We start from the raw sequence: 43,233 nt of genomic DNA, 5'->3' as shown, positions 1-43,233 counted from the left end.
CGACCGGCGCCGCCGAGGACACCGCCGGGCAGGGAACCGACACCGGCACCGCCGGGGAGGAGCTTCCAGTGGACCCCGCCCAGGCCGTGGCCTGGGACGAGGAGACCTTCTGGCTCAGCGGGTCCGGAGACGCGCTCTACCGGATCGACTGGACGCCCTCGGCCAGCACCACCCTGGAGTTCACCCACACCGGCAGCGCCAACTTCATCGTGGTCCCCTACGACGCGGACGGGATCCGCTTCGGCAGCCTGGTCAACGAGATCGGCGCCCACGAGGGGTCCACCGCGCTCGGCGACGCGGTACTCCTGGGCGACGCCGGCGGGATCGAGTTCATCCACATCCAGGCCGACGGCGCCTGGACCATGAACCGCTGACGTGCCTCCCGATCGCACGGGAGGACGCGGAGGGGAAACGCCGGAGCGGAGTCCGGGACTTTCGCTCCAGGCAACCTATCGTTACAGAGAGTAGTGGAACTGCGTTCCAGGCCGATCCTCGTCCTCCGCAGCCCGCTGATGCTCCTGACCTTTCGTCCAGCCACCACTCCCCCGGGAACCGGGGTTCGCGTGCGCACGGCCCCAGTCCCGGCCGGAGCACCCGAGATCATCCCGGAGGAACGACATGAGTCTGTCCAGGCGCTCCCTTCTGCTCGCGGGCGCGGGGGCCGTCGCGCTCGGCGCGGGACTGCCCGGCACCGCCACCGCGGCGGAGCCGTTCCAGCGGCGGCGGCCGCCCCTGAGCCCGTTCGTGCGCCAGGACGTGGCCACGCTCTTCGACCCGGTGACCGGCGACTGGCATCCGCGGCTGTACTGGTACGCCAGGGCGGTCGGCTGGATGAAGCAGCGGGACGGCGCACCGGACCGGCACGACTCCTGGCTGTTCCAGTGGTACACCCACGGCAGGCCCGCGCCCCGGCGGGACGCGGATCCGCCCGAGTGGTACCAGTGCCCGCACGGCGACAGGTACTTCCTTCCCTGGCACCGCTGGTACCTCTACCACTTCGAACGCCTCATCCGGCGCGTCATCGTGAGGGAACTGGGCCGGTGGGACCAGGTCGACTGGGCGCTCCCCTACTGGAACTACGCCCACCGGGAGCCCGGCAACGGCTCCGAGGAGTACCGCCGGATCCCGCTCCCCTTCCGGCAGCGGACCATGCGCGGCCCCGACGGCCGGGAGGAGGAGAACCCGCTCTACCTCCCCCCGTACGACACCGGGGGCCGCTGTCGGGGCGACGAACCCCTGACTCCGACCCAGGTCGACACGGGCGAGGCGATGTCCCAGCCGTACTTCTGGACGGCCGAGGACGTTCCCGGTGCTCCCCCCGGCTTCTCCCGGGCGTTCGAGCGACAGCCACACGACGCCGTGCACGTCCTGGTCGGCGGCCTGATGGGAGCCGTTCCCACGGCCGCCGGGGACCCGGTGTTCTGGCTGCACCACTGCAACATCGACCGCCTGTGGTACGCCTGGATGGCCGCCGACCCCTCGCACACGCTTCCCACCGGCTGGCGGTGGCCGACCGTACGTCCCAAACACGGCCCCCAGGACCCCGACGCACCCTTCCTGCTGCGCGAAGCGGACGGGAGCCAGCACGTGCTGCGGGGTGACGTGTTCGCCTTCCCCCGCCACGCCTACGAGTACGACTCGCTGACCGACGGCACCGGCGCGGCCGGGGCGAACTTCGCGCCGTTCGCGGTCCCGCCCCGGCGGTCCGCCGAGCTGGCCGCCGTCACCGGGGAGGAGACACACCTGGCCGCCCGGAACGTCGTGGTCCTCAGCCCCGTACCGGGTGGCGCGGAGGCCCTCCAGACCACCACGGCCACCCGCGGCGGCGACCAGGTCCTGCTCACCTTCGAGGGGGTGCGGGCCGCCCGGGAGCCCCGCACCACCTTCAGCGTCTTCCTCGGCGAGGAGCGGTCCGGCACCGACGCGGGCGGCCCCGCCTTCGTCGGTCTGCTGACCTTCTTCGGGAACGTCGGGGCCGAGCCGCACCAGGAGGGTCTGACGTTCAGCTTCGACGTGACCGAGAAGCTGCGCGAACTGAGGGGTTCGGCGGCCAGGACCGCCGGAGACGGGGTGCCGACGGTCCGCGTGGTGGCCGACGAGCCGGAGACGCTGGCCGCCGGCGCCGATCCGCGGTTCGCCCGGGCCACGCTCACGGTGGTTTGACCTCCCGTCCCGGTGCCGGGCCGATCCGGCACCGGGATTCCCGGCTCATCCGGTTCCCCGCCGCGGCTCAGCTGTCGTCAGAACCCTCAGCGTTCGCGGAGGCACCCTTGCTGCGACGGGCCAGATAAGCGGTCGCGGCACCGCCGACGGCGACGACCGCACCTGCCGCGACCAGGCCCGCGACCGGGCTGCCGGTCTGCGCCAGGGGACCGTCGGATCCGGTTGCGGGGCCCTCCCCGGAGGCGTCGCGGTCGTTCTCGGTCGCGGGCTCGTCGCCGTCCTCAGAACCACCGTCCTCAGAACCGCCGTCCCCGGAACCACCGTCCTCAGAGCCGCCCTCGCCTCCGGAGCCCTCGTCACCGTCCCCGTCCCCGGTGGTGGCAGGGGCGGTGTCCGAGGCGACGATGACCTCGCCGACCTCGTACGAGACGCTGAACCCCTCGTCGGGGAAGCTCACGACCAGGTCCAGAGTCTGCACCCCGCCCCACAGTTCCTGCTCCGGGTCGATCTCCTGCCACCGGAGCGACTCCTCCGTGAGCGTCTCGTGCCAGGGGGACGTCTCGGTGGAGAGGGAGATCCGCGCACCGAGGTCGTTCACCTCGACGGACTCGGTACCCGGGTTGTGGGAGTACTCCCGCTCACCGGCCCAGTTCTGCTCCACCAGGATGTCGGTGTCGGTATAGGCCGCCTGGAGGACGACATCATCGGAACCCTCGCCCTCGGGGTTCTCCAGCCCGGGTTGGGCCACACCTGCCTCGGCCTGTGCGCGCATGGCCGCGACGTCGGCCTCGGTGAGCTCGACGCGCAGCTCCCGGAACATCACCCGCGCACGGAGTTCGTCCTCGACCACGTCCACGACGTGGCTGTTGAGGGAGTCGACGAACAGCTCGTCGCCGTACAGGGTCCCGTGGTACCCACCGAGGTCGCCCCCTCTCGGGTAGAAGCCGGTGATGACGCCTTCGCCGGCGTTGTGCGACCGCGCGTAACCGACCTCACCGTTCTCGGCGTGGGCGGGCAGCGCCGCGGCGAGGCCGAGCGCACTGACGGCGGCGAAGGCGACACCGCCCTGGAACAGGCGGCGTACGCAGATGCGGAGACTCAAGGGAACCCTCGTTCGGATCGGCCCGGGCCGTGTCGCTCGCACCGGGACTGTGGGGATGCCACGCGCATCCACTCGGCTGAGGAGCGGGAACGCGCAGGTGGGAGACGGGCACACGGCCAATGGAACCGAGTACCACAAAGGGCGACCCTAGACACGGACGGATTCCGGGAAGACAAGACGCGGTGACGATGGCATAACGTGCCACCGGTCGGCGCCAGGTCGCCGACCGTGCCGGACCGCTGTGGAACGAGCGGCGGCCCCACGGTGCCCGGTACGCCGTCGCCCACGGGGCGCGGCGGGGCGCGGCGCCCCTACCGGCCCAGGTCGAGCACGCGCTTCCCGCGGGCGTGGCCGCTCTCGACCACGCGGTGGGCGTCCTGGACCTCCGCCAGCGGGTAGACCCGCTCGACGACCGGGCGCAGCTCACCGCGGTCCACGTACCCGGCCAGTGCCTCCATGTCGCTTCGCCGTGGCCGGGAGATGATGACGCGGACGCTCGGTCCGGGAAGCAGCCAGGAGCGCAGGGCGAACGGGAAGGCCTTCACCGCGATCGTGGCCGCCCGGCCGCCCGGGCGCAGGAGCCGGTGGTACCGGCGCGGGTCGGCGCCGTGGCAGTCCAGGAGCGCGTCGAACTCCCGTCCCGACGCGTCAGCCTCGGTCGAGGCGTAGTCGATGCACCGGTCGGCGCCGAGTTCACGGCACAGGTCGGCGTTGGGCGCGCTGGCCACCGCGGTGACGGCGGCTCCCATGGCGCGGCCGAGCTGGACGGCGGTGCCGCCGACCCCGCCGCTGGCACCCACCACGAGGAGCCGCTGCCCGGACCGCAGCAGCAGCCTGTCCCGCAGGGCCTCCAGAGCGGTGGTCCCGACGGTGGGCAGCGCCGCCGCGGACACGAGGTCGACGGAGTCGGGTGCGGCCGCGACCTGCTCGCGCCGCGCGAGGAGGTAGTCGGCCGCGGCACCGGTTCGGTACCTGTGGGTGCCGAGGTAGCCCCACACCCTCTGCCCGGGCCGGAAGTCGGTGACTCCGGGACCGACCGCGGCCACCTCGCCCGCGTAGTCCATGCCGGTGCCGCGCGGGAACCGGCCGGAACGCGCCCGGCGGCTGACGACGTCGGCGGGGTTGACGCTGGCCGCGTGGACCCGGACGAGCACCTGACCGCCGGTCGGGGCGGGCACGGGAACGTCGCGGATCCGGAGCACCTCCGGGCCTCCGGGCCCGTCGAACTGGACCGCCCGCATCGTGGTGTCAGTCATGGGGGGTGCCTCTCCTGCCTGGGTGGGGGGCGGGCACACGGACGGAACCGGGGACCGCGGACGACATCGTACAGACGTCCGCCTCCGCGTGCTGAGGCGTTTCCGGTGCGTCGCTCACCACCCGGTGCGCAGCAGGTGGTTGACCAGGAGGGCGGTCGCGGCCTGGAGGGCGAGCCACGGGCGGTGGTCACGGTGCGGCAGCAGGGCCGCGGCGGGGACGAGCCACACGAGGAAGGGCAGCCAGATGCGCTCCGTCTCGCCCTTGCTCATCCCCGACAGGTCGGCGACGGCGATCGCGCAGAACGCGGCCACCGCGAGGAGGACCACCGCCCCGGTCCCGGTCGTCGGGCGCGGCAGGGCGCGTACCTCCCCCGGGAGCAGGGCGAGTGCGCGCCGCAGCCCCGCCGCGGCGGCGAGCCCCGCGGCGACCACGGCGTTGGCCGGGTTCGCCCAGACCCAGTAGCCGTACGGACGGACCGCCGCCACACCCTGGTAGTAGCGCTCCACCACCAAGCGGTACCCCTCCCACCACCAGAACCCCGCGGCCGTGAACACCGCGGCCACGGACAGCGCTCCCGCGACGGCGAGGGGCAGGGGGCGGGCGGTGCGCGCGCACACCAGGACGGCCACCGCGGGGATCGCGAGCAGGACCAGCCCGTAGGACAGGTAGACGGTCCACCCCAGCAGGAGTCCGGCCGCGAGCGCCGCGGTCCGGGGCGCCCGGGCGCCCGGAGCCGCCGCCACCGCGAGCAGGGCCAGGCCCCACGCCGCCACTGCGGCGAAGTAGCCGTCGGCCGACGCGCCCACCCAGACCGCTCCGGGGAACAGCACCAGGAACGGGGCCGCGGACCGCGCCGCGCGTTCGGCCCCGAGCGCGCGGAGGGCGACGAGGACGGCCGCGGCGGCCGAACCCCCGACCACGACGCACCAGAGCCCCGCCCAGACACCGCCGCCGAGCCCGACCCGGTCCAGGGCGACGAACGTCAGGACCGCTCCGGGGGGATGCCCGGCGACGTGTGTCGGCCAGTTGTCGGGCTGCCCGACGAGGATGTGCCCGGTGAACCCGCGCAGCGCCGCACCCACGTCACCGAAGCGGTCGACCGACGCCGGGTACTCGTAGGGGGACTCCAACGGCCGGGCGAAGCCGCGCCAGCCGTCGACCAGGGCGAGGGACAGCGTCCACGACACGGACGCCGCCCACACGACCGCCACCAGGCGGCGCCAGGGCAGGGTCCGCGCCACGGGGGGTCCGCAGAGGACCGCCGCCACGGCCAGCGCGGTCGCGGGCACGCTTCCCGGCCCCGTGTGCGGGAGCCAGGAGGCGTAGAGCGGCGGCCAGCCCACGTGCAGGGTGCCGTCGGCACGCTCGATCGCGGTCCCGACGACCGCGGCCGCCCCGACGAGGAGCAGGGACCCGACCGCGGTGAGCGCGTCGAGCCAACGTCCGGCGCGTTCGTCGCCGACGGCCTCGCGAACATGGTTCTGGTAGCCGCTCGGTTTCACGCCGTCACCCTAGGCCACATCCGCGACGCGGCCACGGTGCCCGCCGGAGTGTCGCCGATGACGGGAGAACGCCTGTTCGGAGAGCGTTTCACTGCCCGGGAGCGAGGACCCGCCGACCTAGCATGATCGCGGGCGCGGCCCGGCGCGACGAGGAACCGAGGAAGGCGCACATGGACGAGGGCACCGATCGGACCAACGCCTCCGGCCCCAGGGCCGCCGAGGGCTCGGAGCGGGAGCGCCCCTTGCGGAGGTTCCTGCGCGAGGGACCCCCCGTCGGTCCCACACGGCCGGGGTTCTGGCGCAGCCCGGCCCGCGGCCCCTGGACGACGTCGGTGCTGGGCGCGGTCCTCCTCGTCGGGATCACGGTCGTCGCGGTCACCGGGCTGCTGTCGTACGCCGCGTACAACCCCGACCTGTCCCCGGTCAACGACAAGACGCCCGGCAAGGGCCCGCTCGGGTTCTACCTCTTTCCCTGGCCCACCGATCCGCACTGGCTCTACCGGCTCACCCAGGGGATCCACGTCACCCTGGGCATCGTGCTGGTGCCGGTCCTGCTGGCGAAACTCTGGTCGGTCATCCCGCTCTTCTTCGCCTGGCCGCCGGTCCGCTCCGCGGCCCACGCCCTGGAACGGCTGTCGCTGCTGTGCCTCGTGGGCGGGGCGCTGTTCGTCTTCGCCACCGGGGTGCTCAACGTCCAACTGGAGTACGTCTTCCCCGGATCGTTCTACGTCCTGCACTTCTACGGTTCGTGGGTGTTCCTCGGCGGTTTCGCCGTCCACCTCGCCACCAAGGTGCCGGTCATGGTCCGGACGTTGCGCGGGGGCGCCCCGCCGACCGGCCCCGGGGAGGGCTCCGGCGGGGCGGCGCCCGACGGTTCCGGGCTCCTCAGCCCGGACCCCGCGCCCCCGACCATCTCGCGCGCCGGGCTCCTGGGCACGGTGGGGCTGGGGTCGCTGACGCTGTTCGCCGTGACCGTGGGGCAGAGCATCGGCGGGCCGCTGCGGGCGACCGCCCTGCTGGCTCCGCGGGGCAGGACCTCCGGCGACGGCCCCGACGGCTTTCCCGTCAACACCACCGCGGCCCGGGCCCGTGTCGGGGAGGGTGACGTGGGCGACGGCTGGCGGCTGACCGTGCGCGGTCCGGCGGCGGAGGCCACGCTCACCCGGGAGGAGCTGCTCGCCCTTCCCCAACACCGCGCCGCGCTGCCGATCGCGTGCGTGGAGGGGTGGTCGACCGAGGACCAGGAGTGGTCCGGGGTCCGCCTGGCCGACCTGGCCGACCTGGTCGGCGCCGCGGGTCCCGTCGGGGTGTTCGTGGAGTCCGTCCAGCGCACGGGGAGCTTCACCCGCGTCGCGCTGCGCGCGAACCAGGTCGGCGACCCCCGCTCCCTGCTGGCCCTGCGCGTCAACGGCGCGGACCTCTCCCTCGACCACGGGTATCCGGCCCGCGTCATCGTTCCGGCCGCTCCCGGGGTGCACAACACCAAGTGGGTCGGCCGCCTCACCTTCGGGGAGGCGTGATGGCCGCCCTGCGTCGCTGGTACGGGGCCCCGGTGTGGCACCTCCTGCTCATGATCGGGGCCTTCGCCCTCATCGGCTACGCGGGGGTGCGGCTCCTGGCCGGCGACGCCCTCGGCGTGGCGGTGTGGTTCGTCGGCGCCGCCGTCCTCCACGACCTGGTGTTCCTGCCCTGCTACACCCTGGTCGACCGCGCCTGGCAGACCGTGGCCGGACGGCTGACGCGCGGGGGGCGGACCCCGGAGGGCGGCGACGGGCGACGGAACCGGCTGATCAACCACGTACGCGTGCCCGCGGTCGTCTCGGCGCTGCTGTTCGTGGTGTACTTCCCCCTGATCCTCGGGCCCTCGGAGTCCTACCTGTCCAAGAGCGGGCTGCCCGGGCACCCGTTCGCCGGACGCTGGCTCCTGGTCTGCGCGTTCCTGTTCGCCGCCTCCGCGTTGGCGGGGGCCGCGCGGTACGCGCGCGGTCACCTCGGCGGCCGCCCGGTCTGAGGTACGGCCGCGCCCCGCGGCACCCCCGCCGTCGTCCCACCGCGGCCGGAGCGCAGCGCCGCGAAACGGCGGCCCCGGGCCTCCCAGGTGTCGGCGCGGGACCATCCCGTCCGTTCCGCGAGGTCCAGCAGAGCGGGCAGCCCCAACCGCGCCCACGGGAAGGGGGCACCGACCCCTCCCCGCCCGTCGGTGATCCGCGCGGTCATGCGCTCGCAGACGTCCTCGGGGGCGGCTTCGGCGATCAGCAGTCCCCCGGGCAGGACCAGTTCCCGCACGCGGGAGAGCAGCCTCTCCGGGGACCCGCCGATACCGATGTTGCCGTCGATCAGCAGGGCGGTGTGCCAGCCCCCCTCCTCCGGCACCGGGTCGAACGCCGACTGGCACAGTGCCCGCCCGCCCGAGGCGTTGGCGTGCGCCACGGCCAGCGGGTTCAGGTCCACGCCGAGCGCCGGTCGGCCGAGGTCGGCCAGCGCCGCGACCAGTCGGCCCGGCCCGCACCCCACGTCCAGGACGCCGCCCTCGCAGCGTTCCAGGACGGCCGCGTCGGCCGCGTCGATCCCCCCGCACCAGCGTTCGACGTCCAGCGGCAGCGTCGATCCGTCGGGGCGGCGCAGGAACAGCGGTCCGCGTTCCCGGGCCAGCGCCTCGGTGTAGGGATCGCACCGCCACGCCGTCACGTCCACCGGGGAGGCGGCGGTCTCGGCCGCGTTCATCGCAGGACTCCCGTCGTCCGTTCCCCGACGGCCCGCGCGAACCGGGTCCCCGGGGCCTGGCGTGCGACCCGGGCGGCGTCCGCCGCGGTGTCCACGTCCACCAGGAGCGGCAGGTCGGCCACCCGCAGACCCGCGTCGGTCAGGCGCCGGCGCTGCACCCGGCCGGTCCGCGGCGTCGACATCGGTACGCCGAGCAGCAGGCCGGGATCGGGGTCGGCCAGGCCGAGCGCCCAGAACCCGCCGTCCTCGGCCGGGCCGAACCACGCGTCCGCGCGCGTCCAGGCGTCGGCGGCCAGCACGGGGGCCAGGGTTCCGGCCGTGACCTGGGGGGTGTCCATGCCGATCAGCAGGGTCGGCCCCGAGCACCGGGCGAAGGCGGCGGCCAGCCGCTCGTCCAGCCCACCGCCCGCCTGGGGGACCACGTCGAACCCCCCGTCCGGCAGCCACGGCCCCGGCCGCCCCTCCAGGGCCAGCACCCGTCTGCGGGCGGGGAGCGACAGCACGGTGCGCAAGGTGTCCGCCAGCGCGGCGGCGGCCAGGCGGGCCGCCTCCTCCGGCGTGTACTCGGGGGTCAGCCGCGTCTTGACCCTGCCGGGGACGGGTTCCTTGGCGATGACGAGGAGCGTCGCGGCCCCGGCCGCCGGGACGTCCGTCCCGACGCCGTTCACCGTTCCCTCCCCGCCGGCCGCGCCGGCCACGGCTCCGCGGGTCCGCGCAGCACGGACGTCATGTCCCGCACCGCCGTCCACGTCCCCCGCCACGTCCCGGTCACCTTGGAGGCACCGGTCCTGGGGAGGTAGGGGACGTCCACCTCGTCGATCCGCCACCCGGCGTCGGCGGCGCGCACGACCATCTCCAGGGGGTAGCCGGACCTCCGGTCGGTCAGGCCGAGTCCGAGGAGGTCCTCCCGCCGCGCGCTCCGCATGGGGCCGATGTCGCGGAGCCGCACCCCGGTGCGCCTGCGCAGCATCCGCGCGACGGCCGCGTTGCCCGCGCGGGCGTGGACGGGCCAGGCGCCCGCGACGACGGGGCGGCGGCGGGCCACGACCAGGTCCGAGGCGCCCTCCCGTACCGCGTCCACCACGCGCGGCAGCAGTTCCGGATCGAGCGAGGCGTCGCAGTCGCAGAAGCAGACGATGTCGGCGGTGGCGGCGAGGAGTCCCGCGTGGCAGGCCGCCCCGAACCCCCGCCGCGGTTCGGTGACGACCAGCGCGCCCAGCCGTTCGGCGATGCGCGCCGATCCGTCCGTGGACCCGTTGTCCACCACGATCGGCCGCCAGCCGGAGGGGACGCGCCCGATGACCCACGGCAGTGCCGCCGCCTCGTCCAGGCAGGGCAGGATCACGTCCACCGGTGGTCGCCGGTTCCCTCCCGGCGGCGCCTCGGGGTCCTTCGCGGTCCGGTCGGGGTGCACAGCGGAGTCGTCGCTCCCACGTCGCTCATTGATCACGATGATCACGCTACGTAGCGAAACGGCTCCGACGGTGGAGGGATGTCCCGCGACACGCGGGCGACCCCCGTCACCCGGCCGGTACGTCGACTCCGTGTCGGGCGCGCAGCCCCGCCCGCGCGAACTCCCGCATGCCCTCGGCGAAGCCCACACGCGGGCGCCAGTCGAGCTCCTCGGCCAGCCGGGCGGAGCACGCGGTGATGTGCCGGACGTCGCCCAGCCGGTAGTCACCGGTGACCACCGGGTACGGTCCCCCGTGCGCCTCCGCCAGCGCCCACGCCATCTCGCCGACCGTGTGCTGCGTTCCGCTGCCGGTGTTGAACGCGGACAGGACGCCCTCCGGCCGTCCCGCCAGGGCCGCCACCGCCGCCGCGTTGGCGTCGGCCACGTCGCAAACGTGCACGAAGTCCCGCCGCTGGTGGCCGTCCTCGAACACGCGCGGGGCCTCGCCCCTGGCCAGGGCGGAGCGGAAGAAGGACGCCACACCCGCGTACGGGGTGTCGCTCGGCATGCCGGGGCCGTAGACGTTGTGGTAGCGCAGTGCGATGGCGCGCCCTCCGACGGCCCGCGCCCACGCCGCGCAGAGGTGTTCCTGCGCGAGCTTGGTGGCGGCGTAGACGTTGCGCGGGTCGGTCGGGGCGTCCTCGCCGACCAGCCCGGGATCCAGCGGCGCCCCGCACCGCGGGCACGGGGGGTCGAAGCGCCCGGCGGCCAGGTCGGCCTCCCGCCGCGGCCCGGGCCGGACCGGGCCGTGCTCGGCGCAGGAGTAGGCCCCCTCGCCGTAGACCACCATGGACCCGGCGAGCACGATGTCGCGCACGCCCCGGCGGGCCATCGCGGCCAGCAGTGTCGCGGTGCCCAGGTCGTTGCAGCCGACGTAGTCCGGCGCGTCGCCGAAGTCCGCGCCCAGGCCCACCATCGCCGCCTGGTGGCACACGACGTCCACCCCGTGCAGCGCCCGCTCCACGGCCGCGCCGTCGCGGACGTCGCAGACCAGGTCGACCCCCGCGTCTCCCGGTGGCCGACCGGCGTGCGCCTGCGGCAGGAGGGCGTCGAGGGTCACCACCGTGTGCCCGGCGCCCCGCAGGGCCTCGGCCGCGTGCGATCCGATGAACCCCGCCCCGCCGGTGACAAGTACGCGCATGCGGTCCACGTTAGGTTCCGGGACCGCACGCGTCGTCGGGGCGCACCGGCGACCCGGGAATCGGGGCCACCGGTCGTGGTGGGGGGCTACTCCCAGCGCAGTCCCTGCGGACGCGTCGTCCGCAGCAGCGCGGGAAGGGCGAGCAGGGTCGCGAGGAGCACCGCCCCGGCACCGGCCCCGGAGACCACCAGGACGTCGGCGGGGGCGAAGGCGATCGGAACCCCGCCGAGGGCCATGAGCAGTGCGCCCAGGACCAGCCCCGCGACCGTCGCGAGGGCGGTTCCCAGCAGGACGGGCAGCGCGGTCTGCCACACCAGGGAACCCGCCAGTGTGCGCCGCGGGGTACCGAAGGCGGTGAGCACCGCGTGCACCCGCGTGCTCGCGCGGACCTGCTCGACCGTGCCCACCACCAGTCCGGCGGCGATCATCGCCAGGCACGCGACCGCCCCGGCGAGGAGCATGTTCCGCATCCCGTCCAGTCCGCTGCCGGTGCGCGTGGTCACCGAGAAGTTCGCGTCGAAGGCCGGGTCCAGACCCGCGAGGGCCGCCCGGACCTCCTCCTGGACGTCCGGGACCGCGGGATCCACCCGCAGCCAGGCCGTCGCGCCCCATGTCACCGCGGCCGTCGCGTCCGCCTCCGGTGTGGCGAGCACGACCCGGGCCGGGTCCGCGCCGTCCCCTTCGGGAAGGGTCACCGTGGCCGGTGTCCACGTGTACTCGGGAACCCGCCACACCGCCCCCTCCCCGGCGCGTTCGAGGACGAGCTCGTCGCCGACGGCCAGGTCGGGGTCGGCGGAGAAGACGTCCCCCGGGGCGCATTCCGGCAGGTCGGCGATCCGGGCCAGCGTCGGGCAGCCGGCGACGAACACGGAAAGGGAGGTGCCGTCGGACGCGGTGCCCCACATCCTCGTGAAGACGAGCGCCTCCGCCACCCCCGGGGCCTCCTCCAGGGCCGGGGCCGAACCCTCCTCGGCCGGACGCAGGGGGAGGTCCGCCGCCAGGTTGTAGCCGTGCTCCCCGAACGTGTTCCCCTCGTAGACCCTCTCGACCGTCTGTTCCAGCTCGCCCTCCATCTGTGCCTCGGCCCCCGTGAACAGCGCCTGCAGGGCGATCGCGCCCGCGACCGTGACCACGATGCCGTTGACCGCCCGGGTCGGCCCGCCTCCGGCCGCGCCCAGGCGGCGCACCGCCATCTGGAGGGCGAGCGGCCCCCCGCCACCGGCTCGCCCGAAGGCCCGGTCCACGAGCCAGGGCAGGATCGCGGTCGTTCCCAGCAGTACCGCGAGGATGCCGAACGCGACCATCGGGGCCCACATCCCTCCCGTCAGCCCGAGCCGCATGCTCCCGGCGATCAGGGTGGCGCCGACCGCGAGGAGGAGCAGCCGCCACCCCACCCGGGGACGGCCCCGGTCGGCGCGGCGGACGACCCCCAGCGGTTCGACCGCCACGGTGCGCAGGGACGTCAGCACCACCCAGAGTGCGAGCAACGGCACCACGAGGAACACCAGGCCCCCGAGCACGGGGTGCGGCACCACGTCGGCGGCGAACACCCCCTCGGCGACGGGTACCGCCTCCGCGACGGGACGAGCCGCGAGGAAGAGGACCACACCGACCAGCAGGCCGAGCGCGGTCCCCGGCAGGGTCTCCCCCGCAGCGATCCGCCGGGTCGCGGCGCGGTCGGCGCCCATGAGGCGGAGCGCGGCCAGCCTCCGGTCCCGTTGTTCCCCGCCGAAGCGCACCGCCGCCGCGAGGAACACCACGACGGGGGTGAGCATGACGACCGTGCCGACCACGCCGAGCAGCAGGAGGAGCGGTTCGTCCCCTCCCGGTCCGGGCACTCCGCCGTAGCGGGTGATCCGGTTCTCGGCCTCGTACCCCTCCAGAGCCCCGTCATGGAGGTAGAAGGCCAGTTCGCGCGGACCGTCCAGTCCCTCGGGCGCGATCTCACCGACGACCGGGTGGTCGAAGCGGCGTTGGAGGACCTCGGCGTCCGGGTCGTCGAGGAGGTCGGCCAAGGCGGGGGAGACCACCATCTCGCCGGGGCCGGGAAGCTCCGTGACGCCGGGTGGCACGGGGGCGTCGGGCCCCTCGGGCCGGATGATCCGACCGAAGACCGGGGTGCCGCGGTAGTCGGTGTCGGCGATGAGGAAGGACAGGGTGTCGTCCCCGGGCGGGATCGTCGGGTACTCCGCCACCTGGTAGTCCATCCGGGCGGCGGCCCGTTCACCGCGGTCGTCCAGGATGGTCGGCAGGGACGAGGCCAGCAGCAGGGCCGCGGTGGCCGCTCCGACGCCGAGCGCCATGAGCACGGTACGTGTCAGACTCTCCCGGCCGCGCGACGACAGCCCCGCGCCCAGTCGCAGGTCACCGATGAGGGATCGCCAGTGGCTCACACGCCCCCTCCCAGGTCACGGGTACGGCCGTCGCGCACGACGACCTCGCGGTCGGCGTAGGCGGCGACCCTCGCCTCGTGCGTCACCAGCACCACGGCCGCCCCGCTCTCCCGGACGGTCTCGGTCAGCAGCCTGATCACCCGCTCCCCGTTGAGCGAGTCCAGCGCCCCGGTGGGCTCGTCGGCGAACACCACCCGGGGGCCGGTGATCAGGGCGCGGGCCACGGCGACCCGCTGCCCCTGCCCGCCGGAGCACTCACCCGGCTGTCTGTCCGCCACGTCGGCGACGTCCAGCCGCTCCAGCCACTCCGCGGCGGTGCGCTCGGCCCGTCTGCGGCGCACCCCGCCCAGCCGCAGCGGGAGGGCGACGTTCTCCACGCAGGACAGCTCCGGGACCAGCTGGCCGAACTGGAACAGGAACCCGAACTCGGTCCGGCGCAGGGTGCTGAGCCGGGTGTCCGGGAGCGCGGTGAGGTCACTCCCGGCGTACTCGACGCTCCCCTCGTCCGGCCGCACCACCCCGGCCAGGCAGTGCAGCAGGGTCGACTTGCCGGAACCGGACGGCCCCATGAGGGCGACGATCTCTCCGGGGGCGAGGGTGAGGGCGGCGCCGTCCAGCGCCGTCGTGGGGCCGAACGCCTTGTGCAGACCGGAGGCGCTGAGCAGGGGTGCGTCCGGGTGCCCGGAACCGGAGACGCCCCGGGGGGTGGTCAGGGGTCTCATCCGCGGCGCACCTGCCCGGCGAGGTCGGCCAGGCGCGCCGCGGTCAACTCCAGCCAGCGCAGGTCGGCTTCGAGGTGGAAGAGGGCGTGGTCGCAGATGAGCTGGTCAGCGAGGCCCCCCTCGCTCTTGCGGCGGGTCAGGGCGCGCATCTGCCTGAGGTGCTCGGCGCGCTGGACGTCCAGGACCTCCTCCGCCGACCGCCCGGTGAGCAGGGCGAGCACCACCTTGGTGTACAGCGTGCTCTGGAGGTAGGGCTCCGGGTTCTCCGCCCGGGCCAGCCACCGTTCGACGTCGGTGACGCCCGCCTCGGTGATGGCGTAGCGCTTGCGTTCGGGACCGGCGCCGTGCTCGATCGCCTCGACCTCGACCAGCCCGTTCTTCAGGAGCCGGGAGAGGGTCGCGTACACCTGGCCGTAGGCGAGCGGTCTGTGCGCGCCGAAACGCTCGTCGTAGGTGCGTTTGATGTCGTATCCGTGCTGTGGGCTCGTCTCCAGCAGCCCGAGGATGGTCTCGGAGAGTGACATGCCGAAAACTATACACATGATGTATACACCAAGTGAATACCTGCCACCGGACATCCCCGGCCACGCCCGCCGGGGCGCGCCCCGGCACCGGCCCCGTGCCCCTCTCCGCCCCGCGCCCGCCGTGTCTGACCTGTTCGGAGCGGTGCCGGGGGCGATACTCAGCCCATGCTCAGCGCACTCCTCGAACGGATCATCCCGGTCTCCCAACGCCGCACGCTGGACGAGATGGTGCAGGACCTCGACCTGTCCGCCGGTGACAGCAGGGCCAAGCGCTCGGCCTTCTGGACGATGCTGACCCTGTCGTCCGTCATCGCGGCGGGAGGGGTGATCACCGACTCGACCGCCACCGTGATCGGCGCGATGATCATCGCGCCCCTGGCGACACCGATCATGGGGATCGCCCTGGGGTCCGTCCAGCGGCGGCGGACCGGGTCGGTCCGGATCGTCCTGTTCGGCTGCCTACTGGTGATCGGGGTGGGGCTGGCGTTCTCGGTGGTTCTGCCCGACAGCTACGACCTGCTCTCCAACAGCCAGATCTCCGGAAGGACGTCGCCGGGCCTGATGGACCTGGTGTCGGCGGTGGCGACGGGCCTCGCCGGTGCCCTGGCCGTGTCCCGCCGGGATGTCGCCGCCGTACTGCCGGGGGTGGCGATCGCGATCTCCCTGGTTCCGCCGCTGGTCGTGGTCGGGGTGTGTCTGGGGCACCTCGCGTTCTGGCCCGCCCTGGGCGCGCTCGTGCTGTTCCTGTCCAACCTCTTCGGCCTGGTCTCCGCGGGGATGGCGACCTTCGCGGTGGTCGGGTACGGATCCGGCAGCGCCCGGCGGACGACCCGCAGGACCCGCCTGGCCATGGCCCTGCTGTTCACCGTCGTGTTCGTCCCGCTCGTCGGGAACACCACGGTCACGCTCCTGGTGGACCTGTGGACGGCACGGGCGAGGGACGCGGCCAGCGCGTGGCTCGCCGACACCCCCGGTTCGTCCGTCACCCGCGTGGACATGGTGTCGCGCACGCTCCACGTGCACGTCCGCTCCTCGGGGGACCTGCCCCCGGAGAGCGCGTTGATCGAACGCCTCGGCGGCGAGGTTCCCAAGGGCATCCCCGTCGTGGTCCAGACGACCAGCGGCCAGCGGATCGACGCCGGGGTGGTCGGCGGCTGAGGTTCAGGGGGACCCGTCGGCGTTGACGGCCGCCACGCAGCGGTTGAGGAGTTCGCGCAGGGTGTCGCGCTCCTCTGGAGAGAGGGCGTCGGCCATGCGGCGCTCGATCGGCACCGCCCGCCGGTCGGCGGCGCGCAGACGCTCGGCGCCCGCCTCGGTGATCCGGGTCTGGAGGACGTGCTGGTGCCAGGGGTGCGGCCCCCTCTCCACCAGCCCGTCGGCCGCGAGGGCCTTGAGCACGGCCGCCATGGCCTGGGGTGTGACCAGGCAGACACGGGCGAGCGCCGCCCCGGAGATGCCCGGGCTGTCGTGCAGCGCGAACAGCGCCGCGTATTGCGCCACGCTCAGGCCCGTCTCGCGCAGCGCGGCGGCCTTGGCCGACATCAGTGACTGCTCGGCGCGCTTGATGTCGAAGCCGAGGCGCTCCCCCGCGGGCATCTCCTCCATACGGGTGAGCCTAGCGCCGCGCATCAGTGTAAAGTCCTGAATGACTATCAATACCTTGATGATCTTGCGATGATGGAGGACCCATGGCCGGCAAGACCGTGCTGATCACCGGGGCGTCGTCGGGACTCGGCCGCCGCCTGGCACACGACCTCGCGACCCGGGGCGCCGTCCTGTTGCTTCACGGACGCGACCGCGACCGCCTGGACCGGGTCGCGAGCGAGGTCGGGGGCCGGGCCGCGGCGGTGCGCACCTACCGCGCCGACCTGGGCGACCTCGACCAGGTACGGGATGTCGCCGCACGCGTGCGCGAGGACGCCCCGACCCTGGACGTGCTGGTGAACAACGCCGCGGTCGGCGGAGGCGCGGACCCTTCGGTGCGCGAGACCAGCCGCCAGGGGCACGAACTCCGGTTGGTGGTCAACCACCTCGCCCCGTACCTGCTCGTCCGCGAGCTACGGGAGGCCCTGGCCGCGGCGGGCTCGGCGCGGGTCGTCAACGTGGCGTCGGTGGGACAGCTCCCCGTCGACTTCGACGATCCGATGTTCACCCGGGACTACGAGGGGGTGGAGGCCTACTGCCGCAGCAAGCTCGCGATGATCATGGGCACCTTCGACCTCGCCGAGGAGTTGAGGGGCCAGGGCACGACCGTCAACGCGCTGCACCCGGCGCACCTGATGGACACGCGGATGGTGCGGCGGAGCGGATTCACCCCCGCCGCCACCGTGGACGACGGGGTCCTGCCCACACTGCGGCTGATCGCCGACTCGGCCCTGGAGGGCGTCACCGGGCGTTACTTCGACCGTTTCGACGAGGCCCGCGCCCACGCGCAGGCCTACGACACGAAGGCACGCCGCGACCTGGCCGCGCTCACCGAGCGGCTCCTGAACGGTGTTCCCGGGGCTCGCACGGGTGAGGGCACCGAGCCGGGGCACGTCTTTTGACTCAGCCGGAGTGGCGGAGGCGGTGCCAGGCGGTCACCCAGCGGCGGCGCTCGGCCTCGTCCTCACCCGCACAGGCGGTCACGAAGGCCATGAGGACGACGTAGCGCGGCATCCGCGTACCCTCCAGCGCCGCGCGGAAGGTCGAGCTCTTGACCGCTCCCCCGCACAGGTACTCCAGCTCCAGGTAGGACCAGTCGCCCGCCCAGACGAGGTAGCGGCGCATGGTCAGCAGGAACTCGGCGGGTGTGCCGGCGTTGGTGGGGTCGGGGCGCTGGTGGTACCCGACGAGGTCGCGTACCGGACGGGTCCGTTCGACGGCACCGTCCACGGGGGTGGAGAGGAGGTGATCCAGCCAGCCCGCTCCGTTGAGGGAGTCGTTGGGACCGGTCGGTTCGAGGACACCCGTGCTGCTCACACCATCTCCTTTTCACCGGGCGGGGACGACGACCATGGAACGCGTTGACGCGAGGGGCGCGTGTGGGACACACACGCACACAGGAAAGTAAGGGGAACCGACGAGCGAGGGGGGCGCGGTGGTGACGGCCCCGAATGATCGGTTACCGAGAAATCTACCGGATGGACACGACGCGCGAAAGCGCCGGAAGTCCCACCGGGAACGAGGCGTGCGTCTCCTCCGGACCGGCCGGGGGCACGACCGAGGCGACCCTTAGGGGAACTTTTCTTAAAAAGGAAGGAAATGTGATCCCACGCACCGAACGAAACGTCCACCATAACTTCGCGATTTTCACCCACGTTTCACCTGGCACTCCCACCGGAACGGCTCCATTTTCCCCATATCGGACGGACCTGAATACATGATGCGGATGTCCGTAACCAGATCACGGGGTCCAGGTGACCACCGTGGCGTCGTCGTGGACCTTGCCCCTCGGGTGGCGTACCCCCGCCGGGTCGGCCCGCTCCAACGCACGCACCCGGTCCACCAGGGCACCGGGGCCGTGCTCGGTCACCAGGTCCAGCGCCTCGTCCCAGCGGTAGGCGCGGAACAGCTCGACGGCCCGGCTCGCACCGTCGGTCAGGGCGGCGAAGGGGCCCGGCGGCAGCGTTCCCGTGACCGCCTCGTCCGCCGCCCGCGGATCGGCTCCCGCCGTCCAGAACCCGCCGGGTACGTTGCGGTACGCGCGGACCGGCTTGGACACCCTCTCCCTGAGGTCGTCCAACCGGGTGTCCGCGAGCACGCGCACCCCGTCCCGCCCGCGCACCAGCAGCACCGAATCGGACAGGACCAGGTACTCCAGCACGCCCCCGCGTACGCGCACCGCGACGACGGTGGCCGAGGGGGTCTGCTGCCGGGCGAGGTCACAGGTCGCGCCGTGCAGCGACGACACTCCCCCGATCGCCTCCGCCAGCGCCTCGCGCAGGCCGAGTCCGGCGTCCGCCCCCGCGAGCAGCAGCCCGCCGAGGGAGCGGGTGAACCACGCGACGCCGTGGCCGCATCCGTCGTCCGGACGCCCGGTCACGCCGTCGAGCAGCACCGCGCAGTCGGCGCTGACGGCCGCGAAGTCCTCGTTCGGGTGGTCGGGACGGCCGGGCTCCGTGGCGATCCGGAAGGGCATGCGGTTCTCCTCGGGTTCGTGACCCCGTGAAGGCGGCCCGGCGCGGCTCCGGCCGCCCCGGGCCTCTGGCTCCGGTCGCGGTCAGGACCGAGAATGCCCGAGGACCCGCCGTACCCGAGGATTCGCCACACCCCGAGGAACCCGATGACGACCTCCCCCGCCCGGCCGACGGCCCCGGCGGCCACACCCCCCGACTCGGCGCGGCCTTCCACCGCTTCTGGTCGGGCAACGTCGCCAGCAACCTGGCCGACGGCGTCATGCTGACCGCGCTGCCGATGCTCGCCGCCCTGCTCACCAACGACCCCCTCGCGGTCGCGGGGCTCACCGCCGCGCGCTACCTGCCGTGGCTGCTGTTCGGGCTGTTCGTCGGAGCACTCGTGGACCGGGTCGACCGGATCCGGGCGATGGTGGTCGCGAACGTGGTGCGCGGCGCGGCGGTCCTGGCGCTGGCCGCCGCCACCGCCACGGGCCACACCACGATCGCTCTCCTGTACGTGGTGATGTTCGCCGTGATGACCTGCGAGAGCGTCTACGACATCGCCGCGCGGGCGGCACTTCCCGCACTGGCCAGGGGTGCCGTCGACCGGGCCAACGGTCGGCTGGTGGCCGGACGCGAGGTCGCGCAGGAGTTCGTCGGCGCGCCCACGGCGGGGTTCCTGTTCGCCGTGGCCGCCGCGCTCCCCCTGGCGGTGAACGCCGGGGCCTACCTCCTGGGCGCGCTCATCCTCCTGGGCCCGCCGCTGTCGGCGCGCCGCCCGGCCCCCGCGGGCGGTTCCACCGCCGCGGGCCCGGTGCGCTCCGTCCTCTCCGACGTCGGGGAGGGCCTGCGGTACGTGTTCACCGATCCCCCGCTCCGCGCGCATGTGTTCTTCCTCGCCGTGATCAACCTCGCGGCCGGAGCACAGCTCGGGGTGTTCGTCCTCATCGTCCGGGAGCACTTCGGCGTCCCGGAGCGGCTGTTCGGTGTGTTCCTCGCCGTGGCGGCCGTCGGGGCGATCGGCGGCGCCGCGGTGGTCGGACGGTTGGCCGCCCGGTCAGGGGGAACCGCGCCGAAGGCGTCCGTCGAGGGTGCCCGCCCCTTCGCGGAGCGATCCCCGGGCGGCGGGCGACGGGAGGGCCGGTTCGGGGTGATCGTCGGCGGATACCTCGGCCAGTCCGTCCTGTGCGTCGCCTTCGCGCTGGCCCCCAACGCCGTGGCCGCGGCCGTCGCCTGGGCACTGGTGGCCGCCGCCAGCACGCTGTCGAACGTCATGTCCACGGGCGTCCTCCAGCAGATCGTGCCGGAGCGGCTCATGGGTCGGGTGATGAGCGCCAACCGCGTGCTCGGTTTCGGTCTGCTGCCACTCGGCGCGCTGCTCGGCGGGCTCCTCGGCCGGGTCGACCTGCGGCTGCCGTCCCTGTTCGCCTCGGCGGTCTTCGCGGTCGCCACTCTCGCGGCGCTGCGCCACCTGCGCGCGACCTCGGCCCGCGCCGACGACGCGGAGCGGGCCGCCCTGGGTGGCGGCCCCGACCGGACCTGACCCGGGGGCCGCGGCGGCGGCCCGGCACACCGCCGGGCGAACGCCCCGGCCCCGCCTCGGGGTCAGTACACGACGACGGTGGTGTACACCTCCATCCTCCCGCTCTCCCACAGCCAGTCCATGGCGGCCATGCTCACGCGGGCGCAGCCGTGCGAGGCGGGGTAGGCCGGAACGCTGGGGTAGCCGTGCACGGCGATCCCGCCGTTGAAGTACTTGGGCCGGTACAGCGCCCCGTAGGGTCCGGGGTCCCACGCGTCGACCTCGCGGAAGACGGAGTAGGTCCCGGTGGGGGTGGTGGCGATGACCTCGGTGCCGTCCCACCTCTCGTAGGGTCGGCCCGATCCGGTGGAGGTGTTGATGATCCGCTCCACCTCGCCGTCGGAGACGACGAGCAGCAGCTGGTCGTCGAGGTCGATCTCCAGCAGGTCACCGGAGTCGGTGGTGGCGGACGGGCGCACGCCCTGGGCGAGGGCGTCCTCGGTGTCGGGGCCGACGATGCCGTCGCGGGCGATCCCGGCGGCCTTCTGGAGCGCGATGACGGCCTGTTCCGTGTGGTAGCCGAACTCGCCGTCGACGCCGTCGGTCCAGTAGCCGAGCTCGTTCAGACGCTCCTGGAGCTCGGTGACGTAGGTTCCGGAGTCGCCCTCCCGCAGCTCGGACGGCAGGGTCGCGGGGGCGGAGACGGCCGGTGCGGACGCGTGGGCCGGGGTGGCGGTGAGGAGGGCCGCCCCGGCCCCGAGAGCGCACGACGCGGCCACGGCCAGGACCGCGGTACGGGCGAGGGGACGGGGGCGGCTACGGACGGGGGGTGACAGTGGGGTTGCCATACGCCACATCTACCCACGCGTCCGGCGTTTTCCCCACCGGAACGGCGTCTGTGGACAACCCGGTCGCGTTCGCGCGGGTCAGCGGCGCCCCGGCACCACGCGATCGACCCGGAACAGGCTCGTGGAACCGCTCACCTCGTTGGCCACCGCCAGGACCGGGACCCCGGGAAGCGGGGAGTCGCCCGCCTCGATGAAGGTCAGCCCCTCGGGCGCGAGGTCCCCGGCCTCCCGGGTGCCGGGCTCGGCGGAGAAGTCGCGGTTGTTCAGGTACTGCACGAAGAACGCCGACCGGGGATCGGTGATGTCGTAGACCATCACGCCGCCCACCCGCTCCAGGCCCACGAACGCGTAGGTGCGCCCGGACACCCTGCCGACGACCGCGGACTCGGCCTCGGGTCCCTTGTCGTCGCTGCGCGCGTCGAAGGAGCTCTCGTCGTTGTTGGCGTTGAAGTGGTCCGGGTCGGCCTCCGCGGTGATCCGCTCGAAGTCCGCGCCGGAGTCGAAGAGCCGTTCGCCGTCGGCCGTCCAGACGGAGAAGGAGCGGCCCCCGTGGGCGTACACGTCCTCGTAGCAGCCGCCGTCCTCGCTCAGGCCGTCCTCGGCGGAGACGTGCAGGCGCCCCAGGTTGGCGTCGTCGAGCAGCTCCTCGACCGTGCCGATCCCCTGGTCGTTGTCGGCCAGGAAGTCCCGCAGGCGGGGTGAGTCCTCGCACAGGGGGGTGTCGGCGGCCAGCGAGCCCAGCCGGTCCTCCTCCGAGTAGCCGTCCCAGTCCCGGGAGTCGCCCTCGTTCGCGGTGACCAGCAGGGTCTGCCCGCGCCAGGTGTAGGTGTCGAACCCGTCGGGCTGGTACATCCCGTAGACCGGCCAGTTCTCGATCCGGATCCCGCCGTCCCGGTTGGAGGCGTCCAGCCCGTCACCCGGCTCCAGGTGGTCCTTCACGCCGAACGGTACGACGTCGGTGAACTCGGCGGCGGCCACGTCCAGGACCGCGAAGGCGTTGGCCTCCTGGAGCACGACGTAGGCGGTGCCGTCGGCCCCGGCGGAGACGTACTCCGGTTCGAGGTTGCGCGCCACCCGGCCCGGCGTCCCGGGCTCCCCCGTGGACAGGTCGGGGCCGAAGACCCGCACGTCGGGGTGGAGCTCCCGGCCCTCGTCCCAGGCCCGGAAGCCGGCCGTGTCCACGTCGTCCTGGGTGAGCGCACCGGGGTCGCCGGAGATCCGGACCACGCTCACCGAACCCTCCGGGTCGGCGGTGTAGTCGTCGCTCGGCTCGCCCTCGTTGGCGACCAGCAGGCTCCGCCCGTCCGGCGTGAAGGTCGCCATGTCCGGCAGGGCCCCGACCCGGAGCGCGTTCAGCGCGGCTCCGTCGGCGTCGAAGAGGACCACCCAGCCCGGCTCGGCCCGGTCCTCGGCCTCCACCGCCACCGCGACGACGCCGCCGTGCACCGCCACGGAGTTGGCCACGGCCCCCTCCGCCACGGTCGAGCCGTCGGCCGCCGCCACACCGGCGGTCGGCAGGTCGAAGAGCTTGGTCGGCGACTCCGGGTCGGAGACGTCCAGGACCTCGACCGTGGCCGCGGCCGCGTTGACGACGAACAGGCGCTGGGTGTCCGGGTCGTGGGCGACGATCTCGGCGGCCGACTCGTCGAAGGCGTCGGTGTGGTACGTGCCGAGCACGGACAGTTCGATGCCGACGGGGCCGGGGCCGCGCGCCGGACCCCGCTCGTCGGCGTGGGCGGCGGCCGCCGCCCCGGTCAGGGAGACGGCGATGGCGGCCGTGGCCGCCATGGTCTTACGCATGGTGCTTCCTGGTGGGATCGGGGGAGACGGGCGAGGTCACGCCCGCGCCGAAGCCAACCAGGGGGTCGCGAACGGCGGGTGACGGCGGTCCGGCCGCCAGGTGAAGGGCCCCGCGCCGAGACCGCCCCCGGCGCGGGGCGCCCGTCACCGCTGCCGCGAGCGCCCGTGCAGGGAGGCGGCCACCTGGGCCAGGGCGCGGCAGCGCGCGAACTCCACGGCGGTGAACGGCACCCCCACCCTGCGGACGACGAGGACCCCTCCGTCCGGGGAGGGCAGGGTCATCGTCGTGCCGGAGGTGTCCTCCTCCCCCATCCCCTCGGGCGCCGTCCCGACGCGTTCGACGTCCTGTGCGGAGGCCAGGGACAGCAGCGCCCCCTCCAGCGTGGTCGCCCCCTCCACCATGGCGCCGACCAGCCGGAGTGTCCGACTGGTGGTGTCGCTGAGCTCGTGGACGTCGGCGGGCCGGACGATCGCCTCGCGGACCCCGGCGCCCAGGACCGCCGCGTACAGGGCCTCCTCGACGACGTGGGCGGGCGCGCTGACGAGGAACTCGTCGGTGGTCTCGGCGCCGTCGGGGTGGACCTGCATGAGCCTTATGTCGACCCCGAGCGAGGCGAAGCGCGCGGTGAGCTCGGCGAGTCCGCCCGGGACGTCGGTGAGGGTGACGCGTACGCTCCACAGCCGGCCCCCGGCCTCGGGCGTCCGGGCCGGAGCGGGGTCGCCCGCCGACCGGCTCCCGCCGCGCGACCGGCGGACCACCGCTCTGCGGTGGCGGTGCCAGCGGTGCAGGGCCGAGGCGGCGAGCAGGATCGCCCCCGCGGTGATGAGGGCGCGGACACCGCCGTCGCTGTGTCCGAGGGAGAGCACCAGCACGTGCGCCGCACCGGCGGCGAGCAGCAGCGCTCCCATGTCCAGCGCCTCGCGGCCGAAGAAGCCGGGGCGCGTGTGGTCGTCGGTTCCGTAGCTGCCTTCGGAATCGTCCATACACCCCACGGTGCCCACCCGACGTTGCGAAGCGTCGTCACTCCGTGAATACCAGGTAACGACGCAGGGTGACACGTGTCACGGAGTGCGATCCCCACCGGTCAGCAGCCAGTCGACCATCGCGCGCAACTCGGCGCGGGACAGGTCGGCGTCGAAGTCCGCGTCCCCGGCCGCGAGGAACACGGCGTCGACGAGGTGCTGGATCCAGCGGGCGGTCCGTTCCGGGGGGAAGGCGGGCGGCCGCCCGTCGTCGGCGAGCGCGCGCAGCAGGGTGGTGAGCGCCCCGACCGTGCGCTCCTCGTCCCCGCCGACCAGGCGCGCGAACTCCTCGTCCCGGTTGACCTGGAACAGGGCCGCGGCCATCAGCCCCGGGACGAGCGGGTCGTCGGCGTCGGCCACGAGGTGGTCGACCAGGGCGTCGATCCCCGCGCGCGGGTCGTCGGCGGCCAGGGCGGCCTGCCTCGCGCGCGCACCGCGCTCCAGGTCGTCGGCGAAGAGCGCGTGGAAGATCTCGCGCTTGGTCGGGAAGTAGTGGAACAGCGTCCCGGAACCGATCCCCGCGCGGCGGCAGATGCTCGCGGTGGAGGTGCCGTCGAGCCCCTTCTCGGCGAACTCCTGGGCCGCGGCGCCGAGGATCGCGGCTCGCTTGCGGGCGTGCTGTTCGGGGTTGACGGTACGCATCCCGCGCAGCATACCGGCGCCGCCCGGCACCCGTCGGCCCGCCGCCGTTATTAATAGAGTGATCACTCTGCTAATGTCCACGGCATGTCCACGACACGGGTCACCACACGCCCCCGCCCCCGTCTCCTGCGCCGCCTGCCCCCGGTGATCGGTCTGCTCCTGCTGTCCCCGGTCTGCGCCGAGTACCTCATCGGCTACGACTCGAACGTGGGACGGCCGCTCGTCATCCTCGGCGGGCTGCTCATCCTCGCGCCCCTGTACGGCGCGGTCGCGCTGCTGGTCCGGGAGGCCGCCCGCCGCGCCGGCCGCGGCTGGCCGACGATCCTTCTGCTCGCGCTGGCGTTCGGAGTCATCCAGGCCGGACTGGTCGACCAGAGCCTGTTCAACCCCGCCTACCGGGACATCGAGTCCTGGGGCGAGACACGCGATCCCACGCTCATCCCGGGGATCGGGGTGAGCGCCGACATGGGCCTCACCTTCCTGCTGGGGCACACCGTCTGGTCCTTCGGCGCGCCGATCGCCGTGGTCGAGGCCCTCGCGCCGCGCGAACTCGCCCGCCGCCCGTGGCTGGGCTGGTTCGGTACCTCGGTCGCGGCGCTGCTCTACCTCGCGGCGGCCTACCTCGTCCTCAAGGACCACCTCGCCACCGAGGACTTCGTCGCCTCGCCCGGTCAGCTCGGGGGCGCGGCGACCGTCGCGGCGTTCCTTGTCCTGGTGGCGCTGACCCTGCCCGGGCGCCGGTCGGACCGTGCGGCGCCGGTGTCCGACCGCAGGGCCCCGGCCCCCTGGCTGGCGGGCGGACTCACCCTGCTGGTCGCACTGGGGACGTCGTGGTTCCTCCCACCGACCTGGCCGGGCGTCGCGGCGGAACTCGGGGCGCTCGCCGGCCTGGGCGCGCTCCTGTGGACGTGGTCACGGCGCGAGGGCTGGTCCGGACGGCACGTCGTCCTGGTCGCCGGGGCTCCGCTCATCCTGAACGGACTCACCTCGTTCGCCGTCGAACCCCTGGGCGAGCCGGTCGCGCCGCTGCTCAAGTACGGCAGCAACGCCTTCTTCACGCTCCTGGTCATCGGCCTGGTCACCTGGGGGTACGCCCGGAGCGCGCGCGGCGCCCGGCCGCTGCCTCCTGCCTAACCCCGTCCGGCGAAGGGCATCTCCCGCGCCATCACCGTCACCCGGGGGACGGACACGTCCAGCGGCAGGGAGACGATGTGGGCCACCATGTCCGCCACGTGTGCCGGGTCGATCGTGGGCTCGGCACGCGTGGACCCGTCCGCCTGCAGCGCCTCCACCCCGAAGTCGGCCACCATCGGCGTCGCCGCGTTGCCCACGTCGATCTGCGTGCAGGGGATCCCGTGCGCCCGCAGGTCGAGGTTCATCGCCGCGGTCAGCCCCGTGATCGCGTGCTTGGTGACGGTGTAGGCGACGCTCAGCGGACGCGGCACGTACGCCGACACCGACCCGTTGTTGACGACGCGGCCGCCGCTCGGCGACTGCTCCTTCATCAGGCGGACCGCCTCCCTGGCGCAGTACAGCGAGCCGGTCACGTTGGTGGCCAGCGTCCGCTCCCAGTCCTGGTCCCCGATCCCGTCCACCGACGCCCGCGGCCCGAAGACCCCGGCGTTGTTGATGAGCACGTCGACCCGGCCGAACCGCCCGCGGACCACGTCGAACAGCGCGCGCACGGAGTCCGCCGAGGTGACGTCGGTCTCGACGACCACCGCTCCGGGGTGGCCGTCCGCCGTCTCCTCCAACGGCGCGCGCCTGCGGCCCGCCAGGACCACGGAGTGCCCGTCGGCCAGCAGCCGCCGGGCCATGCCGCGGCCCAGTCCCGACCCTGCTCCCGTCAGCACCACGACCTTCCGGTCGTCTCCGGTCGTCCCGGTGTTCGTCGACGTCACCAGCTGTTCCTCCCCGTCCGCTCGGCAGTCGGAGGTTACCCGGGGCGGCCTCCGGGTGTGCGGCCGGGGCCGACCCCGGCGCGCCGCCCGGCCCCGGGCCGGGTTCGTCAAACCCCTCGCCCGCACCCTCGCACTGTGTTAGTCTCACTCACTCGCGGCGACCCGGACCTGTGCGAGATCAGGGACGTGCCGGTGTCCGGACCCGCCCGGCGGCCCCGCCCCGGCGACGAGACCGGACGAACCCCCAGCACGGTCTCGATCCGCCAGGGAGCCACACCCATGCGTGTCCACCACGCGGTGTTCGCCCGAGGGCTGCGCCGCTACTCCACCTACCGTGCCGCCACGCTCGCGCACGTGCTCACCAACTCCGTCTTCGGCGTCATCAACGCGATGGTGCTGCTCGCCCTGTTCGACGCGCGCCCCGAGATCAACGGCTACGACGCCCGCGACGCCGTCACGCAGGTGTTCGTCGCGCAGGCCCTGCTCGGTGTGGCCGCCGTCATGGGTCCGCCCCTCGACCTGGAGGAACGGATCCGGGACGGCGCCGTGGCCACCGACCTCCTCCGCCCGGTGTCCCTCCAGTCGTGGTGGCTGGCGGACGACCTCGGCCGGGCCGCCTTCCAACTGGTCTTCCGGTCCGTCCCCACGTTCGCCGTCGGGGCACTGCTGTTCGACCTCAGGCTCCCGGACGACCCCGTGCGCTGGGGCACCGTCCTGGCGTCCTTCGCGCTGGCCGCGGTGGTGGCGTTCGGCCTGCGCTACCTGTACGCGCTGTGCGGTTTCTGGCTCACCGACACCCGGGGCGTGTGGGCGGTGGCGGGACTGCTGGGGCCGGTGGCCGCAGGGACGCTGCTGCCGCTGACGCTGTTCCCGACGGCGGTGGGCGACGCGCTGCGGGTGCTGCCGTGGGCGTCGATGGTGCAGATCCCCGCCGAGGTCCTGCTCGGCAAGGAGTCCCTGCCGGGCGGGACCGCGGCGGGCGGCCTGGCCCTCCAGGCCCTGTGGGCGGCGGCACTGCTGGCACTCGGCGCCCTGGTGACGTCCCGCGCGACGCGCAGGGTGGTGGTCCAGGGTGGCTGAGCCGGCCCCGACCAGCGCGCTGTGGCCGCTGCGGATCTACGTCCGACTCGCGTGGACGTGGTGCCGCGCCCTGGCCCAGTACCCGGCCTCCCTGGCCCTGCTCACCGTCTTCGTCTCCCTGGGCGCGCTCGCCGAGATGGGCGCCGTCGTGATCGTGTTCGGCCACGCGGGCGAACTCGCCGGGTTCGGCGTCGCCGAGGGACTGCTCGTCTACGGGCTGTCCGCGACGGCCTTCGGATGCGCCGACATGCTCATGGGGTCGGTGGAGCGGCTGGGCCGGCACATCCGGACGGGGGCCTTCGACACGATGCTCGTCCGACCGGTCCCGCCACTCGTCCTGCTGGCCACCGACCAGTTCACCCCGCGACGGCTGGGCAAGGTCGTTCCCGCCGCCACGGTGCTCGTCCTCGCCCTGGCCTGGTGCGACGTCGAGTGGACACCCGCGCGCGCCCTCATGCTGCCGGTGCTGCTGCTCTCCTCGGTCGCCATCTGCTGTGCCGTGTGGACCGCGAGCTCGTGCATCCAGTTCCTCGCCACCGACGCGCACACGGCGGCCAACTCGCTCACCTACGGCGGGCAGGCCCTGACCGAGTACCCCCTCGCCGTCTACGGCCGGGACGTGGTGCGCGGGGTGACGTTCGTGGTCCCGCTGGCCTTCGTCAGCTGGCAGCCCGTCCTGTTCCTGCTCGGCCGCCCCGATCCGACGGGGCTGCCCGACGGGCTCCGCCTCGCCCCGCCCGCCGTCGCCCTCCTCCTGTGCGCCGTCGCCGCCCTCTGCTGGCGCGGCGGTCTGCGCCGCTACCGATCCACCGGGAGCTGATGACCCATGACCTCCAGCCACGACGCCCCGCCCGTCATCGAGGCCGTCGGCCTGGGCCGGGACTTCACCCTCCGCGAGGGCCCCCTCCTCCGCCGGAGGAAACGCACGGTCAGCGCCGTCCGCGACGTGACCCTCACCGTCCGGCCGGGCGAGATCGTCGGCTACCTCGGCCCCAACGGAGCGGGCAAGAGTTCGACGATGAAGATGCTGACCGGCATCCTCACCCCGACGGCGGGCAGGGTCCGGGTCACCGGGCTCGAACCGTCCCGCGACCGCACCCGCCTGGCCGCCCGCATCGGCGTCGTGTTCGGCCAGCGCACCACCCTGTGGTGGGACCTGCCGCTCCGGGACAGCCTGGAGCTGACCCGCCACATGTACCGGATCCCGGCCGCCGACCACACGCGCCGCCTCGCCGAGCTCACCGAGCTGCTGGAGCTGGGTCCGTTCCTGTCCACGCCGGTGCGCCAGTTGAGCCTGGGGCAGCGCATGCGCGGCGACCTGACCGCCGCCCTCCTGCACGGCCCCCGGCTGCTGGTCCTCGACGAGCCGACCATCGGCCTGGACGTGGTGAGCAAGACGGCCATCCGCGAGTTCCTCCTCCGGCTCAACCGGGAGGAGGGGACGACGATCCTGCTCACCACGCACGACCTGGGCGACGTCGAGCGGCTGTGCGAACGGGTCGTGGTGATCGACCGGGGCAGCCTGGCCTACGACGGCGACCTGGCCGGACTGCGCGCGAGCGTGCCCACGCCCCGCGTCCTGGTGGTGGACCTGGCGACCCCGGCCGCACCGGTCGAGGTCCCGGGCGGCACCTGCGTGCGCGTGGAGGGGCCCCGCCAGTGGCTGGAGCTGTCGGCCAACCCGGCGTCGGTGATCGGGGAGATCGCCCGGCGGCACGACGTCGCCGACCTGACCCTGCGCGAACCCGACATCGAGCACGTGGTGGCCTCGCTGTACCGGGGCGCGGTCCCCAGCAACGACTGAGCGTTGGCCGGGCTCCGTCCTCCCCCCCGGAGTGCGGACGACCCACCCCCACCAGCGCGGACGGGAACGGATGGCGGGGTAACGAACCCCGCCGGGCCGACCGTCCGGGACGGACGGGATGATGGCGGTCATGGGTGTGTGGCTGGGGATCGTGTTCGCCGTCCTGTCGTGCGCGGCCTACACGGCGGCCGCGGTGGCGCAGCGGCGGCTCGCGGTGCGCGTGAGAGCCCCGCTCACCGACCGCCGCCAGATGGCCGACCTGCTGCGGCACCCCCTGTGGTGGGTGTCGCTGGTGTTCAACGGGGGCCGCGCGGGGTTCCAGGTCGCGGCGGTCAGCTTCGCCCCGCTCACGGTGATCCAGCCGCTCGGCGTCCTGGTCCTGGTGTTCGGCATCCCGTGGTCGGCCAGGCTCGGCGGGCGGCGCGTGAGTCGCACGGAGTGGCGCGGCGCGGCGTTCACCGTGGTGGCGCTCGGAGCCCTGCTCGCGGTGTCGGTCACCAGCGGTCAGGGCGGTGTCCTCGACCGGCCCGACTCCGTGCTCGTCGGTGTCGGCACGACCGTGCTCCTGCTGGTCACGGCATGGGGCGCGGGCCGGGTTCCGTCGACCGCGTGGCGCAGCTACCTGCTGTCCGGTGCCGCGGGGGTGGCCTTCGGGGTCTCCTCCGCCACGGTCAAGACGTCGGTCTCCGTTTTCGCCGCGACCGGTGTCGCGGGGCTGGCGCACCCCGCCACTCTGGCCACTCCGGTGATCGCGGTGCTCGGTCTCCTCCTCGCACAGGCCGCCTACCAGGGCATGGACCTCGGGGCGCCGCTGGGGATCACCACCCTGACCAACCCGGTCGCGGCCTCCGTGATCGGGGTGGTGTTCATGGGCGAGTCCTACGCCGGCGGCTGGGCGGGGGGCGCGGTCGCGCTGGTGAGCGCCCTGCTGGCCGCCCAGGGCATCCGGCTGCTCACCGTTCCCCAGGGCACCGAGACGTTCGGGGGCTCCGGCAGAGGGGAACAGGACGTCCTGCCTGGCCGGTGAGGACGATCACGCCTCGGACCGAAGGCGGGAGCACCGGACCGGCCCCTGGTAGCGTGGTCGGATCGTGTCCGATCAGGAGTGGAGAACGGGGAGGTGGGGTTGATGACCGTGTTCGGGGCCACCGCGCGCAGCATCCGGGTCTGCCTCACGTCCCGGAACGTGGCCTGACCGCCATGCGCCCCGCAGGGAGCGTGAGCCCGCGGGGCAGGACCGTGAACACCACCCTGGAACGGATACCCACCAGCGATGAACACCTGGAACACGCGCGCCGAGACGCACGCTGACGTCCGCGCCGTCCGCGCGGTCAACCGCGCCGCCTTCGACACCGACGCGGAGGCCGACCTCGTCGACGCCCTGCGCGCCGACCCGTCCGCGTGGATCGACGGCCTGTCCCTCGTCGCCACCGACGGGAACGGCCGCGTCGTCGGCCACGCCCTGCTGACCCGCTGCCACATCGGCGAGGCACCGGCCCTGTGCCTGGCCCCGTGCGCCGTACGGCCCGATCTGCAGGGCGGCGGCGCCGGGTCCGCGGTCATCCGTGCCGCGCTCGCGGCCGCCGTGGCCAAGGGCGAGCACCACGTCGTCGTCCTGGGGCACCCGACCTACTACCCCAGGTTCGGCTTCACCCGTGCCTCCGCCCACGGCATCCGCCTGAGCGTCGACGTCCCGGACGAGGCCCTCATGGCCCTCTCCCTGGACACGGAGCACCCGTTGCCCGGCGGAACCGTCCGCTACGCCGCGCCGTTCGGCATCTGACCCGCGCCCGGGGTGCGGGGGCGTGCGGGCGCCCCGCACCACGGCCCGGGGCGCCCGCGCGCCCCGGGCCCGCACCGGGTCAGGCCAGCCAGCGGTTGGTGATCGGCAGCCGCCGGTCCCGGCCCAGGTTGCGCCGGGTGATCTTGGGGCCGGGCGGGTACTGGCGGCGCTTGTGCTCGGCCCGGTCGACCAGACGGACGACGTGCCGTACCAGGTCGGGGGCGAAACCGGCGGCCGTCAGTGCGGCGACGCCCTGGTCGGTGCCGATGTAGGCGTCGAGCAGCCCGTCGAGCACCTCGTAGTCCGGCCGCTCGGGGGCGGGTGCGAACACCCCCCATCCGCTGACCGGCCGCCGCTCCAGGGAGGCCTCCGGGATCGGGGGCAGCCCGTCCGGCCCCGGCTCCTGGGCGTTGCGCCAGCGGGCCAGCTCCCACACCAGGGTCTTCCAGCAGTCCTTGAGCGGTGCGTACGCCCCCACCCCGTCGCCGTAGTGGACGCACGATCCGGTGGCCAGCTCCGTCTTGTTGCCCGTCGCCAGGATCAGGTGCTCCTCCTGGCGGGACAGGGTGCTGAGGAGCGCGCCCCGCGCCTGTGCCCGGAGGTCCCGCCGCCCGGCCTCGTCGTCCACGGCGACGGTCGAGTCCAGCGCGTCGACCAGGCGGTCGAGGCGGTACAGGCGCCTGGTGAGGCTCTGCCGCTTGATCAGCTCCTCGGCCTGCTCCAGCGCCCCGCCGTCGTCCTCTCCGACCGGCGTGACCAGGGCGTGGACGTGGGCCGCGCCGACGGCGTCGGCCGCGATCGTGGCCGCCAGGGCGGAGTCGGCACCGCCGGAGACGGCCACCAGGACCGAGCGGAAGCCGTTCTTGCGCACGTGGTCGCGGACACCGGTGACGAGCGCGGTGTAGACCTCGCCCAGGTCGTTGAGGGGGTCCCGGCGCGGCGTGAGGACGGGGGAGCGGGACTCGTAGGGCGCGGGGGGCTGGTCCGAGATCGTGTGGCGGACGACGCGGAAACCGCCCGCCTCGGCCGCTTCACCGGCCCCCTGTTCCGCCCGGGGCAGGGCGACGTCGGTGACCAGCAGCTCCTCCTCGAACTGCGCGGCCCGGGCCACGAGCTCACCGTCGGCGTCGACGATGAGGGAGTCGCCCTCGAACACCAGGTCGTCCTGACCGCCGGTCATGTTGACGTAGGCGATGGCGGCGCCGATCTCGCGTGCGCGCCGCTGGCACAACCCGAGCCGCACGTCGTCCTTGTGCCGCTCGTAGGGGGACCCGTTCAGGGTGATGAGCATGCCCGCTCCGGCCTCGGCGGCGGCCCCGACGGGTCCGCCGTCCTGCCAGAGGTCCTCGCAGATGGCGAAGGCGATGTCGACGCCGTGCAGCCGCAGTACCGGCAGCGTGTCGCCCGGAACGAAGTAGCGGAACTCGTCGAAGACGCCGTAGTTGGGCAGGTGGTGTTTGGCGGAGACGAGTCGGACCCGCCCCCGGTACAGGACGGCGAGCGAGTTCTGCGGCGCGCCGGAGGGCTGACCGAAGCGCGGCCCGCGCCCCTGCCGTCGGTTCAGGAATCCGATGACCGTCGGAAGGTGTCCGAGCCCCTCGGCGTCGAGGCGTTCGGCCAGGTTGTGGGTGGCCTTGGTGGAGGCGGAGACGAAACCGTCCCGCAGGGCGAGATCCTCGACCGAGTATCCCGTAACGACCATCTCGGGAAACACCGCGAGATGGGCTCCAGCGTCACTCGCCTGACGAGCGTAAGCGACGACGCTGTCGCAATTTCCATCCAGATCACCCACAACTGGGTTGACCTGTGCCAGAGCTATACGAAGTTGTACCACGGTGTGAACCGTAGCGAATGAGTTAACACGGGCGCAACATGTCACATTCGCATAACAAGGGAAAACGAGAGACGAAGTCGCACGCCAGGAGGGCAAGGACGCCTCTCGCCGGACGGCACGGGGAATGATGTGGACCACAAGGTTTCCTTCCGGTTGGACGCCCGAAGAACCCCGGACCAAAGGAGTGACCACCCTCACGCGAGCGACGCCACAAACATCGCCGGGCAACCGGAAAGCCCCTCCCGGAGGGTGTTCGAGAGGCGCCCGACATCCCCGCGGGCGAACCCGCGAAGGTGGCCCAGGGCACACTCGGCGCGAAATAAGGACATGTTCTACCGAATCGTGTTCGGAAGTGACCTATCTTGCATGTCGGGCGTTTTTCCCTTTATCTGGTCGGGGCCCGTTCACCGTGCGGTGAAGCGGGCGCCACCCCATGGCAACGAGTTCGACGACACTGTCACTCCCCGTCGCGGAGCGAACGCGGACAGGTCGCAACGGGCTCGTCGCCCCGCCCTGCCCCGCGGACACGAACCGGTCGCGGAGCGAGACAACGCCGTCTCCACCGACGACGAAGGGACCTCCCCCTGTGGAAGCCATCAGTTCCGGCATCGGCACGTTCAACGACGTGTTCTGGGCCTACCTGCTCATCCCCCTGCTGCTCCTGCTGAGCCTGTACTTCACCGTGCGCTCCAAAGGGGTGCAGTTCCGGCTGCTCCCCGACATGTTCCGCGCGATGCGGGGCGACCCCGGCCTCACCTCCGACGGGAAGTCGATCTCGGCCTTCCAGGCCTTCGCCGTCTCGGCGGCCGCCCGCATCGGCACCGGCAACATCGCCGGTGTGGCCACCGCGATCGCCCTGGGCGGCCCCGGCGCGGTCTTCTGGATGTGGGCCATGGCGCTGGTCGTCGGTGCGGCGAGCTTCGTCGAGTCCACCCTCGCCCAGCTCTACAAGGTCGGCGGGAAGGAGGGTTACCAGGGTGGTCCCGCGTACTACATGGAGCGCGGGCTCGGCTCCCGGTGGATGGGCGTGCTCTTCGCCGTCATCATCACGGTGACCTTCAGCCTCGTGTTCAACAGCGTGCAGAGCAACACCATCTCTGCCGCCATCGGCAACTCGGTCTCCTCCGCCACCGGCGCGGAGGCCGCACCGTGGCTGCCGTACGCGGTCGGCGTGGTCATCGCCGGTGCCGCCGGCGTGATCATCTTCGGCGGCGCCCGCCGGATCGCCGGGGCCGCGACGGCGCTGGTGCCCTTCATGGCGGCGGTCTACGTCCTCATGGGCCTGGTCATCGTCGTGATGAACATCGGTCAGATCCCCGCCGTGGTCACCGACATCGTCATGCACGCCTTCGGCCTGCGGGAGATCGCCGCGGGCGGCATCGGCACCGCGATCGTGCAGGGCATGCGGCGCGGGATGTTCTCCAACGAGGCGGGCCTGGGCTCGGCGCCCAACGCCGCCGCCAGCGCCGCGGTCAGCCACCCGGTCAAGCAGGGCCTCGTGCAGACCCTGGGCGTCTACTTCGACACCCTCGTCGTCTGCTCCACCACGGCCTTCATCATCCTGCTGTCCGACCCGACCTACACCGCGGAGGCCGGTCCGACGCTGACGCAGAACGCGCTGGAGGCCAACCTGGGCCCCTGGGCGCTGCACCTGCTCACACTGATCATCCTGCTGGTGGCGTTCACCTCGGTGCTCGGCAACACCTTCTACGGTGTCTCCAACGTCGCCTACCTGACGCGGAACCCGTCGGTGATGATCGGCTTCCGGGTCGTGGTCGTGGTCGTGACCTTCCTCGGCGCGATCGGCTCCGGCGGCCTGGTCTGGAGCCTGGCCGACACCACCATGGGCCTCATGGCCCTGGTCAACCTCGCCGCACTGGCCTTCCTCGCGCCGACCGCGTTCCGTCTGCTCGACGACTTCGTCCGACAGCGCCGTCAGGGCGCGGACCCGGTCTTCACCAAGGAGAGCATGCCCGACGTCACCGGCGTCGAGTGCTGGGACCAGGAGGACCTGGAGCGCATCGGGCGGGCGGGCGACAGGGTCTGACCCACCCCGTTCCCGAAGAACCGTCCCGGGCGGGTGACCCACCCTCACCCGGCCACGCGCCCGGACGGTCCACGGTGATCCACACGGAGGGGGCGGCGCCGCGGCGCCGCCCCCTCCGGCGTCCCCGCGCACTCACCCGGTGAGGGTGCCGGTCGGGATGTCCCACGCGTCGATGGGGACCGCACCCGTCCGGTAACCGCGCGGGTCGAGCAACTGACCGCTGAGCTTCATCGTCCACAGCGCGACGGCCCGGTCGCCGACGACGAGGGCGGGCGCGGTCCGCACGAGGTCGGCCTCGAAGCGCTGGGCGTCCTCCACGGACCGGCTCCAGGCGACGACCAGCAGGTTGTGCCGTCCCGTCACCCCGGCGCACAGGCGTACCTCGCGCATACCGGTGATGCTCCGCGCCGCGTCGGCGACCTGGTCGGGCGGCACCCTGGCCCAGACGATCACGGCGACCGGCCACTCCGAGAGCGGTCGGGCGACCTCGCAGCGGGCCTGCACCATCCGGGCGGCGAACAGGTGGCGGACCCGGCGGCGCACGGTGTCGGGCGTGCTGTCGCACAGCTCGGCGAGCGCCGTGTAGGGGGCCCGGCCGTCCTCGGTCAGCGCCACGACCAACCGCCGGTCGAGCTCGTCCGGCTCCCGGCCGGGCCTCGGTTCCGGAGCCTCCCCGGCCAGCGCCTCCACCTGCCGGGACGTCAGTGCCCGGAACCGCCACCGGCTGCCCTCGGTGAACACCGTCCCCGCGAGGTGGGTCCGGCTGGACCGGACGCCGGGCATCGTGTCCAGCGCCCCCACGACCCACCGGGACAGCGCGCCGACGTCCCCCGCCATGACGGTGAGCACCAGGTCGCGGTCGCCCGTGACGTGCTCGACCGCGGAGACGTGCGGCAGCCGCGCGAACGCGCGCGCGACCGGGAGCAGCTCGCCGCTCACGCAGTCCACCTCCACGAACGCCAGGCACCCCGACCCGGACAGGCCGGTGCCCGGCCCGCACGTCACCCACGCCGCGCCGCGCTCGTGGAGCCGCTGCCAGCGGCGCGCGACCGTCGCCGCGTCCAGTCCCAGGACCGCCCCGATCCGGGACCAGCTCGCCCGGGGCGCGACCTGGAGCGCGTGGACGAGCGCCTGGTCCACGTCGTCCATCACGCGGTTTTCCAGCATCTGATGTCCCCCGGTGCGCTTTTCCGGTAATCCTGAACCACTTTGTACCTCTTCCTCCAGTGTGGCGGCAACGATCACACGATCCGCGAGGGGGACGTCGTCATGTCGATGACCGCACGGGCCGAGGGCCTGCGTGAGGAACTGGTGGAACTGCGCCGGGCGCTGCACCGCGAGCCCGAACTCGGGCTGCACCTGCCCACAACCCAGCGCAGGATCCTGGACGCCCTGGAGGGCCTCCCGCTGGAGGTCACCACCGGGACGTCCCTCAGCTCGGTCACGGCCGTGCTCCGGGGCGGCCGTCCCGGCGGCGCCGTCCTGCTGCGCGGCGACATGGACGCCCTCCCCGTCCAGGAGACGGCGGACGTCCCCTACGCCTCGGCCGTCGACGGCCGGATGCACGGCTGCGGCCACGACCTGCACGTGGCCGGGCTGGTCGGGGCCGCCAGGCTGCTGTGCCAGGTCCGCGAGGAGCTGCACGGCGACGTCGTGTTCATGTTCCAGCCGGGTGAGGAGGGGTACGGGGGCGCGCCGCGCATGATCGAGGAGGGCGTGCTCAAGGCCGCGGGCAGGCCCCTCGACGCCGCCTACGCGGTCCACGTGGCCTCCTCCCTGCTCCCGGCGGGCGTGGTCGCCACCAAGCCGGGCGTGGCGATGAGCGGATCCGACGTGCTGAGGGTGGCCGTGCGCGGCGAGGGCGGACACGGATCCGCTCCGCACCTGGGCCGGGACCCGGTCCCGGCGGCGTGCGAGATGGTCACCGCGCTCCAGAACCACGTCACCCGGACCTACGACATCTTCGACCCGGTCGTCGTCACCGTCGGGCGGCTCGCCGCGGGCACCCAGAACAACGTGCTGCCGCACCGGGCCGAGTTCGAGGCCACCGTGCGCTGCTACTCCGAGGCCAACCACGCCCGGCTCCAGGAGAACCTCCCCGCGCTCGTCCGGGGGATCGCCGCGGCCCACGGCCTGGCGGCCGACGTCGAGTACGAGGTCCAGTACCCGCCGACGGTCAACGACGACGCGGAGGCCGCGTTCGCCCTGGAGACCGTCCACGACCTGTTCGGCGAGGCGCACGGTTTCGTGTCCCCGGTCCCGGCCTCCGGTTCGGAGGACTTCTCCTTCGTCCTGCGCGAGGTGCCCGGCGTGATGCTCATGGTCGGCGCCACCCCGCCGGACGCCGACCCGGCCACCGCCCCCGGCAACCACTCCCCCGACGCGCGCTACGACGACTCCGTCCTGCCCGCCCAGGCCGCCCTGCTCGCCGAACTGGCCGTGCGCCGCCTCACCCGGACCGCCTGAGTCCGTCCCACATCCCCCGACACCGACGAAGGGTGCCAACCGTGAGTGAGCACGAAGCACGGACCGACCGCTCCCCGGACCCGTCCCCGCCGCCCGCGCCCCCGGCGGCGCGGGGCGTGGTCGCCGTGGTGGGGCTCCTGGTCTTCTTCGAGTTGACCAGCGGGATCCTCCAGGGCTCCATCGCTCCCCTCCTGCCCTCCCTCCAGGAGGAACTGGACGTCTCCAGCACCCACCTGCACTGGATCGTCGCCGTGCAGTACCTGACGGCCGCGGTGAGCGTCCCGGTGTTCGGCCGGCTCGGCGACCTGTACGGGTACCGGCGCATGCTCCGGGTGTCCCTGCTGTGCGTCGCGACCGGCTCGGTCGTCGTGGCGCTCGCGCCCAACCTCGCGGTCCTGCTGGTCGGCCGGGCGCTGCTGGGACCGCTCGCGGCACTGCTGCCCCTGGAGATCGGTCTGGTCCGCGACCGGCTGGAACCCGAACGGAGCCGCCGCGCCATCGGACTGCTCGTGGGGTCGCTCACCCTCGGCGGGATGCTCGGCAGCCTCCTGGTCGGAGTCGTCCAGACCGTGGTCGGCGACGTGCGGATCACCCTGGGCCTGCTGGCCGCCGTCGCGGTGGGCTGCCTGGCGCTGTCCCACGCGGGGATCCCGGAGGCCCGCACCCGCGCCCGCGGTCGGATGGACTGGACCGGCGGCGCCCTGGTCGGGCTGGCGCTGGTCACGCTGCTGGGCACGATCTCCCAGGCCGAGAGCTGGGGCTGGGGATCGCCGATGGTCTGGGGCGGCTTCGCCCTGGCGGCGGTGCTCGTCGTCTGGTGGGTCCGGGTGGAGCTGCGCTCCGACGACCCGCTGGTGGACGTCCGCGCGGTGGCCGCCCCCGTCGTCGCACCGCAGTACGCGGCGGGGTTCACCCTCGGTCTGCTCCTGCTCGGCGGGCAGAGCGTCCTGGTCGTGTACCTGGCCACCTCGCCCGGGACCGCCGGATACGGGTTCGGGTTGAGCGTCCTGCACATCGGCCTGTGCGTCACGCTGCCGAGTGTGACGGCGTTCGCGGGTGCGAGTACCGTCGCGCCCCTGGCGACCCGGATCGGCTACCGCCGCGCGGTTGTCCTGTCCTTCGCCCTGATGGCCGCCGGTTGCGTCGGCTTCACCCTGTTCTGGAGCTCGCTTCCGGCCTTCCTGGCCTGTCTCGCGGTGACGGGGCTCGGCTTCGGCCAGGCGCTCGGCGCACTGCCGACCCTGATCGTGGAGGCCAGTCCCGCCGACCGGTCGGGGAGCGCCACCGCGGTGTACAACAACGTCAAGACGCTGGGCGGCAGCGTGGGCGGCGCGGTCTTCGCCGCCGTGCTCGCCGGCTTCGTCACCGCCGGAACGGACACGCCCTCCCTGGGCGCCTACCAGGGGGTGTGGGTCCTCATGGCCGCCGTCGCGCTGGCGACGGCCGTCCTGGCGGGGCGCACACCGCGGACCGTGCGGGCACCGGCCGCACTGGGCTGACCCGGCCGCGGCGCGGCGCCCCCCGGGTTCCTCCGAGGGGGCGCGCGCGTGTCCCACGCGTCCGCCGCCGGGGATGAAGATTCCCTCATGCTGGTTTCATCCGGGCACTCTCCGGCGTCGGGCATGCTCAGGCCATATGAGATCACCGCTGCTGTTGCTGGCGGGCGCGGTGCTGGCGGCCGTCCTGGTCGTGGGCGCCGTGTTCGCCTGGGCGTCGTCCACCCCCGGGACGGAGACGCGCCCGCCGGAGGAGGTCGTGGTCGGCGAGTCCCCGGAGGGCGCCGCCACCCCCTCCGCCGACGACGACGTCGTCGCCCCTCCCCCTCCCGTCACCGACGAGGCCGAGGCCAGCGCCTCCCCGGAGCCGTCGACCCCGCCCCCGCCGCCGTACACCTGCGACGACGATGACGACTGCGACGGAGACGACGAGGCGGACGACTGGGGCGACGATGACGACTGACGCACGCTCCGGCGCGTCCCCCTCGGCCGGGCCCCCGGACCACCCGGCCGGCCCCGCCTCCGACGACTGCTCCCGCACCCTCGTCCTGCGCGGCCCCCTGCCCGACGTCCCCCAACGCCGTCGCGTCCCCGCCCGGCTGCTGATCGTGGCGTGGGTGGTCACCCTGATGGCGGCGGTCCTGGTCCTGGTCACCACCGTCACGTGGAGCGCGCTCACCGCGAGCGCCGACGCGGGCGTCGACCGGGCGCTGACCCAGGAGACCGCCGAGTTCCGCGAGTTCGCCGCCGTGGGTGTCGACCCGACCACCGGCGAGCCCTTCACCGACGTGTCCGCCCTCATCCGGGTCCACCTGGAGCGGCAGTACCCCGACGAGGCCGAGATCCTCTTCGGCTGGGTGGCGACGGACTCCGGTCGGATCCGCCAGGGACAGGAACCGCCCTTCGACGTGTCGGCCGACCCCGAACTGGTCGCCCGGGTCCTCGACTCCCCCCACGCGCGCGGAACCCTGGACACCCCGGCCGGACCCATGGAGTGGGAGAAGATCCGCGTCCTCCCCCCGGCCGGGCGGGACGGGGCCGGGGGCTGGTTCGTCATCGGGTACTTCACCGAACGCGGCGCGGCCGAGACCGCCGACACCACGCGCACGGTCGCGCTGGTCAGCCTGGTCGGCCTGCTCGCCGCGAGCACGGCCGCCTGGTGGGTGGCCGGAAGCATCCTCAGGCCCGTGCGGCTGGTCCGCCAGGCCGCGGCGGAGATCACCGAGGAGGACCTCACCCGCCGCATCGAGGTGTCCGGCCGGGACGACATCGGCGCCCTGGCCGAGCAGTTCAACCACATGCTCGACCGCCTGGAGGGTGCCTTCCTCGACCAGCGCCGCTTCCTCGACGACGCCGGACACGAGCTGCGCACCCCCATCACCATCGTGCGCGGACACCTGGAGCTCATGGGCGACGACCCCGAGGAGCGGCGCGAGGTGGTCCGCCTGGTCACCGACGAACTCGACCGGATGGCGCGCATCGTGGAGGAGCTGCTGCTGCTCGCCAAGGCCCGGCGGCCCGACTTCCTCCGTACCGAGGAGGTGTCGCTGGCCGAGCTGACCAGCGACATCGACGCCAAGGCCCGACAGCTCGGCGACCGGGACTGGCGGTTGGAGTCCGTGGCGGAGGGGGTGACCGCGCTCGACCCCCAGCGGGTCACCCAGGCGGTCGTGCAGCTCGCCGCCAACGCCGTCCGGCACACCGAACCGGGCGACACCATCCGCGTCGGCTCCTCCACCAGCGGCACCGACGCGCTGTTCTGGGTGACCGACCACGGACCGGGCGTCCCGCCCGAGGAGCACGGCCGGATCTTCGAGCGGTTCGCCCGCGGCGGCACCGCGCGCGCCGACCGGGGCGCCGGTCTCGGGCTGGCCATCGTCCGCGCCATCGCCGAGGCGCACCACGGCCGCGTGGACCTGCGCTCCGCGCCCGGTGCGGGCGCCACCTTCACCCTCGTCATCCCCACAGGAAGGGAGCACGTGTGAGTCGCGTCCTGATCGTCGAGGACGAGGAGCGGATCGCCTCCTTCGTCCGCAAGGGCCTGTCCGCGAGCGGGTTCGCGGCGACCGTCGTCGGCACCGGGTCGGAGGCCGTCGACTACGCGGTCACCGGCGGGTTCGACCTCATGCTCCTCGACCTGGGGCTGCCGGACTCGGACGGGTTCGACGTGCTGCGGCGGGTGCGGTCCCTGGGTGTGGACATCCCCGTGGTCATCCTCACCGCGCGCGACGGTGTCCGCGACACGGTGACCGGGTTGGAGATCGGCGCCGACGACTACGTCACCAAACCGTTCAGCTTCGAGGAGCTGCTGGCCCGGGTGCGCCTGCGGCTGCGTTCGGAGCGGCCCGCGGACACGACGGTGCTGCGCGCGGGCGGGCTCGCGCTGGACCTGCGTACGCGCAGGGTGGACGTGGACGGTACCGCGACGGACCTCACCGGACGGGAGTTCGCCCTGCTGGAGCTGCTCATGCGCCACCCCGACCAGGTGCTGTCCCGGCAGCAGATGCTGTCGCACGTGTGGGGCTACGACCACGACCCCGGGTCCAACGTGGTGGACGTGTTCGTGCGGGCGCTGCGGCGCAAGGTGGGCACGGAGCGGATCGTGACCGTACGGGGCATGGGGTACCGGCTGGTCCGGTGACGCGACGGCGGCGGCACCGGCGGGCCCCGGATGAACATTCCCTCATCCGGCGCTCATCGTCACGTCACGGTCGGCCGCCAGGGTGGTCACCATGATCTGGTTCGCTCTGGCGGTCGACCTGGCCGCGATCACCGTTCTGGCCTACGTCCTCTACTTCCGCCGCCACGGACGGCGGGACCTGCTCCTCGCCTACGTCGCGCTGAACACCGGGATCTTCGGGATCGTCGCGATGCTGACCCAGCGCGAGGTGGGGCTGGCGGTCGGGTTCGGGCTCTTCGGCGTGCTGTCCATCCTGCGCCTGCGCTCCGACACGATCAGCCAGGGCGAGATCGGCTACTACTTCACGGCGATCGCGCTCGGCCTGGTCAACGCGGTCGCGGCGGACTCGCCGTGGATGCTGCTCGGGATCGACGCGCTGCTGCTCACGGTCATGTTCGTGGTGGACAGTCCACGGCTGCTGCCCCGGGAGGAGCGGCGCGTCGTCACGCTGGACGTGGTGCACGAGGACCCGGTGTCGCTGCGCCAGGACCTGGAGGCCCGACTGCGGGGCCGCGTCCGCCGGGTGGACGTCACCGAGATCGACTACGTGCGCGACCTCATGGTGGTCGACGTCCGCCTCAGCGCTCCGAGGCCCGACCGCGCCCCCTCCGGGCCGTCCGCACGGACGGCCGTGTTCCCCTCCCCGGCCCGGGCGGGGCGCCGGTGAACCCGCTCCCGCCCGCGCTGGACGGCCTCGGCGGCCTCCGGCCGGTGTCACTGGAGGAGGTCGACGCGCGCGCCGCGCTGGTGGCCCGCTCCTGCCGCAAGTACCTCGTGCCCACCCGCCTGGTGCACGCGGTCTTCGCGGGGGCGGCGTCCCGGTACGGCGTGCTGACCATCGACGGCCGCGGGTCCTTCCTGTACTCGTCGGCCTACCTGGACACCCCCGGGCTGGGCACCTACCACGACCACCGGCAACGGCGGAGGCTGCGGTACAAGGTGCGGGTGCGCACCTACGTCGACACCCGCACCCGGATGTGCGAGGTCAAGCTCAAGGGGGCCCGCGGCGGGACCGACAAACGGCGCGCCGAGCACCCGGGGCCCTCCGACCGGCTGACGGAGCGGGACCGCGCGTTCGTGGACGGCACGCTGCTCGGGTACGGGCTGGAACCGCCGGCGGACCTGGTGACGAGCGCCGTCACCGACTACCGCAGGACCACGCTCGTCGCGGACTCCGGCACGGAACGGGTGACACTGGACACCGACCTGGTCGGGTACCGCGGCGGGCG

At 73.5% G+C, this 43,233-nt stretch carries 41 protein-coding genes (1 of these 41 only partly in view); 21 read left to right on the top strand and 20 right to left on the bottom strand.

The features are described from left to right. Together ACTVAJ_RS17200 and ACTVAJ_RS17195 are read left to right on the top strand one after the other, a co-directional pair. Positions 1-374: hypothetical protein (locus ACTVAJ_RS17200; protein WP_470389177.1), on the top strand; the 374-nt coding region annotated here is incomplete at its 5' end. Between the two features lie 244 nt (positions 375-618). Beyond that, positions 619-2,163 (top strand): tyrosinase family protein, encoded by a 1,545-nt coding sequence (locus tag ACTVAJ_RS17195; RefSeq protein WP_470389176.1) that lies wholly within the window; start codon positions 619-621, stop codon positions 2,161-2,163. 67 nt (positions 2,164-2,230) lie between these two features. Here ACTVAJ_RS17195 and ACTVAJ_RS17190 read toward each other — a convergent pair whose 3' ends face one another. The 3 genes from ACTVAJ_RS17190 to ACTVAJ_RS17180 all read right to left on the bottom strand — a co-directional run bounded on the left by ACTVAJ_RS17190 (position 2,231) and on the right by ACTVAJ_RS17180 (position 6,024). Then, complete coding sequence (locus ACTVAJ_RS17190; protein WP_470389175.1) at positions 2,231-3,265, bottom strand: LPXTG cell wall anchor domain-containing protein; 1,035 nt, start codon at positions 3,263-3,265, stop codon at positions 2,231-2,233. A 311-nt stretch (positions 3,266-3,576) separates the two neighbouring features. After that, the gene (locus ACTVAJ_RS17185) at positions 3,577-4,521 is read right to left on the bottom strand and encodes an NADP-dependent oxidoreductase (RefSeq protein WP_470389174.1); all 945 of its coding nucleotides are present in this window, start codon (positions 4,519-4,521) and stop codon (positions 3,577-3,579) included. 114 nt (positions 4,522-4,635) lie between these two features. After that, positions 4,636-6,024 carry a hypothetical protein gene (locus ACTVAJ_RS17180; RefSeq protein WP_470389173.1) on the bottom strand — a complete coding sequence of 463 codons (1,389 nt, stop codon included), beginning with the start codon at positions 6,022-6,024 and terminating at the stop codon, positions 4,636-4,638. A 122-nt stretch (positions 6,025-6,146) separates the two neighbouring features. Between ACTVAJ_RS17180 and ACTVAJ_RS17175 the strand changes: the two genes are divergently transcribed. Both ACTVAJ_RS17175 and ACTVAJ_RS17170 read left to right on the top strand, forming a co-directional pair. Next, complete coding sequence (locus tag ACTVAJ_RS17175; protein WP_470389172.1) at positions 6,147-7,544, top strand: molybdopterin-dependent oxidoreductase; 1,398 nt, start codon at positions 6,147-6,149, stop codon at positions 7,542-7,544. Beyond that, positions 7,544-8,035, top strand: coding sequence for a hypothetical protein (locus ACTVAJ_RS17170; RefSeq protein ID WP_470389171.1), 492 nt, complete (start codon positions 7,544-7,546; stop codon positions 8,033-8,035). Before ACTVAJ_RS17175 ends, ACTVAJ_RS17170 begins: the two co-directional genes overlap by 1 nt. On the opposite strand, the gene ACTVAJ_RS17165 is transcribed toward ACTVAJ_RS17170, so the two are convergent. The 7 genes from ACTVAJ_RS17165 to ACTVAJ_RS17135 form a co-directional block, all read right to left on the bottom strand. Continuing rightward, positions 8,011-8,748 (bottom strand): class I SAM-dependent methyltransferase, encoded by a 738-nt coding sequence (locus ACTVAJ_RS17165; RefSeq protein ID WP_470389170.1) that lies wholly within the window; start codon positions 8,746-8,748, stop codon positions 8,011-8,013. The genes ACTVAJ_RS17170 and ACTVAJ_RS17165 overlap by 25 nt on opposite strands. After that, the gene (locus ACTVAJ_RS17160) at positions 8,745-9,416 is read right to left on the bottom strand and encodes a TIGR04282 family arsenosugar biosynthesis glycosyltransferase (RefSeq protein ID WP_470389169.1); all 672 of its coding nucleotides are present in this window, start codon (positions 9,414-9,416) and stop codon (positions 8,745-8,747) included. Before ACTVAJ_RS17160 ends, ACTVAJ_RS17165 begins: the two co-directional genes overlap by 4 nt. Next, the gene (locus ACTVAJ_RS17155) at positions 9,413-10,162 is read right to left on the bottom strand and encodes a glycosyltransferase family 2 protein (RefSeq protein WP_470389189.1); all 750 of its coding nucleotides are present in this window, start codon (positions 10,160-10,162) and stop codon (positions 9,413-9,415) included. Before ACTVAJ_RS17155 ends, ACTVAJ_RS17160 begins: the two co-directional genes overlap by 4 nt. Positions 10,163-10,268: 106 nt before the next feature. Next, positions 10,269-11,342, bottom strand: coding sequence for an NAD-dependent epimerase/dehydratase family protein (locus ACTVAJ_RS17150; protein ID WP_470389168.1), 1,074 nt, complete (start codon positions 11,340-11,342; stop codon positions 10,269-10,271). An 86-nt stretch (positions 11,343-11,428) separates the two neighbouring features. After that, positions 11,429-13,735: an FtsX-like permease family protein gene (locus tag ACTVAJ_RS17145; protein WP_470389167.1), complete on the bottom strand. Its 2,307-nt coding sequence runs from the start codon at positions 13,733-13,735 to the stop codon at positions 11,429-11,431. After that, positions 13,732-14,457 (bottom strand): ABC transporter ATP-binding protein, encoded by a 726-nt coding sequence (locus tag ACTVAJ_RS17140; protein WP_470389166.1) that lies wholly within the window; start codon positions 14,455-14,457, stop codon positions 13,732-13,734. The genes ACTVAJ_RS17145 and ACTVAJ_RS17140 overlap by 4 nt, the downstream gene beginning before the upstream one ends. Beyond that, a complete protein-coding gene (locus ACTVAJ_RS17135; protein WP_470389165.1) occupies positions 14,454-14,981 on the bottom strand; it encodes a PadR family transcriptional regulator in 528 nt (175 codons plus the stop codon). Before ACTVAJ_RS17135 ends, ACTVAJ_RS17140 begins: the two co-directional genes overlap by 4 nt. A 165-nt stretch (positions 14,982-15,146) precedes the next feature. On the opposite strand from ACTVAJ_RS17135, the gene ACTVAJ_RS17130 reads away from it, so the two are divergent. Next, positions 15,147-16,139, top strand: coding sequence for a DUF389 domain-containing protein (locus ACTVAJ_RS17130; protein WP_470389164.1), 993 nt, complete (start codon positions 15,147-15,149; stop codon positions 16,137-16,139). A gap of 3 nt (positions 16,140-16,142) precedes the next feature. On the opposite strand, the gene ACTVAJ_RS17125 is transcribed toward ACTVAJ_RS17130, so the two are convergent. Then, positions 16,143-16,610 (bottom strand): MarR family winged helix-turn-helix transcriptional regulator, encoded by a 468-nt coding sequence (locus ACTVAJ_RS17125; protein ID WP_470389163.1) that lies wholly within the window; start codon positions 16,608-16,610, stop codon positions 16,143-16,145. Between the two features lie 59 nt (positions 16,611-16,669). On the opposite strand from ACTVAJ_RS17125, the gene ACTVAJ_RS17120 reads away from it, so the two are divergent. Further along, on the top strand, positions 16,670-17,527 hold the full coding sequence (locus tag ACTVAJ_RS17120) for an SDR family NAD(P)-dependent oxidoreductase (RefSeq protein WP_470389162.1): 858 nt from the start codon (positions 16,670-16,672) through the stop codon (positions 17,525-17,527). Between the two features lies 1 nt (position 17,528). On the opposite strand, the gene ACTVAJ_RS17115 is transcribed toward ACTVAJ_RS17120, so the two are convergent. Together ACTVAJ_RS17115 and ACTVAJ_RS17110 are read right to left on the bottom strand one after the other, a co-directional pair. Beyond that, positions 17,529-17,942 carry a hypothetical protein gene (locus ACTVAJ_RS17115; RefSeq protein WP_470389161.1) on the bottom strand — a complete coding sequence of 138 codons (414 nt, stop codon included), beginning with the start codon at positions 17,940-17,942 and terminating at the stop codon, positions 17,529-17,531. 424 nt (positions 17,943-18,366) lie between these two features. Next, a complete protein-coding gene (locus tag ACTVAJ_RS17110; protein WP_470389160.1) occupies positions 18,367-19,101 on the bottom strand; it encodes a hypothetical protein in 735 nt (244 codons plus the stop codon). Between the two features lie 26 nt (positions 19,102-19,127). Between ACTVAJ_RS17110 and ACTVAJ_RS17105 the strand changes: the two genes are divergently transcribed. Continuing rightward, complete coding sequence (locus ACTVAJ_RS17105) at positions 19,128-20,621, top strand: MFS transporter (RefSeq protein ID WP_470389159.1); 1,494 nt, start codon at positions 19,128-19,130, stop codon at positions 20,619-20,621. A gap of 62 nt (positions 20,622-20,683) precedes the next feature. Here the strand turns inward: ACTVAJ_RS17105 and ACTVAJ_RS17100 are convergent, their stop codons facing one another. From ACTVAJ_RS17100 to ACTVAJ_RS17085, 4 genes are all read right to left on the bottom strand, one after another. Then, entirely contained in the window at positions 20,684-21,448 is a 765-nt protein-coding gene (locus tag ACTVAJ_RS17100; protein WP_470389158.1) for a L,D-transpeptidase family protein, read from the bottom strand. A gap of 78 nt (positions 21,449-21,526) precedes the next feature. Beyond that, a complete protein-coding gene (locus ACTVAJ_RS17095) occupies positions 21,527-23,248 on the bottom strand; it encodes a choice-of-anchor I family protein (RefSeq protein ID WP_470389157.1) in 1,722 nt (573 codons plus the stop codon). A gap of 144 nt (positions 23,249-23,392) precedes the next feature. Next, the gene (locus ACTVAJ_RS17090) at positions 23,393-24,232 is read right to left on the bottom strand and encodes an ACT domain-containing protein (RefSeq protein ID WP_470389156.1); all 840 of its coding nucleotides are present in this window, start codon (positions 24,230-24,232) and stop codon (positions 23,393-23,395) included. Between the two features lie 78 nt (positions 24,233-24,310). Further along, positions 24,311-24,994, bottom strand: coding sequence for a TetR/AcrR family transcriptional regulator (locus tag ACTVAJ_RS17085; RefSeq protein WP_470389155.1), 684 nt, complete (start codon positions 24,992-24,994; stop codon positions 24,311-24,313). Positions 24,995-24,997: 3 nt separating this feature from the next. Between ACTVAJ_RS17085 and ACTVAJ_RS17080 the strand changes: the two genes are divergently transcribed. Further along, on the top strand, positions 24,998-26,047 hold the full coding sequence (locus tag ACTVAJ_RS17080; protein ID WP_470389154.1) for a hypothetical protein: 1,050 nt from the start codon (positions 24,998-25,000) through the stop codon (positions 26,045-26,047). On the opposite strand, the gene ACTVAJ_RS17075 is transcribed toward ACTVAJ_RS17080, so the two are convergent. Beyond that, positions 26,044-26,814, bottom strand: a complete 771-nt coding sequence (locus tag ACTVAJ_RS17075) for an SDR family oxidoreductase (RefSeq protein ID WP_470389153.1) — start codon at positions 26,812-26,814, stop codon at positions 26,044-26,046. The genes ACTVAJ_RS17080 and ACTVAJ_RS17075 overlap by 4 nt on opposite strands. Before the next feature lie 279 nt (positions 26,815-27,093). On the opposite strand from ACTVAJ_RS17075, the gene ACTVAJ_RS17070 reads away from it, so the two are divergent. The 5 genes from ACTVAJ_RS17070 to ACTVAJ_RS17050 all read left to right on the top strand — a co-directional run bounded on the left by ACTVAJ_RS17070 (position 27,094) and on the right by ACTVAJ_RS17050 (position 31,481). Next, a complete protein-coding gene (locus ACTVAJ_RS17070) occupies positions 27,094-27,894 on the top strand; it encodes an ABC transporter permease (protein ID WP_470389152.1) in 801 nt (266 codons plus the stop codon). Then, a complete protein-coding gene (locus ACTVAJ_RS17065) occupies positions 27,887-28,714 on the top strand; it encodes an ABC transporter permease (protein WP_470389151.1) in 828 nt (275 codons plus the stop codon). The genes ACTVAJ_RS17070 and ACTVAJ_RS17065 overlap by 8 nt, the downstream gene beginning before the upstream one ends. A gap of 6 nt (positions 28,715-28,720) precedes the next feature. Further along, entirely contained in the window at positions 28,721-29,698 is a 978-nt protein-coding gene (locus ACTVAJ_RS17060; RefSeq protein WP_470389150.1) for an ABC transporter ATP-binding protein, read from the top strand. A 130-nt stretch (positions 29,699-29,828) separates the two neighbouring features. Continuing rightward, a complete protein-coding gene (locus ACTVAJ_RS17055) occupies positions 29,829-30,725 on the top strand; it encodes a DMT family transporter (RefSeq protein ID WP_470389149.1) in 897 nt (298 codons plus the stop codon). A gap of 246 nt (positions 30,726-30,971) precedes the next feature. After that, the gene (locus tag ACTVAJ_RS17050) at positions 30,972-31,481 is read left to right on the top strand and encodes a GNAT family N-acetyltransferase (RefSeq protein WP_470389148.1); all 510 of its coding nucleotides are present in this window, start codon (positions 30,972-30,974) and stop codon (positions 31,479-31,481) included. Between the two features lie 79 nt (positions 31,482-31,560). Here ACTVAJ_RS17050 and nadE read toward each other — a convergent pair whose 3' ends face one another. Next, on the bottom strand, positions 31,561-33,315 hold the full coding sequence (gene nadE, locus ACTVAJ_RS17045) for an NAD(+) synthase (protein ID WP_470389147.1): 1,755 nt from the start codon (positions 33,313-33,315) through the stop codon (positions 31,561-31,563). A gap of 586 nt (positions 33,316-33,901) precedes the next feature. On the opposite strand from nadE, the gene ACTVAJ_RS17040 reads away from it, so the two are divergent. Then, positions 33,902-35,362, top strand: a complete 1,461-nt coding sequence (locus ACTVAJ_RS17040; protein WP_470389146.1) for an alanine/glycine:cation symporter family protein — start codon at positions 33,902-33,904, stop codon at positions 35,360-35,362. 132 nt (positions 35,363-35,494) lie between these two features. On the opposite strand, the gene ACTVAJ_RS17035 is transcribed toward ACTVAJ_RS17040, so the two are convergent. Next, entirely contained in the window at positions 35,495-36,529 is a 1,035-nt protein-coding gene (locus ACTVAJ_RS17035) for an Lrp/AsnC family transcriptional regulator (protein WP_470389145.1), read from the bottom strand. A gap of 102 nt (positions 36,530-36,631) precedes the next feature. Here ACTVAJ_RS17035 and ACTVAJ_RS17030 point away from each other — a divergent pair, with 102 nt between their 5' ends. From ACTVAJ_RS17030 to ACTVAJ_RS17000, 7 genes are all read left to right on the top strand, one after another. Beyond that, positions 36,632-37,828: a M20 metallopeptidase family protein gene (locus ACTVAJ_RS17030; RefSeq protein WP_470389144.1), complete on the top strand. Its 1,197-nt coding sequence runs from the start codon at positions 36,632-36,634 to the stop codon at positions 37,826-37,828. Between the two features lie 41 nt (positions 37,829-37,869). After that, positions 37,870-39,327 carry an MFS transporter gene (locus tag ACTVAJ_RS17025; protein ID WP_470389143.1) on the top strand — a complete coding sequence of 486 codons (1,458 nt, stop codon included), beginning with the start codon at positions 37,870-37,872 and terminating at the stop codon, positions 39,325-39,327. 136 nt (positions 39,328-39,463) lie between these two features. After that, positions 39,464-39,787 carry a hypothetical protein gene (locus tag ACTVAJ_RS17020; protein WP_470389142.1) on the top strand — a complete coding sequence of 108 codons (324 nt, stop codon included), beginning with the start codon at positions 39,464-39,466 and terminating at the stop codon, positions 39,785-39,787. Continuing rightward, on the top strand, positions 39,777-41,309 hold the full coding sequence (locus ACTVAJ_RS17015; RefSeq protein WP_470389141.1) for a sensor histidine kinase: 1,533 nt from the start codon (positions 39,777-39,779) through the stop codon (positions 41,307-41,309). Before ACTVAJ_RS17020 ends, ACTVAJ_RS17015 begins: the two co-directional genes overlap by 11 nt. Next, complete coding sequence (locus tag ACTVAJ_RS17010) at positions 41,306-41,965, top strand: response regulator transcription factor (RefSeq protein ID WP_470389140.1); 660 nt, start codon at positions 41,306-41,308, stop codon at positions 41,963-41,965. Before ACTVAJ_RS17015 ends, ACTVAJ_RS17010 begins: the two co-directional genes overlap by 4 nt. Positions 41,966-42,056: 91 nt before the next feature. After that, positions 42,057-42,671, top strand: a complete 615-nt coding sequence (locus tag ACTVAJ_RS17005) for a DUF4956 domain-containing protein (protein ID WP_470389139.1) — start codon at positions 42,057-42,059, stop codon at positions 42,669-42,671. Next, positions 42,668-43,233 carry the 5' portion of a polyphosphate polymerase domain-containing protein gene (locus ACTVAJ_RS17000; RefSeq protein ID WP_470389138.1) on the top strand. Its footprint extends 232 nt past the window's final position, so 566 of the gene's 798 nt are visible here — the first part of the coding sequence; it begins with the start codon at positions 42,668-42,670; its stop codon lies beyond the right edge, outside the window. Before ACTVAJ_RS17005 ends, ACTVAJ_RS17000 begins: the two co-directional genes overlap by 4 nt.

It is taken from the genome of Nocardiopsis sp. KDC1DS13DA1 (genome assembly GCF_055632325.1).
This window is presented reverse-complemented; position numbering and strand designations above follow the sequence as displayed.

Excerpts from the sequence above, each read along its gene's own strand:
- ACTVAJ_RS17060 (WP_470389150.1), top strand. The coding sequence starts at position 28,721 with ATGACCTCCAGCCACGACGCCCCGCCCGTCATCGAGGCCGTCGGCCTG.
- ACTVAJ_RS17150 (WP_470389168.1), bottom strand. The coding sequence starts at position 11,342 with ATGCGCGTACTTGTCACCGGCGGGGCGGGGTTCATCGGATCGCACGCG.
- ACTVAJ_RS17080 (WP_470389154.1), top strand. The coding sequence starts at position 24,998 with ATGTCCACGACACGGGTCACCACACGCCCCCGCCCCCGTCTCCTGCGC.
- ACTVAJ_RS17030 (WP_470389144.1), top strand. The coding sequence starts at position 36,632 with ATGTCGATGACCGCACGGGCCGAGGGCCTGCGTGAGGAACTGGTGGAA.
- ACTVAJ_RS17005 (WP_470389139.1), top strand. The coding sequence starts at position 42,057 with ATGATCTGGTTCGCTCTGGCGGTCGACCTGGCCGCGATCACCGTTCTG.
- ACTVAJ_RS17170 (WP_470389171.1), top strand. The coding sequence starts at position 7,544 with ATGGCCGCCCTGCGTCGCTGGTACGGGGCCCCGGTGTGGCACCTCCTG.
- ACTVAJ_RS17100 (WP_470389158.1), bottom strand. The coding sequence starts at position 21,448 with ATGGCAACCCCACTGTCACCCCCCGTCCGTAGCCGCCCCCGTCCCCTC.
- ACTVAJ_RS17050 (WP_470389148.1), top strand. The coding sequence starts at position 30,972 with ATGAACACCTGGAACACGCGCGCCGAGACGCACGCTGACGTCCGCGCC.
- ACTVAJ_RS17120 (WP_470389162.1), top strand. The coding sequence starts at position 16,670 with ATGGCCGGCAAGACCGTGCTGATCACCGGGGCGTCGTCGGGACTCGGC.
- ACTVAJ_RS17195 (WP_470389176.1), top strand. The coding sequence starts at position 619 with ATGAGTCTGTCCAGGCGCTCCCTTCTGCTCGCGGGCGCGGGGGCCGTC.
- ACTVAJ_RS17140 (WP_470389166.1), bottom strand. The coding sequence starts at position 14,457 with ATGAGACCCCTGACCACCCCCCGGGGCGTCTCCGGTTCCGGGCACCCG.
- ACTVAJ_RS17015 (WP_470389141.1), top strand. The coding sequence starts at position 39,777 with ATGACGACTGACGCACGCTCCGGCGCGTCCCCCTCGGCCGGGCCCCCG.
- ACTVAJ_RS17110 (WP_470389160.1), bottom strand. The coding sequence starts at position 19,101 with ATGCCCTTCCGGATCGCCACGGAGCCCGGCCGTCCCGACCACCCGAAC.
- ACTVAJ_RS17130 (WP_470389164.1), top strand. The coding sequence starts at position 15,147 with ATGCTCAGCGCACTCCTCGAACGGATCATCCCGGTCTCCCAACGCCGC.
- ACTVAJ_RS17020 (WP_470389142.1), top strand. The coding sequence starts at position 39,464 with ATGAGATCACCGCTGCTGTTGCTGGCGGGCGCGGTGCTGGCGGCCGTC.
- ACTVAJ_RS17090 (WP_470389156.1), bottom strand. The coding sequence starts at position 24,232 with ATGGACGATTCCGAAGGCAGCTACGGAACCGACGACCACACGCGCCCC.
- ACTVAJ_RS17135 (WP_470389165.1), bottom strand. The coding sequence starts at position 14,981 with ATGTCACTCTCCGAGACCATCCTCGGGCTGCTGGAGACGAGCCCACAG.
- ACTVAJ_RS17035 (WP_470389145.1), bottom strand. The coding sequence starts at position 36,529 with ATGCTGGAAAACCGCGTGATGGACGACGTGGACCAGGCGCTCGTCCAC.
- ACTVAJ_RS17175 (WP_470389172.1), top strand. The coding sequence starts at position 6,147 with ATGATCGCGGGCGCGGCCCGGCGCGACGAGGAACCGAGGAAGGCGCAC.
- ACTVAJ_RS17070 (WP_470389152.1), top strand. The coding sequence starts at position 27,094 with ATGCGTGTCCACCACGCGGTGTTCGCCCGAGGGCTGCGCCGCTACTCC.
- ACTVAJ_RS17185 (WP_470389174.1), bottom strand. The coding sequence starts at position 4,521 with ATGACTGACACCACGATGCGGGCGGTCCAGTTCGACGGGCCCGGAGGC.
- ACTVAJ_RS17165 (WP_470389170.1), bottom strand. The coding sequence starts at position 8,748 with ATGAACGCGGCCGAGACCGCCGCCTCCCCGGTGGACGTGACGGCGTGG.
- ACTVAJ_RS17125 (WP_470389163.1), bottom strand. The coding sequence starts at position 16,610 with ATGCGCGGCGCTAGGCTCACCCGTATGGAGGAGATGCCCGCGGGGGAG.
- ACTVAJ_RS17095 (WP_470389157.1), bottom strand. The coding sequence starts at position 23,248 with ATGCGTAAGACCATGGCGGCCACGGCCGCCATCGCCGTCTCCCTGACC.
- ACTVAJ_RS17055 (WP_470389149.1), top strand. The coding sequence starts at position 29,829 with ATGGGTGTGTGGCTGGGGATCGTGTTCGCCGTCCTGTCGTGCGCGGCC.